This is a genomic window from Burkholderia sp. FW306-1C-G01B, from assembly GCF_058781685.1.
Window position 1 is genome coordinate 1 of record NZ_JBYSWZ010000004.1, and the last position, 57,671, is coordinate 57,671.

Genomic DNA, 57,671 nt, shown 5'->3' on the forward strand with positions numbered 1-57,671 from the left:
CGGGTGCGACGGCGACCGGCGAGAACGCCTCGGCGACGGCTGACAGCGCGACGGCAACGGGTAACAACTCGACCGCCTCGGGCACGAACAGCACGGCCAACGGCGCGAACTCGACCGCGTCGGGCGCGGGTGCGACGGCGACCGGCGAGAACGCCTCGGCGACGGCTGACAGCGCGACGGCAACGGGTAACAACTCGACCGCCTCGGGCACGAACAGCACGGCCAACGGCGCGAACTCGACCGCGTCGGGCGCGGGTGCGACGGCGACCGGCGAGAACGCCTCGGCGACGGCTGACAGCGCGACGGCAACGGGTAACAACTCGACCGCCTCGGGCACGAACAGCACGGCCAACGGCGCGAACTCGACCGCGTCGGGCGCGGGTGCGACGGCGACCGGCGAGAACGCCTCGGCGACGGCTGACAGCGCGACGGCAACGGGTAACAACTCGACCGCCTCGGGCACGAACAGCACGGCCAATGGCGCGAACTCGACCGCGTCGGGCACGAATAGCACCACAACCGGTGCGGGTTCGATTGCGTCGGGTTCGAATAGCTCCGCTTACGGCACGGCCGCCAGCGCGACCGGCGCCAATAGCGTTGCGCTCGGTCAAGGTGCGGTGGCATCGGGCTCGAATTCGGTTGCCTTGGGCACGGGCTCTGTTGCGACCGAGGCGAACACGGTGTCGGTTGGCTCCGCAGGTAACGAGCGCCGGATTACCAACGTTGCGGCCGGCGTGAACGACACGGATGCGGTCAACGTCGGGCAGTTGAACAGCACCGTCTCGGGCATCCAGAACCAGATGTCCGGCATGCAAGGCCAGATCAACTCGGTTGCGCGTGATGCGTACTCAGGCATTGCGGCGGCGAGCGCGCTGTCGATGATTCCGGAGGTCGACGCAGGCAAGACCCTGGCCGTCGGTATCGGTACGGCCAACTACAAGGGTTACCAGGCCTCGGCACTCGGCGTGACCGCACGCGTCACCGAGAACCTCAAGATGCGGGCCGGTGTGAGTTACAGCGGCGGCAACCAAGTGTGGGGGGGCGGCATGTCCTATCAGTGGTAACGAGTGCCTCGCGGCTCTGGAGTCGGGCTATCGACCGTGAGGTCGAGACGCCTGCCTCTCGGGCCCTTCGAGCCATCTCATACAGTGTATGGGATGGCTTTTTTTTGACGGATACCTGATTTTTCGCGATTCGGCTGCGATCGGCCGTCAAATCGCGCGTATGCGTCGATCCACGGCCATGCCGTCGACTCATCTCCGGAGGTGGCGATATCCAACGTGCTGGCTGCAATTCGAATTTATAAGATATGCAGCTGATACGTTTGCGGGAGATAATTAGTATATTAAGTATAATAAAAATTAGGGTGCGTCTCTGGATGTACTCGCCCGCATTGATTTCATTCGTTTCAAGAAGTTACCCGGGTTCGCCATTCCGAATCAGGCCGGATTAGGCGGCACGATCATCGTGAGGCTGCGGATCGTCGCGCAAAAAGGGGAGGGCGCTCCGTGCCGGCCTCTGCCGGCCCTATTGAGTTGGCCAGGTTTGGGACATGTCGTTGCCTGCGGCGTACTTGTTTTTCTAAATATTGTTATATGCGTCAACCAAGGGCGAGACTATCTTGGTGGTGCGATTTTGATGGGTGAATATTCAAATAATGTCAAATCGCCCTTAAATTTTACGAGTAACCGTCGTTCTACATTTTTCCGGATGAAAGCGGGCTAATGGCGTCGCACATTCATGAAGTGAGGTAACCAGGGGTTGATATGATTGAGCGAGCGACATCCATGAGAAGGGGGCATGCTGCGCAAGGGAAAATTGCGGATGTGCGGGACAAGGTTTCGAAGTGGGTTTTCATTCTGGTGCCTGTCGTTTTCGTGATGTCCTGTTTGCTCGTGCTTTCGCTCTGGCACATCAACGTTCTGAACGGATGGCTGGTGATGGCGTTCGTGGTGCTGATCGCGGCGATGCTGCTGAGCATCTGCTTTCTCATGTACGTCATGGCTTGGACGTCGCTTTTTCGCACGAGAAGCCACGACGCGGGCGGCGGCGTGTGCTCCCTTCATCAGTCCGCCGATACGGATACGGCGCCGTCGCCCGTCGGATTCGATGGCGTGCAAGCCATTTACTGCAGGTTCAAGACCGGGCAGACCGGTGTCTTTCGAGTGCGGTGCTACAACACCCGTTGCCCATGCGCCGGGTGCCTCGATTGCCGCGAGCCGTGATCCGCGGTGCCGGGGGGTAGGAGACCAGTAGCGGCAAGCGTAGAATGCAAGCGCGCGCGAATATACACGAGCCGGTTGCCGGGCAGTGTCGCGCGCGCACTCGCGATACGCGACGAATCCGTGGCGCGAAGTCGTGAACCCGAGGGGGCGTGGTAATCCGGCCGATATCGCTTGGCAGCGTGCCTGGTGTGCTGCGGCTCGGTTCAACATTCTCTCGGTGCGGCGTGTCGCGATCGTCCAAGGTCACTCCCCCTCGTTATCCATTGTCTTCTGGAGCCGTCATGTCTAACGTCGAGTCGCTGATACGCGTCGTGGTTGCTGACGATCATCCGATCGTCTTGCGGGCCGTCACGAACTACATCGACTCGCTGCCCGGATTCCGCGTGGCCGCGTCGGTCTCTTCCGGAAGCGCACTGCTCGCGACCCTGAAAGAGCAAAAAGTCGATCTCGTCGTGACGGACTTCGCGATGCAGCAAAGCGATGACGACAAGGATGGATTGCGCTTGATTTCCCATCTGATCCGGACGTGCGAACACACGCCGGTGGTCGTCTTCACGATGCTGACGAATACGGGCTTGATCAATCAGTTGTGCCGCATGGGTGTAGCGGGGCTCGTCGGGAAGGAAGAGGAGATCGGTGAACTCGGCCAGGTCTGCGTCAGAATCATGAATGGTGCCACGCAATCGCTATCTCCCGGCATGGCGCATCGGCTCGCCGTGGCCGGCAGCGTGAAGCCCGGCACAGCCGACTTCCAGGCGCTGACGCCCAAGGAACTCGAGGTCGTGCGCCTGTTTTCGACCGGGGTGGCGTTGACGGAGATTGCGCGAATACTCAATCGCTCGTTGGGAACAGTTTCCACGCAAAAGCGATCGGCGATGCGCAAGCTCCATGTGGAGACCAACGTCGATCTGATCAATTGCGCGCGTGAGCAAGGGCTACTCTGATGCAAAGCGTTCTGCCTGAGGTCGAAGGGTCGCCGTTGAAGAAATTCTATTCGCTCGAATCCAATTTGAAGCGCGAGCGTCGGGTATTCACGGTCGTCATCGCGCTGCTGATCTCCGTCGCCCTTGCAGTTTCGATCATCACCGTCACGGGATTGTTTCAGACGGCATTCAGGCAGGAAGAGCAGGCGGCGCGCATCCACGAGAAAGAAGTCGTCGACACGTTCCTGCAGCGGCGCATGATGCTCACGACGGCGGCCCTGGTGCTGCAATTGCGAATGAACGGTGCGCCGTCGGTGACGAGCGTACCTGCGCCGAACGTCTGCACACCGATGAACAACAACTCCTTCGATGACAAGGCGTTGCTCGAGAGTTGCGATTACACGGTGCAACTGCTGACCAACTCGGGACAATCGCCCAGCATCGAACTGGTTGCCGCGGACGGCTCCGTGGGTTATGGATACCTGTTTCCTGCGGGTGACCTGAGCGCGCTGCGTTCCGGCACGCCCACCGAACTCGTTGCGTCCGTCCTCGAACGGTACAGGAAACGCGGTATCGATCCGCTGGACGCCGCCCGCAAGAAGCTGATCCTCTGGTTCGCGGCCGGCAGCGGCGAGCAAGGCGGCGAGCTTCACATGGTCGGTGCATCGGTTGTGTACAGGGGAGACACGCTCTACGCGATCGTGCTGACGAGCGTGGACCTGCGCAGCCTGCTATCGACGATCGAGCGCGCCGGCCGGGTTCAGCAGCCGATCGTCGTGGATTCGGACGGTATCCCGCTCGTCGATGCCGACTCCGTCGCAAGGGTCCGCCAGGTCGATACGCACCTCGTCGGGAAGCAGGACGGCCTCTATCACTGGGTACCGGGTTTCGGGTGGGCGATTCGCCGCCCGGCGTTGTTCGCCGGGTTCGGGCACATGATGTACCTGCTGCCGCTCGATCTGCAGCTCCGATCCATGCGCTACGAGTTGTGGCTGATAGGCGGTACCACCATCGTCCTGATCGCGCTGCTGTTCATCGCGTTCCGGTATTGGAACTACCGGTTTCTGACGCGCATCTATTTGGAAGCGTCGCGCGCGCTCGAAAGCGAGATGCTCAATCACCTGCTGGTGCATGCGACGCCTGTGGGCTTGTGCATCGTGCGGCGCTCGACGCTCGAGATCGTGGTGGCCAACCCGATTGCGCGCTCGATGCTGGGATTGCGGATTTCCGACAAGCATCTGCCGCGGGAACTGCAAAGCGCGTTCGAATCATCGCTCGCCGGGCAAGACACGGACGCGGACGATTCCCATATTTTCCAGTTTCCGTTCGCGCTTTCGCGTGCCGGGCATTCAGCCGTCTACATCGAGATTACCTACGCGCCCGCGACGCTGAATGCGCAGGAAGTGTTCTTTTGCGCGATTACCGACATGACGTCCCATCATCAGGCGGAGATCCTGCTGCGCGAGGCCAAGTTGACGAGCGATGCCGCTGCCAAGGCCAAGGTGGCATTCTTCGCGTCGATGAGCCACGAGATCCGGACTCCGCTGGCGTCGCTGGTCGGCAACATCGAGCTCGTCGCGCGTGGCGCGCTGGCGCCCGAGCAGCAGGCCCGCGTGAAGGCCATGGAGACGTCGGCGCGCGGGCTGATGCAGATCGTGAACGACGTGCTCGATTTTTCCAAGATCGATGTCGGCGAGCTGAGCCTGATGGAAGAATGGGCGAGCATCGCGGATCTGCTGGACCGCCTCGCGCTCGCGCACGCGCCGCTGGCCACGCAGCAGGGGTTGAAGTTCTACACGGTGTTCGAACGCAATCTTCCGTCGCGGCTCCACTTCGATCCGATCCGGGTTTCGCAAATCGTCAACAACCTCTTGAGCAACGCGCTCAAGTTCACCCCCTCCGGGAAGATCGTGCTGCGCGCGGGCTGGAGCGCCGGTGCGCTCGAAATCAGCGTGACGGATTCCGGAATCGGGATACCCGACGATCTGAAACACCGATTGTTCCAGCCGTTCACGCAGGGTGACAGCAACCGGCTGATGCAGGCGCGCGGGACCGGCCTCGGTTTGTCGATCTGTGCCCGGTTGTGCGAGCTGATGAAGGGACGTCTCGACCTCGAGAGCACGGTCGGCGTGGGGACACGCATCACGGTGATTCTGCCGCTCAAAGCCTCCGAGGGCGATGCGAGCAGCGCCGGCTGGACGCTTCCGTATCAGCGCGTCGCCGTGCTGTGTCGTGCCCAGGAGAACCTCGAGTGGCTGAGTAATCTGTTCGATCCCGACGAGGCCAGGGTGACATCCGTGTCCAACCCGGTCGTCCCGATCGACGAGCATGCGCATGACTTCCTGATCGTGACGGACGAGTTCGCGCCGGCTGACATCCTGGCATGGTGGCCGACACCAGGATCGATCCTGTGGGCGATACAGGCGGGACCGCTGGTTCCCAGGCGGCGCGACGACGGCGGCGTCGAGATCAGCCTGTATAGCCTCGCCGGCCTGAAGTCGGCGGCCCGGATGCTCACGGACGGGCGGCAGGCGCCGACCGCGGTGACCGCGAGCAACGACGAGGCGGCTGCCGTCACGGTATTGATCGCCGAGGACAACCTGCTCAATCGCAGCCTGCTGTTCGATCAGCTGACGACGCTCGGCGCGCGCGTCATCGAGGCGACGAATGGCGAGGAGGCACTGACCCTGCTGTCGAAGGAACCGGTGAACGTCGTGATGACGGACATCGACATGCCGGTGATGGACGGGTTTCAATTGTTAGCCGAAATGAGGGCGCTCGGCCTTGCGATGCCGGTATATGCGGTGAGCGCGAGCACTCGCCCGGAAGACATTGCCGAGGGGCGCGCGCGCGGGTTTACCGACTATCTGGCCAAGCCTGTTCCGCTCGAGACGCTGGAAGCCATCGTCCGGGACGGCAGTGGCAACGGCAGCATGGGCGGCAACACTCGAGGGAACGACGAACCCGACGCGCTACCGGAGTTTCCGGACGTTCCAGCGGCCTATGTGCCGGCATTCCTGGTTCAGGCTGACCGGGAAATCACCGAGTTCGACGAAGTCATGCGCGAGCGAACGCTTGCGCGGCTCAGGCGCTGGCTGCACGGCGTGGCGGGCGGGCTCGCGGTACTGGGCCCATCCGCGTTGCACGAGCAATGCCAGGAACTCCGCGCCTATGTACACGAATCGGCGGAATGGGACCGGGAGATCGAATTGCAGGCAAACAGTATTCGGGACGTCCTGCAAGAAATGGCTGCGTCCCTGAAACGCCGCTGATCCAGGCAGCCCGTGCCCCGAGCGGCACGGGCTGATGGCATCCGCCGTCTTTCCGGATCAGTCGCATTTCCGACGTTCCACGGGCGACGGATTCTAAGTATTGTGATTCACGCGCCCCCGCATTTGATTTAACGTTTCCTGAAGATTGGAGTGGTTTGAGATGAAGGTATCGTGCAGGTCGGCACGAGCCGGCTTCGCGCTCCAACAGGTGGAAGGCTGCCGCGAGGCTGGCCTTTCGGCAATTGCGTCTTAGGGAGAACAATGTGGAAGCGGGCAGCACGTATCATCGGGGAGAATGGAGCGCCCGGGAGCACGAGGACGGCCCCCCGTTTCGCGAGGCCGACCTCGAGCGGGCGATCGAGCACGGTGAGTTCTCGATCGATTACCAGCCCATCGTTTCGGTGCGGTCGGGTGCCGTGGTCGGGGCTGAGGCAGCGGTCAGCTGGCATCACCCGCATTGGCGCGTATTGCGCCAGAGCGAGTTGTACGCCGCCGCTGATCGGCTCGGCGTTTCGGCGCGTGTCGGAGAACATGTCGTGAGCGAGGTGTGCCGGCAGTTGGGACACTGGAACAAACACGGCTGCGGCGCGCCGGCGGTTTCGATGCGCCTGTCGGGCACCCGGTTATGGGCGGAAGGCATGTCCGAACATCTGGCGCGGTCGATCGCGAAGTTCGATGTGCCTGCGACTCAGTTGACGCTCGAGATTCCGGAAATGCCGGCGCCCGAGGAGTCGCTGCCCCTTCTGGATTGCCTGAAACGTTTGCGGCAGAAGGGATTTGGCATCGTGCTGAGCGATTTCGGCGCTCATCATACGGCGATATCGACGTTGATGGTGCTGCCCGTGACCGGCGTGAAGTTCGGTGAATCGTTTGCCGCGCGCCTGGCCCATTCAGCGACGACCGAAGCGATCCTGTCGTCGGTGTCGAGGCTGACGCATGATCTGGGCCTGACCTTGACGGTCGCCGGCGTCGACAACACGAGCCAGCTCGAGTTTCTGAGGCGCTACCGCGATATTGAGTTGCAGGGCGCTGCCCTGTTCAAACCGATGAGCGCGCAAGCGTGGCCCGAGTGCGTGGGCGGGCATGCGACGTCTCAACGCCATCGGTGCGATCCGTCCGCATGCGGACGCAGCAGCATCTGCTTCGGGACGGCGGCGGGCTAGTCGTGGCCAGGTCGCAGGTCACGAGCCGGCCGTTTTCACTACGCAGGTTCAGCGGGAATTTCGTAATACCCGATCGTCGGAATCTTCCAGAGTACGAGCGCGACCAGCGAACGTTTGATCAGTTCATCAGCCATTTTTCGTCATTTCCAGTCCGTTGATTATCGAAAATGCCCGGTTTCCGCGACGACGGGAATCGGAAAAGTTAGATACCCGGGATTCGGCAGGGCTTGCGCCGCATAGAACACGTTGGCGGCGATGGTGGACAGGATGTTGTCGGTGCCGGCACGGCTCGCGTGCCGAATTTCGAAGATCTGTGATTCAACGCCCGAAGGCGCGACTATAAAGTGACAGGTGGATCGATCGGGCGTAGCCAGTGCTTTGCCGGTTCCGATCACGCGTTTTTGTTGCAATGAATTTGCCGCGACGTCAGTTCGAGTGTGGACCGTGGCGGCAACATCATGGTCGGCTCATTAGCGAAAAGGGGGGGGCGGCGGCATGGCAGTGACTGATGATTTTGTCGGCGTCCAAGGCGCCTTGGGCATTCCGTCCATTTCAGCGCTGATGTTGCTGAGCAGCCGCGACTGGACGCTGCATCCGATCGCTTCGATGGCGGGTGCTGGGCGCAGCGGTTTTAGCGCAATCGCGCACCGGGCGCGATTCGTGTTCTGGATGAGCCATTGGCAGCCGCGCTATTTTCCGAAAACGCCACGCTTGTCCGCGCGCGCCTCGCGCGCGGGGTTCGGGCCGGCTGACGCCGCGGTCGCACCCATTGTCGGTCATCCTGTCTCGCGCCGCCGGCCGGGTTCGAAGCACGCGAGTATCGCCATTGCCGTCGGCGTGTTTGCGGCGCTGGCGGGACTGATGTCGCTCCGTCCCGGGGGGCACGCCGGTGCAGACGTGTTCGAAGGCACGGTGACTCGGGCGGCCGTTGCCGAACCGGCTGTCGAACGTCGCAGTGTACCGTCGGCTAGCGCGTCGTCCGCGCAGCGTGCGGCAAGGTCCGATCGCGGTCCGGTGCTCGCCGTTCCGCAGGATTCGGGCCGCGTGTCGCCGTTTGCCGGCGTGCACCGGGCCCAATCGTCCGACCGTGACAATCGGGTACTCGCGAAGAGTCGGCGCAGACAGGTTCAGCCGTCATCCGTTCATCCCCGGTCCGTTCGAGGCGGCAATGCGGATACGGGCGTGGCGCACGCGAATTTGGGCCACGCGCGTAGCCGTAATCGGCCTGCGTCGGTTCCGCTTCAGGGCGATCTCGGCAAGGGGACCGCCTATCGCGTTCGCGTCGACGCGTGGCGACCCGCGCAGCCTGCGCAAGAGGCGACCGTCGGGACGCCGGAGGTCTCAATGGTTCAAACCGTCGCGACCAAACCGCTTCATGGCGTGCCGAGCGACACCGGCTGGATGCAGCACATGACACAACGCAGGCTGACAGACATCCCGCAGGAATTCTTGAGGTGATCGTCGCGAGCCGCAGGTAGTCTTCTGCAAGAAGGAGCTCGGCGACCACACGAGCGGCCTGAAGGGCCGCTTGAGGGTGGGCATGCCGGTGACGGTGGAAGGGCCGTACCGGCTGCTTCACGTTCGCAGATCAACGCACACACCAGATCTGGATCGGCGCAGGAATCGGCATCACACCTTTCATCGCGCGCATGAAGGAGTTGGCACTGCATCCCGAGCGGCGTCATCGCATCGATCTGTTCCATACGACCACCGATTTCTCGCAAGAGGCAATCAATCAGCTCGTCGCTGATGCGGACGCAGCCGAAGTGCGACTGCATCTGCTAGTTGATTCGAAGCATGGCAGGTTGTACGGCGAGCGCATCCGCACGGCGGTTCCCGACTGGGGGGATGCAAGCGTCTGGTTTTGCGGGCCACCTGCATTCGGCGAAGCTGTGCGAAATGATCTCGTCGCAAACGGTCTAGATCGCGCCAACTTTCATCGGGAACTGTTCCAGATGCGCTAGGTCACGTCCGTCAGGACGGCGGCCCAGATCCCTGGTCGTGCACAGTCGAAACATCTGGCTCCATCAAACCTGTCCCAGTTTGGAGCTTGTTGCATGGTCGGACTTTCGCCAGGCGATCGCGATCGCGCCGCGACGCGACGCGACGCGACGCGTAATTTTGCCGCTTCTCGCCGACACGCGAACGTTCGTACAACACGCTTTGCACCGTCTTGATCTCTATCCAACACAACACCCGCCGTGCAGCTTCGTTCAGCGAGCTGGTCACCTATCTCGCGCTGTTCAATTCGAACGCGCCCCGCCAGGCACGCCGAAGCGACGAAATCGATAACGCACGCATGTTTGATGCATGCAATCAAGCTGAGCTTTTACGCGCGGCTGCTCGCGTGACCGGCGCGGGCAGCAAATTGAATGGACTTGCATCCGGACACGTTCGGTCGTCGCCCTGACGATCTGAAGGAGGAGCCGTCGCTTGCGGAATTCGGCCCCCGGCTCGCACCGCTCGAGTCGACGGTCGTAGACCCGCTGCAGGTCATCAAGTGGCCGGAAACAAGAAACGAATTTGTACTGCTGCGGCGACGCAGCGTCGTCGAGCGCGGTTTCGGTTCGGCTAATCGCTTCCGGCGGTTCGCCCACGACTATGAGCGATTGCCTGAGAGACCTTGCCTGGCCGGCCTGCATTTCGTCGTCTTCGCCATGCTCATGCTCGTTCATGCCATGCCTCTTCAAAGTGCATGACGCCTCTAAGAGAGGTTCGCCGCGAAGAGGCGGATTGCCGCTTTGTCAAAAAAATCCGGCTGGCTCATGACAAATATCAAGATATTTTCAGTCGGAAATGACGGAATCAGCTTTGCGCCCGTCGACACATCGAAATCGGGCTGATTCTGATAAAAAAATTTGACGTTTTGCTTTCGGCCATATAATTTTATTGAAAGGAAGTAGAAAGAAAGGCGAGGCCCCTGCGCTGCTTTCACGTCTGACAGATGGGCCGGGCGGGTGAGAACCGAACGTCTGTCATCAAGTTAGTTTTTGCAAAGCGTATACCGATGTTGTTTGGAATCGAGCATGTTTCATGTTCGATTCCTTGGCGTGTCTTGCGAGCAGTTTCGCTCCAACGATTCATTTCGCTTATCTGATCAGATCTTCTCGGGAGTAAACGTGAATAAATTCATTCGTACTACTTGTTATAGGAATGCGGCTGCTTTCATCCTCACCGCGTGCGTGCCATTCGCGCGCGCACAAACGCCGAGTGTGCCCGGTCCGAGCGATGCGTTCGAGGCGGTCGATCAAGTGATCGTCAAGCTCAAGTCGACAGCCTTGCCCGTCACGCGCGGCGGTGGATCGACCATCACATCCGACATGCAGGACGTGATCGACCGCGTGCTCGCCGCACGCAAGCGTCGCGCGTTCGGCGCCTCAGCCGCTTCTGCGGCGGGCAATACAGGCGATCCGGCTGCGGGGGCGCAGGTGAAGCGCGAAATGGCGGGCGGCGCGGCTGTGCTGAAGCTGCGGCGCAGCGTATCGGTCGCAGAAGCTGCGGCGCTCGCGAAGGACTTCGCCGCCGACGGCGCGGTCGAATACGCGGAGCCGGACGCGCGCATGCATGCCTCTCTCGTCCCCAATGACCCCCTCTATTCCGAGCAGTGGGGTTACAGCGAAGCCGGCGGTGGCGCGAACCTGCCGAAGGCGTGGGACATCACGACGGGTTCGGACCGGATCGTCGTCGCGGTCATCGACACCGGCTATCGTCCGCATGCCGACCTCGCCGCGAACATCGTGCCCGGTTACGACTTCATCTCGAATTCCGATACGGCGAACGATGGCGACGGACGTGACAACGACGCATCCGATCCGGGCGACTGGATCACGCAACAGGAAGTCGACGATCCGAACGGCCCGTTCTATCGCTGCCAGGTCGATGATTCCGGCCGTACGTATGCGAGCAACAGTTCGTGGCACGGCACTCACGTCGCGGGTACGATCGGCGCCGTATCGAACAACGGCGACGGGGTCGCGGGCATTTCGTGGAAGGGAAAGATCCTGCCGGTACGCGTGCTCGGCAAATGCGGCGGCGTAACGAGCGATATTGCGGACGCAATGCGTTGGGCCGTCGGCCTACCCGTGCCCGGCATTCCGGATAACCGGAACCCGGCTCGCGTGCTGAACTTGAGTCTCGGCGGCGCTGGCAAATGCGGTCGCACCTACCAGGATGCGATCGACGCAGTCATCGCGAAAGGGGCGACGGTCGTCGTTGCCGCGGGCAACAATTCCAAACTTGCATCGAATCGGCAACCCGCGAGCTGCGATGGCGTGATCACCGTCGCAGCGACCGATGCGAAGGGCAAACGCGCGTACTTCAGCAACTACGGCCCGGAAGTGAAGGTCGCGTCCCCCGGCGTAGGCGTCCTGTCGACGCTCAACAGCGGCACGAAGTCGCCATCCTTCGACACCTATGCGTACTTCAACGGTACGAGCATGGCGACGCCCCACGTCGCCGGCACGGTCGCGCTGATGCTCGCGGCGAACGACTCGCTTATGCCCGAGCAGATTCTGCAGAAATTGCAGGCGGCGGCGCGCCCGTTCCCGAGCGACTCCGGCTGCTCGTCGAGCACTTGCGGCGCGGGCCTGCTTGACGCCGGTGCCGTCGTTCGTTCGGTACGACAGTAACGGCGGAGTTCGTACACATCGTCGCCGAGGAATTCAGATCTCGATGACGGTGACGATATGAAATATGGGGACGAAATCATGGAAGTGATTGAGCGAGTAAATTCGTTAGATGGTGGCTGCAAGTATCTGTTAAGCGCCGGCGGTCGAGAAAAAACCGTCGAAGCGACGTATTTTTACTATGGTGAAAACAGCTTGCCGTATCTTTGTATCTCCAGTCAATTTGGCTGCGCGGTCGGATGTCTTTTTTGTGAGACTGGACGTCAAAAATCATTGGGCAATCTGGATGCAAGTCAAATCGTGCGTCAAGTAGAAATTTGCTCAAGTGAATTAATGCAGGAAGGCTCCCGAAATCTGGATACCATACTGTTCGCCGGCATGGGTGAGCCCATGCTCAATTTGACGCATGTCAGAAAGGCATCCCTTGATTTTAAGGCGAGGGGCATGGCGAACCGGGTTACCCTGACTACCGTAGGGATTCTGTCAAAATTCGACGAACTCTATGACATTCCGTTGGATACGCTATCGATATCACTGCACGCGACGACGGACGAGATAAGAAAAAAACTCATGCCCGGCGTCGCGAGATATCGAATCGAGGATCTCATAGAGCATGCTGCAAGCTACCAGCAAAGAACAGGGGTTCGCGTAATTCTCAATTATATCCTGCTCAAAAACATCAACGATAGAGATCAGGATCTGAAGCGGCTGACCGAGATAATTCCATCCGGAATATTTTCCATAAAACTAAAGCGCCTGAATGATGTCAGTCCTGTAAGCGGGCTGTTTTTGTCCGCATCGGATGAGTTTGGGAAATTCTTCTCTCGTTTGACCGATGCTGGATTCGATTGCATTGCCGACATTGGCAAAGGGACGGATATTCTGGGGGGCTGCGGTCAATTGCGATCCAAATTCAGAAAGCTGAGAACGACGGTTGCTTCAATATCGGTGCGTTCGTCAAGGCAAAAGAATTAAATGAACGACTACGATCGGTGGCGGGTGGACGATCACTCTTGACCACTGATATCGCTCATCGAAAACATTGCATTCGTAATGAGGAAGGTATGTCAATCAATACTTGGTTTAGAGGGGACTATTTTTATAGTCAAGGCGGCGCGAACGAATTGAGTCGGCGAGTCGAGTCGTTTCCCATTCAGCCGAGATTTGGCGTTGAATTGCGTCGATTGAATCTGAAATCGATATCCGTTATGGATATTTTCGAAATTCGAAAGCTGCTTGCCTTGCACGGCCTTCTTGTTTTTCGGGACCAGTCGCTTGGAGACAGCGACCTGCTGCGATTTTCCAAATTAATTGGATCTGGAAAGGTTGAGGCATCTGCCAGAACAATCAGTCACGGGAAAATCGAAAAGAATGTCGCATATCTGACGAATTTGAAAAACCAGGACGGTCTGCCCCTCGGATTCGGTGGTGATGATACAGATTTTTGGCATTCGGATCAGGAGTTTCGGGAAAATCCTGCGTCGGTGAGTATTCTGTCTTGTCTAATCCCAGCAGAGCAAGGGGGCGCGACCAGCTTTGCGACAACCGCGGTTCGCAATCTTGGAATTGATGAAATGGAGCTGGCTCAACTCCGCAAACTTTGGTCTACCAGGCGGCCGGCCACCACTCACGACAACGCACCTCAGGTAACCGTATCCCATCCTGTTATCGTCTCCAATCCATTTACAGGAAGGGAGTACGTCTACGTAAGTGAAAACACATTGAATTTTTCCGGAATGGACGTTGAATCCGGGCTGGCCTTGAGGGCAATTATTCTAAATGAAATACTAATCGAAGAGAACATATACACGCATGAGTGGAAGCCCGGGGATCTGTTGCTCTATGACAACGTGCAGCTTTTGCATCGGCGAGAAGAGTTCCGGGGGATTCGTTTTTTAAAGGCGCTCAAAATACATCCGGATGGATATTGCGTTGCAGCGCCCATCGGACACGTTGTCAGTGGCTGATCCTGTAATTTCAATTTCACATATCTCTTTGGTGCGTACATGAATCAATCATTGACGAATCCGAAGGCCGGAACGTTTGAGATTTCCCGCCTTGAGTCAAGAACGGCCGCCGATCTGAGCGACCTGGTGCACAGAAGCAATCGTGAATATATCGGCTCGTCGCCACTTGAAAAACCTGAATCGGTTGACGTTCGGGCAGGGCTGGCCGGAGGCTTGCCATTCGATACGCTGACGACGGATCTTGTTTCCGGTTGCCTGCCGATTCGACAAGCGTGCTATGGCATGTGTTTTGCGGCAAGAGCATCACTGGGACGGGGGATAGATTTCGGGGCGCGCGTGTCGAATCGGCTGAAAGAAGAAATCTTGATGGCTGATCTTGAAAGGTTGCCGATTACCCAGGGATATCTACGTAACGGGTGGAATAGCGATCCATCATGGTCGTGGAGAACGGCTCTTGAATTGGCGAGAATCGTCCAAGCCACCAATAGACTGACGATTTTCATTACGAAAGGATTCTTGAAGATTGATCGGACGGTTTTGGGCGGACTGGTGGGCAGTGGTGCGGAGATCAGGGTTTCATTGAGCGCAATTGACAATGATGCGCAGCTTTCCAATCGAATGGAACTCATTTTGAATTATCGGAGAGCCGGTGGCGTGGCGGTTCCGATCCTCATGTCCGCGCCGTTTAGAGAAGCGCATCTGGCGGGTCGCCAGGAGGAGATTGTGTGCTGGTTAAGAGCAAACGATCTGCCTGCGGCGGAAAACAGTTTGCGCTTTCCGTCGAACTCTCAAATTACAAAATTGATCGACCTGGACATGACTCGGCCGATCGCCGGAACTTCGGATCTCTGGAGCGGACGTCTCTTTTCCGATCGCCTCGTCATTCCAACGACAACGACTGTTCCCGATTCGTATCGTGGGCTTGGTTCTGGATTTTTGTCCCGTATCGATTTGGATTTTGTAAAGACTTTATATCACGATCCCGTAAATACGCATGAAGAAGTGATGGCGTCTGGCGAAAGCCTTCGGCACCCGAGGCAGTGTGGTGTTCCTAATGTCGGGAGGTCTTGACGACCCAAAAGCGCGATGGGAATTCGCCTGCGACGGCGGCCGCCGAAATATGGCGCGCCTCGTTTGCCGCGGTGCGGCCGGGAACATCCCGATGCATCAGGACGCCGACGCGGCAGCGCCGTGGCGGCCTTTCGATCCGGCCAGCCACGGCGGTCGGTAGCGAAGGGGGGATATGTTCCGAGCCCGCCGGTTCCGCAAACACATCTCCTTCGGGCAAGTACAGCCCGAAGGAAGAATCGGCGTGCCGGAGCGAATTCGCCGCGGCGGACGCTTCCGCCACGGCGAGTCGGGTCTTCAGCCGCTCACGACACAGCGTGGGCTGTCGCGAATCCGCGCGCGGCGCCGGTCGCCGCGATGCGCGCGGACGCTACATGTAGCTGATCGTGTAGGTGGCGGTCGCGTTGGCCGGCCCCGGGGTGATGGAGGTAGCAGTCTGGTAGTAGCGGGCCGAGAACGGGAGCTCGATGAGTCCGTCCGATTGCCATCGCGACGTGACGTCCCATTTCGAGCCGAACTGCACGGCGGTTTGCGAACCGGCATCGCCTTTCAGGACCTGAACGCCGACCCCGGTCGCCGTGCCCGTCTGCGCCGACAACGCGAGCACACCGGCACTTTCATATCCGGATACGGTCGTGCCGTCCAGCGTCAGCGCGACGGAGAACGCGCCGGTACTGCCCTGCTTGCAGTCGAGTGTCAGCGAGAAATCCCGCGACGGTGAGGTCGAACCGATGCCCGATCCCAGACCCGACTGGCCATTGGCCGAAAACGTGCCGAGATTGACCACCGGATTGGCGTCTCCGACGACCGAACACGTGCTCTTGGTAAACACCACGTAATCCTGCAGGCCCCGGATGAAATACATCGCGTTGCCATTCTGAACCAGCAAGTTCTGGCTCGGGTCGGCCACGCTGAGCACGTGCACATAGTTGGACGGCAGCTTGGTGGTGGAACTCGAGGGCGTGTCCCCGACCTTGACCAGTTCGACGTCCACTGTAAATGGCACGGAAACGCTCTTGATCGCCGAGTCGACCGACACGTCGGTTTTCCAGTTGGCCGCGGAGTTGCCACGATCGCCGTTGTAAGTCACGTAGATGGCGAGGCCGCTGCCGATCCGGTTGCTGGTGGTCAGGTCGGGGCGGCGCAGATAGGCATACTGGCTCGCCAGCGGATAAGTGACGTTCAGCACGCACGTGGCGGTGCGGCTGATGCCGTAGGCGCCCGCCAGCACCGTGCCGATCGGCGCATCCTCCGGTATCAGGATTTTCTGGGTCAAGTCGAGCAGCACGACGCTTTCGCCGCTCCCCACCGAACAGTTCAGCGTCGCATGCGCCGTTCCGGTGCCGAGCAGGCTCAGCGCGACCCAGGGCAGAAGGCGCCGGATCGACGAGCGCCCGAGTTTCAGGATGGTTTCCTTGATCACAATCGTCCTTTCATCATCATGAGAAATCGCCACGCAGGTGGCGGCGGTGGTCGTGGGAACGCATGTTCAACCCGATGTCTGCACCGGCGCGCGCACCCGCATCGACGCGGCCTGGTTCGTCTCCGGCGCGAGCGGCTGGCACACCGCGTCGAAACGCTGCAGGTGCTTGAGCGGGCCCGGCTTGCCGTCGGCCGTGGCCGGCGCCTGCTCGGGCAACATGAGCAGGCAGGTATTGCGCTCTTGCGGGCCCCACTTGACGAGCAGCTTCTCGAGCCCCTCGGCGAGGCGCGCGTACAGTTGCCCGTTCTGACCGACGGTGCCGACCGCGTTGCCCGCCTCATCGACCACGGAGGCGCCGAACGGCAGCACGTTGCCGCCGGGCAGCGTGCCCCGCACCAGGACCGGCCGGCCGATCACGGTGCCGTAGCGGACCTTGACGATTGCGCCGTTACGGGGCGCAACCTGTTGCCGCGTCGTGAGAAGCTCGACGTCGTCGGGCAGCCCGTTGGGATCGATCGACACTTCGTTGAGCCGATACGGATTCAGGTACGGCACCACCGCGCGGCCATTGCCGTCGAGCACGACGGCCGAATACCCGAGCACGCGCGCACCGGCGGCGGCCGGTGCTTCCACGATCGCGATCGACTGCGCGTTGTACGGCGAAGCCGTGACGCCACCGGAATCGGCGACCAGCATCCCGTTGGCGCCGGCGGACATCGCGCGATAGTGGTCGCCCACGTCGAAGCTGCCCTGCAGCGCGCTGTAATGCGAGCGATACAAGACCGACCCGTTGGCGCCGATGTCGCGGTTCGAATCGCGCGTCACGCCGATGCTGTAGTCGAGCGAGTTGTCCTTCAGCGCCGTGCCGTTGACGGTGGAGCGCACGCTGGTGCCGTCCGAGCCGTTGGTCACGGCCAGGTTGAGCGTCGGCGCGCGCGCCTTACTGCCGAGCGGCACGGACAGCGACAGCATGACGACGTTTTCCATCCGCCCGAGCGAAGTACGGCTGCGGCTCGCCGAGAGCGTATAGCCCAACGAACGGTAGCTGTTGCTGTAGCCGACCTGGAACTGGGTGTCGGTGCCCGCACGGTCCCAGAAGTTCTGGCTGTAGCCGCTGACATAGATATTGCCGCCGCGCTGGCCGAGGCCCTGGCTCGCCGTCACCGAGAGCCGGTTACGCGGCCGGCTCGCCGTCCACGAGGAATCGCTCAGCGTGCCGCGCCGCGCCAGGTCGCTGTACTGCAGCGCATTCTGCAGGTCCATGTAGCCCGACGACGAGAAGCGGTATGCCGCCACCGACACGTTGCTGTCGGTGGCCGATATCAGCTTGCTGTACGTCGCGCGCACGCTGGTGCCGTTGCGCTTGAAGCCCGCGGACGACACCCATGACTTGGTGACGTCGAGCGCGAATGCGCCCACGGGAGTGCTGAGCGCGCCGCCCGCGAGTACCGCGCCGTAGTCGTTGGTGAACTGGGCCCCGGCATACGCGGTGAAGTTGTTGGTCAGGCCGCGTTGCACGGTCGCCTGAAACACCTTCGGCGTGTAGCTCAACCCGCTGAGCCGGACCATGCCGGCGACCACGCTGTAGCGCGTTCTGCCGGGACGCAACAGTTGCGCGACCGACGCGTAGGGCACCTTGAATTCCTGCACACGGCCGTCGGCCTCCGTCACCGTGACCGTGAGGTCGCCGCCGTACCCGGTCGGGTACAGATCGTCGATCACGAATGCGCCCGGCGCAACCGAGGTCTCGTACAACACGGCGTCGCCCTGGCGAACGGTCACGCGTGCGTTGGTTTGCGCGATGCCGCGGACCACCGGCGCGTACCCGCGCATCGACTCCGGCCACATCTGGTCATCGGTCGCCAGCTGTGCGCCGCGAAATGCGAAGGTGTCGAAGATCTCGCCGCTGGTATTGGATTCGCCCAGCGTCACGCGCGCCTTCATCGGCGTGATGTCGCGTTGCACGTAGGTCCGGATCGAGCTGTAGCGCGAAGGATCGCGTTCGCGCCACTGGTACGAGCCGCTGTGGCGGAACATCCAGCCGCCGACGTTGAAGCCGGCGTTGATGCCGACGTAGGCCGACTGCTGGGTCAGGTTGCCGGACTCGCTGCGATAGTAGGTGGCGTTGTAGCCCAGCATGCCCGCCGTGACGCCCGAATCCCACAGCGCCGGGTCGACGTAGCCGCGGGCGCGGCGGCGCATCATGGCCTGCGGCAGGCTGACGTCGAGCCGAAGGTCCGCGGTATCGAGGCTGGCGCGTGCGTCGTTGGTCAGCTCCTCGATGGTGACGCAGCCGGCCGGGTCGGCCAGCCGCGCGAGCGCGTCCGACGGAACCTGCGACGCATCGATGCCCAGGCGATCAAACAGCGTGCGCGACACGCAAATACGCGCGGCGCCGTCGGGGCCGTCGCCGGGCTTGACGGTAACGGTTTCACGGGCGACGAAGCGGTCCGCCACGTAGACATCCACACGGTAATCGCCGGGCAGCAGCGGGTTACCGTTGGCGAATCGGGACAAATCGACGGTCTCGCCGGAACCGGAGCGCAGGAAATCCTGGTCGAAGCTCGCGCTGGCGAACTGGATCGTGTCGCGGCGCTGTGTGTGGGCGGATGCGCTGCCTTCCGCGGCCGAAACATACGGCGCCATGCTCATGCTGGCCAGCAAGACGGCCGCGGGGAGTGGTTTGAGGGCCGGCGGGCGCGCGCGCGCGCGCACCGCCCACGGACGGGTCGTGCGATTGATTTCCATGGTGCTTGAAGGTGATGTGCGCCGTACCTTGCGCCAGCTGTGGGGGCGGGGCGGGATGCGCGGAGCGGAAAGGACCCGGGGCGTCAGGGCGCGCCGAGCGTGCTTTCTCCGTGGGCGATGCCACCGTAGTCGGTGATATAGCCGAACGACACGCGCGCTTTCTCGAGCTGTGCCGGAAGCGGCGCAGCAAAGCTGAACAGGTGGGTCGCGCCCGGTGCGATCATCCCCCCCTCGCGAGCGGACACGGTTTTGCCTTCGGGACCGACATCGACCGTCGCGAGATTGACGTAGTAAGCGCTGGGGTTGCTCGCCTCGACGCCCTGGACGCGGCCATTGCCGTCGCGCTTCACCTGCCATTGCACTTGTTGCGGGGCGGCCAGCGCGCCCTCGTCGGTCAGCGCTGCAGGGCGCAGGAATATCTTGACGCGCGAGCGGATCGCGAGCTGCATCAGGTTTTCGCCGTCGGTCGCGCGCGGCCTGGGCGGAATGTCGAGCACGTTCAGCCAGTACAGCGACTCCTTGTCCTCGGGCACATCGTCACCGAGAAAGGAGAGTCTCAACGTCTGCCCCTTGCCCGGCTCGATGCGGGAAATCGGCGGGGTGATGACGAAGGGGGCGTCGGCCTTGTCGGGCGTCGCCGTCGTGTCGCCGCGATCGACCCATGCCTGCACCAGTGCAGGCTGTTCGCCGCGGTTATTCATGCGCACGGACACTTCGCGCTGCCCCTCGGGATAGATCACGCGCGTCCCGAACAGGACGATATTGGCCGCGGCTTGAGTGCTGACGACCAGCGTCAGGGCGAGGGCGAGGAGATGCAGCCGCGAGCGACCGCGCATCGGCGTTCTGAATGAGAGCATAGTGGAATCCAGCCTACGGAGGAGGGCTGGAATCGCCCTCCTTGTCGCAAAAGGGCTCCGTGCCAACCACGGAGCCTTGCAGACGGTGCTTACAGGTAGTCGATCGAGTAGGTCACCGAAGTTTGAACGTCACCCGCGGTGGACGCGCCGGTTGCGTAGTACTGGGCGCCATAGATCATCGTTGCTGCGCCGCTCGTCAGCGCCGTGGCGGCGTAGCTGCGCTGCGACTCGTCGCCGGCCTTCAGCGCGACGCCATCGGCGTTCAGGAGCTGAACCTGCACGTTCGTTGCGGCGCCGTTGGCGTTGTTCAGGTTGCCGCTCGTGCCGTCGACGTTCGGACCCGCTTCGAAGAACGCGCGGACTTGCGTGGCGTCACCCGAGCACTCGCTCAGCGCGATCGTGAAGTTGGTGGCGCCGGCGGTTTGGCCCTTCGAGGCCAGCGTGCTTGCCGACACCGTCGGCAGCTGGACGGTGGCGTCCTTGTCGCCGCCGTTCACGCTGATCGTGCAGGTCTGTGCTTCGATCGCACCGTTGAAGGTGATGGTGCCGTCGGACGCGTGAGCAGCCATGGGCAGAGCGAAAGCAGCGGAGAGAACGCCGAAGGCGATTTTATGTTTCATTTGAATTACCTTTCTAGATAAAAAGCGGGTATTGATTGTTGTCTCGCCATGCATGGCAATGCGGACAACGATGCATTCTCGCCTTCCATTTGGATTCCTTACATCACATAACATCCAAATGTGAGGTCAAGAATCCCGCCATGGCGGTGATGCCATGCCCCTCGCGCTCGCATGCCGCGGCGCGAGGGGGAACCGGTCAATACAGACCGGTCAGGCTGATCAGCGACGTGCCAGCGACAGCAGGCCCGCGCCGAAGCCGGTGAAGAGCAACGCGCCACCGATCAGCAGCGACGCGGCAACCTTGCCGAAGGTGTCACCCATGCCGACCGAATTGCCGGTCAGTTCCGGCGCTTCCCGGACGGTGAGATCGGTGGTGGACGATGACGGTTTGAACATCGCCATGATCGAGCTCGTCGTGATATCCGACCAGCTCCAGGCGCCAGCGACGACCGCAGTTTCCATGTGGTTGAGATTGCGCATTTGCGGTTCCTTCATGAGCGTCGGATCGTTTGGACTCCGACGTGGTGAAAAAAGCCGCGCCGTCCCGGGCGCTTGGCGTGCAGCCGTCGCGCCGTGCGGGAGGGGGCGGCCACCTGAATTACGTCAGTGCCGGATAGGTCGGGTCGAGGAGGGCGTTCATGTTCTCGTTGAACCACGAGGCCGTCGTGTCCCAGTCGTTCATCACGCCATAAATCAGGCCGCCCACGAGGCCGACGACCGCGCCGGCAATGGCACCGACGCCAGCCGAAATGATGCTGGCGCCGACGATGCCGCCGGTGCTGCCGCCGGTCACGCCACCCTTGAAGAACCCGGTGCCGAAGCCCGTGAGCGCACCGAGGACGCCCGCACCCAGGCTCGACCAGAAGCCGGCGCCGGCGACGTGTTCCATTTCCATCATGGTCAATTCACGCATTGAAATACTCCGTAGTAATGGTTGATTGGCGAACAATGAAAGGCCGGTTCGCCGACGGCCTGATTCGTTATCGGGCCCGTCTCCGTGCGCCGACGTGCGACGCGCGCGTCATGGCGTGGCGACCGCCGGCAGCGGGACGAACGTGGCGCGCCCCTGTTCCAGCAGCAAGGCCCGCTGCGCGCTACGGATGGTTTCGGGGCGATGGGCGATCAGAATGCGGGTGACCGGCATCGCACCGACAACCTCGTTGATCGCCTGTTCGCGCGCGACGTCGAGATGGCTCGTGGCTTCGTCCAGCACCAGCACGTCCGGCCGCCGATACAGCGCACGCGCCAGCAGCACGCGCTGACACTGGCCGCCCGACAGCGACGAACCCATGTCGCCCACCAGGCTCTGGTAGCCCATGGGCATCGCGGTGATGTCGTCGTGGATCTGCGCGAGCCGTGCCGCCTCCTCGATCCGCGCCTGGTCCGGTTCGAGATCGAAGAATGCGATGTTGTCCGCGATCGAGCCCGCGAACAGGATGTCGTCCTGCATCACGCAGCCGATACGGTCGCGGTAGTGCTGCAGGCCGACCTGGCGAATATCGACGCCGTCGATCGCAATCGTGCCTTCCTGCGGTTCCAGCAGTCCCAGCAGCAGTTTGGCGAGCGTGGTCTTGCCCTGCCCGGAGGGGCCGATGATGGCGACCGACTCCCCTGCGGCGATATCGAACGAGCAGCCGTCGAGCACCCATGGCTCGCCTTCGGCATAGCGATAGCGCAAGTTGCGCACGGAGAGGGTGGGGGGGGCTTCCTGTTGCCCGCGCGGCAACGGCGCCACCGTCCCTTCCATATCGGTCTCGACGTTCGTCAGCACGATATCGGCCAGCCGTTCGCCGTGCAGCCGCAGCATGCGGAACTCGATCAGTGCGTCGATCAGGCCGGAGCCGCGCCCGATGAACTGGTCCGCGAAGGTGATGTAGGCCACCAGCATGCCGGCGGAGAAATGACCGTCGAGGACTTGCTGCGCGGCGAGCCAGACGAGCGCCACCCGGCCTACGCCGGAAACCAGCCCATGGACGGCGGAGAAGCCGATGGACAGGCGTTGGATCGCGATGCCCTTGTTCGTGGTCTCGACCATGGTGTTGGTGTAGATCGCCACGCGCTCGTCCTGCTTGTTGGCGAGCTTGATCGCCTGGACGCCGCGAATCGACTCCAGCAGTTGGGACTGGGTTCGCGCCGCATAGACGATCTGGTCCTCGTTCGCGCGCCGGAACGGGCGGTAGGCGATCGCGCGCAGTAGCGCGTACACGACGAACAGTGCCAGCACGAGCCAGGTCAGCGTGCTGTTGTAGAAGAAGAGCATGCCCAACGTGACCACGGCCATCACGCCATCGAGCACGGTGCCGATGAAACGGGAGGTCAGCGTGTTCTGAATCGTGCTGACCGAGCCGAAGCGCGACACCACGTCGCCGATATGGCGCTGTTCGAAATAGGCCATCGGAAGCCGCAGCAGATGCGCGCAGACGTTGGCGCTCCATTGCACGCTCAGCAGGCTGGAGAACCATGTGACCACCCACGAGCGCAGCGCAGTGATCGCGACCTGGAACAGCGCCACCATCGCGAAGCCGATGCCGAGCAGCGTCAGCAGGTCCTGGTCGGACGAGACCAGCACGTGGTCCATCACCCATTGCATGTAGAACGGCGTCACGATGCCGAACAGTTCCAGCGCCACCGACAGGGTCAGTACCTGGACGAAGGCCGAGCGGATGCCGAGCACGCTGCCGATCAGCCGCAGCATCGAAATCGATTCGCGCTCCCGCTTGCGCTCGAACGCGGCGGTCGGGAGCAGTTCCAGCGCGACGCCGGTGAAGCAGCGCGAGACTTCGTCCATCGGCACGTGGCGCACGCCGCGCGCGGGATCGTGGATGACAATGTGGTCGCGCTCGACGCGCTTGAGCACCACGAAGTGGCTCATCTCCCAGTGCAGGATGCAGGGGCGGCGCAGTTGGCCGAGTTCGTCCAGCTCGAGCCGCAGTGCACGCGAGGCCAGCCCCAGACGCTGGGCGATGCGCATCACGTCGCCCAGCGTGGTGCCCTTGAGCGAGGTCGTGAAGCGCTGGCGCAGATGCATCATGTCGATGTCGTGGCCGAAGAACCCGGCCACCATGCCTACGCAGGCAAGACCACATTCGGCCGCTTGCGTTTGCAGGATCACCGGAAGTCGGCGTCCCCAGCCAAAGCGCAGGGCATTCAGAATACTCATCGTTCAGATCTCGGTGCCGGCATGCACGCGTCGGGCGGCAAGCCGGTGGTTCATGACAGTTCGGTTTCAGTTGCTGGCGCGGCGGCCGAGCGCGTAGATCGGTTCCAGCACCCACTCGATCAACGTGCGCCGGTCGAGCAGCAGATCGGCATCCAGCGCCATGCCGGGGCGCAAGCGCTCCGTGCGGTCGTAGACGGCGATGTCCTGGCGCGCCAGCGCGACGGTCAGCCGGTAGTGCTGCTCCTGCACGTTCGGATCGCCGGTCAACGCCGCGACTTCCTGTGGCGACAGCGCGCTGCGCGAAATTCCTGTCACCTGGCCGTATTGCTGCCCGAACTTCTGGTAGGGATACGCCTGGTAGCGCAGCACCACGGTCTGCCCCGGATGAATGAACCCGATGGCGCGGCTCGGCACCATCAACTGCGCTTCCAGTTTTCCGTCGGCGGGTAGCACTGACACGGCGGTTTGCCCGGCGTTGATGACCTGCCCCACCTTGAACAGCAGCGCGCCCACCACGCCGTCGGCCGGCGCACGCAGCACGACGGAACGGCGAGCTTCGTTCTCGACGATCGCCTGTTCGGTCTCCGCCAGCTTGCGTCCCATCTCGTTGCGCTGCTGCCGTGCGCTCAGCGGCTGCTCACGCAGTTGCTGGCGCACCTGGAGCAACTGGCCCTGCACGTCGAGCCGGGCGCGCACGGACTCCTGCAGACGAGCCTCCGCGTCGAGTACGCTGGCTTCCTGCTGATCGACCTGCGAGTTCGACACATAGCCCTGGGTCCGCATCATCGACAGCTTATCGAGCTGGCTCCGGGCGAGTTCCACCTGGCGCACGCGGTGCGTGTGCTGCAGTTCGAGCTCGCTCAACTGGCTCTCGAAGGTCGCCGCCCGCTCGCGCAGGCCGCGCGTCGCTTCATCGGCCAGCACCGTTTGGCCGCTCAGGTCGCTCTTGAGCTGCGAGCGCTGTGTTTCGAGTTGCGCACGCACCATCTCGCGGACGCCGCCCGACGAGATCGCGACTTCGGCGGACACCGTCATCAGCGGATCGCCCGCGCGCACGCGCTGGCCTTCGCGGACGTCGATCGACTCCACCGTGCCGGACACCGGCGGCGTCACGTTGAGCACGCCGGCGGCGGGCACCAGCTGCCCCATCACGCGCTCGCGCTTGGTATAGGAGCCGAACACCAGGAACGCCGCGATCGAAAGCGTGATCACGGCCACGATGGTGACGAGCAACCAGCGGTAGGGCGGCGAGTACAGCGCAACCGCGCCGATCAATTTGCCCTTTCCGGCTTCCAGCGCCTCGGGGCGAAACAACGACTCATCAGACATGAAAATCCATCAACGAAACCCTAGGCGACCTACGCCTAGTCGGCAGTCAAACATCCAAAAGCGCCCAGGTCGTCCTGAGCGATCGTGCCCAGCACGGCCGACAACTGCAGCCGTGCGGTGATAGAGCGGAAGCGCGCATCGGCAAGATCCCGCACCGCCTCGAAATACTTCTGCTGCGCCGTCAGCTCGTCGACGCTGGTGCGCAGCCCGACCTCGCGGCCGTAGTGCGTGGACTCGACGCGGCTGTGCGCGGATTCCACCGCACGCTGTTGCGCCTTGAGCTTGGCCACGCCGTTGACGATGCCGAGGAACGCGGACCGCGCATCCTGGCGCGCGCGCCGGCGCGCGTCCTCCAGCAGGTCGCTGCGCTGCGCGCGGCGGCTGTATGCCTCGCGCGACATCGATATCCCCGCGCCGCCGGAGAACAGCGGGATCGTCACCGTGATGCCGATCATCGACGACCGCGTCTTCGACGTCGTGCCGAACAGGTCGTCGAGGACGTTGCTGTTCTGCGCGCGGCTCCAGTTGCTGCCGTAGCTGCCTTGCAGGTTCACCACCGGCAAATGGGACGCGCTCGCCGCCTTGATGTCGGCCTGCGACTCGTCCAGCTGGAACACGGCCGCGCGGACTTCGAGGTTGTCCGTTTCCGCGCGCGCGAGTGTGTCCTCCATCTCGGTCATCGGCGGCGCCGGCCGGCAAACGCCGCTCAGCGGATCGATATCGGCCGCCGACAATCCGGTCAGGCGCGTGTAAGTGCCGCCCGCGACTTCGAGGTCGTTGGTCGCGCCGATCTCGCGCGCCTGCGCGTCGTCGTAATTGGCCTGCGCCTCGTCGACCTCGGTCCGGGTGCCTTCGCCGATGCCCAGCGCGAGACGCGCCTGCTCGAGTTGCTTCCCGAACGCCTGCTTGGCGGCGCGCGCGGCCTGCAGAACTTCGCGCTGGTACAGGACCTCGAAGAACGCATCGGCAACGTTGATCACGAGCTGCTGCTGCGCACTGGCGAGTTCCACCTCGGCTCCGCCAGCCTGCGCTACGCCGCGCTGGTAGTCGGCGTAGCGGCTGAGGTCGAACAGCGGCTGCGTCACGGTGACCGCGTAGTAGTGACGTCGCACGCCGGCCGCGTACGACGCGCTCGGCTGATCCTGGCGCGTGTACGAGCCTTCGAGCTGCACCTTCGGCAGGAGTCCGGCCAGTCCTTGCCAGCGCTTCTGCGCGCCGGCGCGCTCGGAGTGACGCGCCGCGGAGATCGCAGTGTCGAACACGCGTGCCGTCTCGACTGCCTGCGGCAGTGTCGTTCCGTGCGCCGCCGGCACCGATGCGGCGCATGCGAACGACAGTAATGCCCACGCGACCGGGCGCCGCAGGCGCGCAACGCCGGCGCCGCATGCGCCCGCCCTGTTGGCAGTCGAGACAGCAAGTTTGAATGCCGCCGTCCGCCGTGAAAATCTCAATCCGTCCATTTTTTGGGTGCTGATGTCCTGTGTTGCGCGATCGAAGTATTGAGGATTGCTTTCATACCAGCCCACTGTCGATCGCATAGCGAATCAGTTCCGCGGTGGAATCGACGCCGAGCTTGCGCATCGCGGTGTATTTCTGCGACGAGACGGTGCTCACCGAACGCCGGTATTGCGACGCGATTTCCGACAGCGAGAGTCCGATTACCGTCAGGCGCACGACGTCGAGTTCCTTGTGAGTCAGGCCACGGCCCAGCGTGTGCGACGATCGGTTGTCTTCCAGGTTCTTGCGCATCACCGGCGACAGATAGCAAGTCGCTTCCGTGTGGACGTGCATGCAGGCCCTGACGACCTCCTGAGGCGGATCGGACTTGCCGACCAGCGCGCGCACGCCGAGCTGCATCGCTTTTGTCAAAATCGCGGCATTGCTCTGCGCGGTCAGGACGATCACCTTGCTGCGCGGTGCCGATCTGCGCACGGCGCGCAACAACGCCAGGCCGTCGTACGAACCGCCTGGCGCGGGCATCGTGAGATCGGTCAACACCAGTTCGGTCGGCTCACGCATCAACGCGGAAACGAGGTCGCGTCCGTTTCTGCACACATGCCGCAGTTGCAACACAGGCTCGCGTTCGACGAGCAGCCTGAGTGAAAGCAGGACGACCGGATGATCGTCGGCGATCGACAACGTGATGCTTGCCATGTGAGATCCTGAAGAATGAACACGAGAGTCGCGCCGCCGATACGAGCCGGGCACGACATGAGCGACTGTCTCGCGTGATCCGGTAACACCGGGCGTAGAGGCCGGTGCGCATGGGCGTTATTCTTCCTCGTGTGACCCGTCGCGTTCGATAGGCAGCGTCGGAAGACGCGCTGGCATTTTTCCGAGAACGGCATCGGAAATTTCCCAGGCGGGTTGATAACCGACCACGCCGGGCAGGTGAGCCGGCGTGGTGACGGCGAGCATGTTGGCTAAGATCCGGCGGATGCATTTCCGCGATGGCGTCCCACGTCAGGACATTTTTCGACGGACAAGGCGGTTCGGCGGTGCGCCGCGCTGCGGCATGACGACAACACGAAAACGGTGGTCGACAAGGTTGGCCGCGGCAACGAGCGAGCTATCGACGCCCGCTTCCATGCAATGTGCATTCGCTATCTGTTCGAACCGGAATGCCGCAATCGGGCCGCTGGCCGGGAGACGGGCGTCGTCCGGGAGATGTTCACGATCGGCATCGCCGGATCTGGCGTGACGCGATCCACATGCGCTGCGGCAAGACGAGGAAGCGCGCTCGATGCAAAATCCCAAAGTGGGGCGCGCTATCGGGTCGATATCGACACCCTGGCGATCGCCGTCGGATCGATAGGCCGATCGTGCCGCTGTCGGTCAGGCCGGGGGGATTTCGCTCACTCGATCGCATCCCGTTGCAGCGCGCTCAGACGCGCGTGCATGGCGGTGCACCGTGCGATGACGCATTCGGCCTGGATTCTGGCGCCCGCCATGTCGCGTTCCCGCAGAAGCTGCTCCAGCCGGACGCAGGCGTGCTCGAGTTCTGCCTCGCCCATGATCTGGGAACCGCCCTTGATGCGGTGCGCGATCCCGACCGCGGTGTCGGCGTCTCCGGCATTCATGGCCTGGTGCAAGGCCTGCATATCGGCCTCGTTGCTTTCCACGAGGGCTGCGATCAGTGCGTCGCGGGCGTCCAGATCGTCGCTGGCGATCGCGCAAAGGTTGCGGCTTGTGGCGATTGCCATCGCACCCTGTTCCGAGGCGTCGGCCCGGTCCGGGGCGCGGCGGTCGACGGATGTCGCGTCGCGCAGATGTGCATTGAACGTATGCATCAGATCCGCCAGTGCGACCGGCTTGGTCATGAAGGCGGTCATGCCCGCGGACAGTGCGAGCTTGCGCGCTTCGGCCCGCGCGTCGGCACTGCACCCGAAGATCGGCAGATCGCGCCATCGCTCGTCCGCTCGCACCGCGGCGGCGAACGCATAGCCGTTCATGCGCGACATCGAACAGTCGGTCAGGATCACGTCCACCGTTTCGTGTTCCAGCAGGGCAAGCGCCTGGTCCCCGTCGCTGGCTTCGATGGTTGACTCGAAGCCGAGCGCGCGTAGCTGGCGAACCAGCAGCATGCGGTTCGGCGCATGATCGTCGACCACGAGCACGCGCCGCCATTGCGCCCAGTCTTGGGGTATCGGCAGCGTCGCCGGTGTTGGCCGGGTTGGTGTCGCCTGCATGAGCGGAACCGAGACACGCACCTCCGTACCTTCGCCAAGCCGGCTCTCCAGCACGATCCGGCCGCCCATTCGGGCGACCAGCGTGCGGCAGATCCACAGCCCGAGACCCGTGCCGCCGAAGTCGACGCCGGTACCGGCGGCCTGCCCGAACGGCCGGAAGAGACGGGTCTGGTCCTCCGCGCGGATGCCGACTCCGGTGTCACGCACCACGATCTCGAGTGTGCCGTGGGAATCGCCGTCCGGTTGCCATCGCAGGCTCAGGTTGATGCCGCCGCTGTCGGTGAACTTCAGTGCATTGCCCAGCAGGTTACCGATGATCTGGCGCATCCGCAGGCCATCCATCAGCAGTGTCGTCGGCATGCCGGGATCGATATCCGTCTTCAGCGTCAGGCCTTTTTCCGCGCAGAGCGTCCGAAATATCAATAACGGCTGTTCGAGGCCGGTCGCAACGTCGGTAGGGCAGGGCTCGAGTTGAAGCTCTCCCGCCTCGGCCTTGGACGTGTCGAGCAGGTCGTTGATCAGGTGCAACAGCGATTGTGCAGTTTTGCGCACCGTCCGGATGGCGTCCCGGCCCGGCGAGCCGGGACCGTTGAGTTCCAGTTCGAGCAAGCCGAGAATGGCATGCATCGGCGTGCGGATCTCGTGGCTGATGGTCGCGAGAAGCGTACTCTTGGCCTGGTTCGCGGTCTTCGCGTCGAGCATCGCGTGCTTCAGAGACCGTTCGGTCTGCTTACGAAGTGTGATGTCGATCCAGCCGCCCAATACGGCATCCTCGCCCGAGCCCGGACAGCCAAACGGAATCGCCCAGATGAACAGATCCGATTCGCATCCGTTACCCGGCAAGGTTTTGTCGGCGAATTGGGCGCGGCGCTTCGTCAGCGCGGCCCGGTACAGCTTCTCGAGTATCGCGTTCAACACATGTTGCCTGCGGGTGGGCGTGGGGAGCACGTCAGCGCCGACGAGCGCGTCCCGTGGCAGGCCGTAGGCGTCGGCGAAGGAGGCGTTGCAACTGACGACGCGTCCGTCTGCCTGGCGCAGATAAACCGAAAAGGGCAGCGCATTGATCAGGGCATCCTGCAACGCGATGCGCTCGCGCATGTCGCGCGCGTGGCGCCGCTCACGGGAGCGGATCACACCGAGCGCGCCCGCGCCCAAGCTCAGCAGGACGGACAGCGCCGTGAGCGCGTTGACGATCCGCCTGCGCTGCATCGTGGACCAGCCGGCAATCACGTTGGTCGGGCGGTAGCGCATCCGGTCGTGCCGCAACGCGTCGAGATCCTCGGGGGGCGTCGACTCGAGGACCTTGTTGATGATGCCCAGCAGCAGTTCGTTGTCGGGCCGTACCGCCATCGCAATGCGGGTGACCGACTCGTCAACCGGCGTCACGACCTCGACCGACCGAGCGAGGTCGGACTGCGCGATGAAGTAGTTGGCAGTGGCGCCCGGCAGGGAAATCGCATCGACGCTGCCGTCGAGCAGCATGCGAAACAGCGTCGGGACGTCGCGCCCCTCGATCAGCATCGGCTCGCCCGTGATCGGTTCCGGATCGAAGCGCTGGAACCCGCGCGTCTCGGGCATGATGCCGATGCGCTTGCCACCCAGGTGCGTGGTGCGGGCAATAGCGCCGTTGCCGGCCCGGACCACCAGGACCCACAGTGTCTGTGCATACGACGCGGCCGGCGTCATCCCGTTCGGATGCGCGCGGCCGAGCGGAATGTCCGGCAGCAAGTCGACCCGACCGTCAGTCAGTGCCTCGAAGGATTCGCGCCGGGTGCCGAATGACACCGGCTGGAAGGTCAGGCCGGTGCGCTCGCCGATCAGCTCCATGACGTCGACGGCGAGGCCCGTGATCGCTCCGCGGCTGCCTTCCGCGAACAGATAGGGCGGCAAGTCGATCGTGGCGGCATAGCGAACGGCGGGATGCGTGCTGATGTACGCGCGCTCTTCCGAGGTCAGCACGAGCTCCCGACCGAGCTTGAAATGATTCGCCGAGCCGAACCAGCGTCGCTCGATTTCCACGACCGTGCGGATCGGAATCGCTTGCAGCGCCGCGTTGATGCGATTGATCAGGCCCGTGTCGGTGGCGCGGGCGAGGAACACGAACGGCGATGCGTCGACATCGGCGAAACGCGTGATCGACAGGGGCAACTGCAATTGGTCGATCAGGTAGTTCGCTTCGGTGGCCAGGCCGATAAATACGTCGGCCGAGCCATAGGCCACTGCTTGCAGCGCGCTCAGCGCCGCCGGATAGACGGTGGTTCCTTCATGCTGGTAGCGTGCGCGGAAGTCCGCATTGCCGAGTTCATTGGTCGCCACCGCGGGGCGTTCCGGTGGTGCCGGCGTGGCGTCCACGTGGCGTCTTGCTCCGAGTGGGCGCACTTCGACTTCCCGGTCAGTGAAATACGGCAGCGATCGGAGCCAATGCCGGTCGCCTTCCGGCTGGATGCCGCCGATCAGGTCGACCTTTCCGCTTGCCAGAGCAGCGTAGGCCTGCGCACGCGTCTCGAACATCCGGATCTCGAAGCGAAGCGCGCCGGACTGCTGGATGGTATGGAGATAATCCGCGGTAATACCTTCGTACAGGCCGCTATCGCGGTACAGGTTGAGTGGGACACAGCCGTCGCGCACGACCGCGACCCGCACCGTTTCGGGTGAATGTGATGGGCTCAGACGCCGGGCCTCCGCCTGGTGGCCTTGACTATTACTGCGCAGTTGCAGCGTGCGCGGCGGGTTTTCCGGGGCCGACGCACTCGCGTCGGCGCCCACCGATACGAAGCACAGCGCGACCAACCACTTGGCGGCTGTGCGGCGCGCGGCCGCGCCCGCCTTCGACCCAAGGCAGGATTGCTTCGTCATCGTGTCGACGGTGCGAACCCCGTTGCTATTGATTGGCGGTGTGGCTTGCAGCACGTCATGTTCAGATCAGACCGTTCTTTTTTGCGTAGTCGGCCAGACCCACGACCGACGACACCCCAAGCTTCGCGAATATGTTGGATTTGTACGTGCTGACCGTCTTGTTGCTGATGCACAGATCCTCGCCGATCTGCCTGTTCGACGAGCCGCGCGCGAGTCCGCGCAGCACCGTCAGCTCGCGATCCGTCAGTCCTCCCATGTTGCTTGTGGCGCTACTCGTGTGGTTTCCGTAAAGGGCCGACATGGCTTCCGCCGGGAAGAACAAGTAGCCGGACAGGATGACCTTCACCGCGTTGTGGATCTCGGCCATGCCGCTGCGTTTGCTGACGAAGCCATTGGCTCCGGCCCGGCAGGTCCGAATCGAATAGATCTTTTCGTCCAGCGCGGACAAGGCCAGAATCCTGGTTTTCAGTCCTTCCTCGCGGACCCGCTTCAGCAAACGCAGACCGTCGCCGCCCGGAATCTCGATATCGAGAATGACCAAGTCGATCGGGTGCGCGCGCAGGAGCGTCATGGCATCGATCGCGTTGTCCGCTTCGTAAAACTGATCGAATTCCCGGTCTCTGGACAGCACGGTACGGATTGCAAACTCAATGGCGGGGTGGTCATCGACGATCAGAACGGCGGACATGGTTGACTCTCAGGGTAGCCTGATGACATGCCCCACCTTCGGCGGGCACCGTCGCCGATGACGGCAGCGCCCGCGTAGGCAGCCGCGACTGACGACATGGGTGCTCGCTTTGCGTGAAGCGTCACCGCGATGAACATTCCAAATCGAAGATTCTTGCGGGATCTTCCTGCGTGTTCCCGTCGAATCCCGCAACCAGCCGTGCCGGCGCTCCGTGAACCGAGCACAATTCTGCAAATGACTCGGAATCTGTCGTTTATGCGCATAGTATTGCTATTGCTTGAGTTATTTTCATCTCGGACGCTTTCCCCATCAAACCGTATTGCCACGATTTGAAAACAAGCGATGTCCGCCCCGACGCAGGACGCGGCTATCGCACTGTTCGTACGGTCCGTTACTGACGGTAGCCAATCATAAGCTGCCGGTCCGGCGCGACAAATCAGAAAAGTTCGAAAGAGCGTTGCTCGGTCTGCGGCGACTGGCCGCTCGAACTGGCTGTTCGCCGGCTCACTGCGCGCGGGGCAACGTGCAGCCTCGATCATGAGCCTGATCCGGTCGGCGCAGCTTAACGGTCATGATCCGTACGCCTACCTGAAAGACGTGCTTACCCGACTGCCCACGCATCTTGCCGACGACATCGCGGCGCTGCTTCCGCATCGCTGGACGCTTGCCGCGGCTCGATCAGCGGCACTCACGAGCCTCGGTGCCTTTACCGGGTGCTTACGGTCTATCGTGGCATTCGCGTACTTGGCTTGCTGCTTGGGCGTAGGCCCATGCCACTGCGTCGGCATGGCGGCAAGGTCGCCGTCGCGAAAAGCAATCAGCACTGGTGTTCAGACGGCTTCGAGTTTCGTTGCGACAACGGTGAGCCGCTGCGCGTGAGCGCGAGCCAACGGGGCAGCAAGCCGCCGGCGACGATCCGCACGCTCGACAGTAATGGCCCCCTCGCTATGCGCGTGGCGTCGGTCCACAGCTTTGAACCAACTCCCGATATTCCTGATCGGGTGGCCAGGCTGAGCCGCTTGAGCTCCTATCGGTTTTAAGGTTTCTTCTATAGACCGACCCGACGTAATAATCCAAGCTATTAATCTCTGTAGAGGGCATTCTGAACTTTATATTATGCGCTCCTGATAATTTAAATTTGTAAAAGAAGCGAGTAAGGAAGCACATGACTCAAGGTGTTGCGTCATCCCGATTGTTTCGGAGGAAGAGTATCGCGGCAGCCGTTCTGTTGCTCGTATCGTCGGTGGTTCGCGCTCAGGCCGTTTCCGTTACCGGCGACTCGACTGTCAAAGTCGACGGCGTCATCTCGACGACCAGCAACTTCGTGAGTGGATATGGCCTTTTCGTAACTAAAGGTGGCACCGCAACCGGTTCGGCCGCCATTAGGACGGCGGGTAGTAATGCGCAAGCCGTCTATGTTTCAGATGGCGCCAACGTCAAGCTCAGTGACAGTTCGGTGGCGACCACCGGGTCGCAGTCGCCAGCCATCCATGCACTCTTCGGCAATGCGACGGCGGCACTCGACAGTACTGCGGTAACGACCATTGGAAATTGGTCGCACGGCATAGAGGCGAGCGACAACAGCACGATCACGCTGCAAGGTGGTTCAGTCGCTACCTCCGGACAAAATGCGTACGGCTTGTATACGATCGGTACGGGTTCGAACCTGAACGCAACCGGCACCATCGTTTCTACCTCGGGCAACAACGGCATCGGAGCATACAATCAGGGAGGCGGGCTGACCACGCTCGACGATGTGTCGATCGTCACCGCGGGCAGCAACGCAACGGGAGTCCAGATTGGTGCGCAAGGTGCGATCGGCAACGGCACGACCGAGAATGTCGTCCAGGTTTCGGACAGCACGATCACCACGACAGGCCACCATTCGGCAGGCCTACTCGCTTCGGACAACGCCACGCTGAACGTAGCGAATGCTGAGGTGCTGACGTCGGGCGCCAGCAGTTTCGGCGCCGCCGCCCTGTTCGGCGCGCAGATGCGGCTCGAGGGCGGCTCCGTCTCGACGACCGGGGACGATGCATGGGGGCTCGTGGTCGCGGGCATGCCGGCGACGGCCGGTGACCCCGGCACGACCGCGCCGTCCATCAGCGCGTCGGGTCTGACGGTCAGCACGTCGGGGCAGAACGCGCCGGCTGCCTATGTCGCAGGCGGCACCAACCTGTCGGTGGCGGACAGCACGCTGGCAGCAACTGGCGCCGGTTCTGACGTCCTCTACAGCGCGTCGTACGACACGACGAGCGCCGCCTCAGCCAGCTTTGCCGACAGCACACTGGAATCGGCTCAGGCCAATGGCCTTCATGCGAGCGGGGCGGCGCTGTCCGTGCACCTGGACAACTCGACGGTCACGGCGGGAACCCATGCGATGATCGCCGACAGCGGCGCTACGCTGAACATCGTCGCTGACGGCTCGACCCTGAGCGGTTCCGCCGACGTGGATGCCACGTCGACCCTGGATGTGAGACTGCGAAACAGCTCGATATGGAATGTGACGGGGGCGTCGAACATCAGTTCGTTGACGCTCGACAACGGCACCGTGCGCTATCTCGGGCCGGCTCAGCTCAATGCAGGCGGCGTGACGCTGGGCGCCAACGGTGGCGTCGTTGATACCGGCGAATTCGATACGGCGCTGAACGCCACGATCGCCGGCACCGGCTCACTCCAAAAAACGGGCACCGGCACCTTGACGCTTTCGGGCGAGAATGCCTATTCCGGCAACACCACGGTCAGCGCCGGCATCTTGCAAGCCGGTTCGGCCGGCGCGTTCAGCGCCACGTCGAGCTTCACTGTCGCCGGCGGCGCGATGCTGGATCTGCACGGGTTCAGCCAAACCGTTGCGGGCGCGCACAATAGCGGTACCATCCACTTCGGCACGATGGCGGGAACCGCGCTCAACGTGACCGGGGACTACGCAGGCAATGATGGCCTGCTGGTAATGAATACGGTGCTCGGCGACTCTTCATCGGTCACCGATCTGCTGCATGTGCAGGGCTCCACCTCGGGCAATACCGGCGTGCAGATCATCAACGCGCAAGGGCTCGGAGCGCTGACCACAGGCGACGGCATCAAGGTAATTCAGGTCGATGGCACGTCCGGCGGCACGTTCACGCAGTCCGTGCCGATCGAGGCCGGCGCCTACGTTTATACGCTGTACAAGGGCGGGACGGGTAGCGACGCGGCCAATGGAAACTGGTATCTGCGCTCGACGCTGGAAAGCCAGTCTTCGTCATCCGATCAGTCCACGGCCGACGATTCGTCCTCGAGCGACCATTCCGCGCCAGTGCCGGCCAGCGATATCATCACCAGTCAGGATGCGCCGACCATCCCGTCAGCCCCGATCGCCTATCGTCCCGGCGCGGTCGGCTACGTAATGACGCCGCAGCTGAATGCCAATGTGGGCTTTTCCGTCCTGGGCACGCTTCATCGACGAGTAGGCGACGTTCCGGGCGCGGCTGCGCCGCTGAATACGGGTAACCACGGCGTTTGGGGCCGTATCGAGGGACAGATGTTGCAGGCAGACGCGATTTCGCGCTTTTCGGCAGACAGCCGAAGCATGGTCGTCCAAGTCGGCAAGGACTGGACGCTCGCGCGCGATATGGCAGGGGGCAGCACTCATGCAGGCGTCACGCTGAACTTCGGTTCCGCATCGGCGGACTTCTCCGATCGAATGCGCAGCATCGCGGGACTCGGCACGGCAACTGGCACGGTCGAAACGCAAACACAAGGTTTCGGTGGCTACTGGACGCGGTATTTCTCGGATGGCGCTTATGCTGACAGCGTCATTCAGTTCAATCACTACCACAATCGGTATGGCGATGTCACCGGTAATACGGCGAGCCAGAACGGGTTCGGCGTAGCGGTATCCGAAGAGCTGGGCAAAGCCTTTCACGTTCCGCGGTTGCCGCTCGCGGTCGAACCGCAGATTCAACTTGCTTATCAATACCTCAACCTGAAAGGCTTCAATGACAACGTGTCCGCCATTTCGGGCACCACGACCCACGCGCTGCGCGGACGCATCGGTTTCCGTTTGCTGCGCTCCGACATGGAGAACGCGACGAAATCCAGCGCCCTGACTCCGTATTTCACGGCCAACTTGCTGCGCGATTTCTTCTCGCCAGGCCAAACCGTCGTAGGTGGGACGCCGATCGATACGACGCTGTCGCGAACTTGGCTCGACGTTGGGCTTGGCTTCACCGCCAGCTACGGAAAGCAAGGGGTATTATATGCTTCCGCTCGCTACGTCCATAACCTCGGAGGCGAACGCCGCCGAGGCGTAAGCGGGAATATCGGGGTGCGCTATATGTGGTGATGCGGCACGACGAACGTTCGTGAAATCTTGGACCGAGCGGATACGACAGGCGGGTATTGTCGACTTGCGTAGGGGGCAACATTGGGCGTGAAGAAAATGTGCCGGCGACCGATGAGTCGATTTTCTTCAAGGGTAACCGGTTTCCGCCCGGTGTAATCAACCATGTCGTCTGGTTGTACGACCGGTTGCCGTTCAACCTGCGCATGGTCAAGGGAATGCTGGCCGCGCGCGGCATTGAGATCACATACGAAACAGTCCGCAAGTGGTCGATGCGCTTTGGTTCGGAAATCGCGAAGCGGGGCCGCTGGCCGTTGCCGGAGCGAGGCCACAAGCGGTATCTCGATGAAATGGTTGTGACTACCGGTGCCGCGAAGCACCGTGACCAGCAAACTTTGATGTTCACCAATACGTTATCCGCTGACAGTCCAGTCGGCCGGGATCGAAAGAACACCGTTCCACGGTAGCAAAGTCCGCGCCTTTCGACGCGCCCGACATTGCCGGACCCATGATTTTAATTAATTTCGGCTATCGGGACGATTTCCACAATATGCCGTCGATCTTCCCGCGCCACGCGCCGGTACCTCGGCGGGCAGCGTGGACGACCGCTGTCGTGACGTCCCTCCATGTGCCGTCGCCCGCTGCCGTGACCCGGTCCGGGCGCTTGTCGCCCGATGATCCGTCGCGCGGCACGCACGCCGATCGCAGGTCGGCCAGATAGCCCCGATCCGTCCGGATCCGCCCGCTGCGCCGACGCACGACTCCGGTCCCGCGCAAACCCGGCTTGCGCCCGCCGGGCGCGGCCGGCGGGCCGCGCACCCGTCGCCGTACGGAGCGTGACGCCTCCGCTCGCCGGGGCCCCCCTACGCAAAAGTAGGGGGGTGCCCCATGCCGGGCCGACGCGTGCATCTGCAGAATCCAGATACGGGTCAGTGCGATGACGTCCCCGGCCCGCGTCCGCAGCAGAGCATGACGTCCAGCGCGTATCGCTGGTTGACCCCTAGGATGGAGGTCATATGTTCAGTACCCGCGCGTATTGCAGCAGTGTGGCGGCACTGTTGCTCCTCTTGTGCGCCGCTCCTTCGTTTGCCCAGTCGTTTCGTGTTCAATGCCCGTTCACCACGCCGTCCCATCCGACCGCGCTGCCGCTCGGTGCGGCGGAACCGGCCTATACCCGGCCGTCGTTCACCGGGCAAAACTCCGCGCCGACGGGCGTCGTCAACGGCGCCATCAAGTGCCAGCAGATCTCGGGCGGAGACGGGTATGCGACGATGGCCGACGGTACGCAGACGTATCTGTTTTCCTTCGGTCCGTTGTCCGGCATTGCCGACATCCAGGCGGGCCGCCCCGGTACGGAGTTCGCGGCAGTGTTCAACACGGTCGGCGATCCGAGAACGGACCCGACCTTCAATGGCGCGGTCGGGCTCGTGCCCGATCCGGAATCCTCGCCGCCGGGCCAGTTGACCGGCCACGTGGATCCGCGTCCGATCATGGATATCGGCGTGATGAACGGCAACATGCCGGCGCCCGCTATGGCGATCGACGAGGACGACGAGTTCTTCCTGACGCTCACGAACGTCGGCATGATCATGCGCCCCGACCTGTTCGAGCAGCATACGGTGCACTTCCACGGCTATCCGAATGCATCGGCGTTTTATGACGGCGTGCCGGATGCGTCGGTGGCGATCAACATCGGCGGCAGCTTTACCTACTACTATCTCGCGCCCGATGCCGGCACCTACTTCTGGCACTGTCACATCACGCCGCCCGAGCACCTGCAGATGGGCATGGTCGGCCAGATCTTCGTGCGGCCGCGCCAGAACCGGGTACCGGCCGGCAGGTCGCTGTACAACGCGCTGGTGACGCAGCAAGGCGATCTTCGTACCCGGTGCGGCAACGACATTCTGTGCTCGACCCCGCTGCCGCCTTCGAACACCGCGCTGCATGCCAACGACAAGAGCGGCAAGCCGACGCTGTACGCGTACAACGACGGCGACGGTTCGACCGCGTATGACGTCGAGTATCCGGTGCAGATACACGGCTTCGATCCGAACTTCCATTTCGTCGGGATGACGTTCAATCCGGAACCGTTCACCGACATGAAGGACAAGTACTTCATGCTGAACGGGCGCAGCTATCCGGACACCGTGACCAGCGGCGCGATGCAGACTCCGGTGGCCGACGGCACGCCGCATTATTCCCAGCCGCTGCCGACCATCATCAATATTCCGGCCGGCGGCCGCGCGCTGCTCAGGATTTCCGACCTCGACGTCACCGAATTCCAGACGCTCGCGTCGCTCGGCGTTCCGATGCACGTGATCGGCGTCAACGCCCGGTTGCTGCGCGACATGGCCGGCAACGACCTGACTTACTACGCGAACTCGATCACGCTCGGCGGTGGCGAATCCATTGACGTGATTCTCGATGCGAGCGACACGACGAAGTACGCGCCAGGTTCCGTCTATTACCTCTACACGCCGAACCTCGATCACCTGTCGAACGACGCCGAGAACTTCGGGGGCTTGATGACGGAAGTCCGCATCTGCTCGGGCGCGTTGGACCCGGCCACGAAGTCTTGCATCTAGGAGAAATATCGTGGGTCATTTCACTCATCACATCTGGATTGCAACGCGTACCGGCGTCGGACGGCTTGTGCGGCTAGCCGTGGCGATGCTTGCCGCGTTGCTCTGCCTGCCGGTGCAGGCCGCGGCGCCGGGCATCACCGGTACGCACTTCGAACTGAGCGCGGAGGTGGGGCGCATCAGCCAGCCGGACGGCACGAGCGTCTATTCATGGGGCTATGGCTGCCGCACGGCGCCGGCAGGATTCTCGCCGGCGGGAATCACGGGCGCGAACTGCCCGAGCATGCAGATTCCCGGGCCGACACTGATCGTGAAGCAGGGCGACGTGATTACGGTGACGCTCACGAACAATCTGCCAGCAGCGGCGGGCAACACGTCGATCCTCTTTCAGGGATTCCAGGTGTGCGCGGCGGTGCTTGACCAGAATGGCGCGTGTCCCGCCGCACTCACCGGCGTGCCCGGGCTGCTCACGCGCGAAGCGACTCACGGCAACACGGTTACCTACAGCTTCGTCGCGGCGACGCCCGGCACGCACACCTACTACAGCGGCACACGGGGCGACCTGCAGATCGAAATGGGCCTCTACGGCGCGATCATCGTCTTGCCGACGTCGGCGCCGGGCGTGCTTGCCGTGCCGCAGGGGTGCCGCACTGTCGCGGCGACGCTGCCCGACGGCCAGCCGGACTACCGCAACGCGGCAGCGGCGTACAACCACGGGTCGGCGTGCTACGACCGCGAGTATCTGTTTCAGTTCTCCGAAATGGATCCGCGCATCCATACGCAGGCCGAGCAGGAGGCCGCCAAGACGTGCGCGCAGCCGACGGGCTGCATGACCGTCGCGACCGAGCCCTATCACCCCGCGTATTTCATGATCAACGGCCGCTCGATGCCGGACGACATGGATCCCAACTATTCGTTCCAGTATCCGCATCAGCCCTACAACGGCAATCCGCACATGCACCCCGGCGAATTGGTGCTGTTGCGAATCGTCGGTACGGGCCGCTGGCAGCATCCGTTCCACGAACACGGCAATCACGTCCGCGTGCTTGCGCGCGACGGGAACCTGATTCTCTCCAAGTCGGACGCGACCAAGGTCGCGGGTCCGCTGCTGTTCACCACGACCACGACGCCGGGCGAAACCATGGACGGCATCTTCTACTGGACCGGCAAGGGCCTGAACTGGGATATCTACGGACACAAGCCGGGCGACGGCAGCGTGTGCATTCCCGATGCGAACGGCTACTACACGGCAGACCCGACGGCACCGAATTACTACGAATGGTGCGCGGACCACAACAAGGCGCTCGAAGCACATCCGTTCGGCAACGTCGGCAGCGGCGGACCGGTCACGCTGCCCGACTCGCACATCCTGACGAACGGCGCGTGGTATGGCGGCAGCCCCTATCTCGGACCGGATGCGACGATTCGCGCGACGTCGCCGACAGGTACGACGCCACCGAGCGGCACGATCGCGAATCCACCGGGAAGCGAAGCAGGCTTTGCATTCATGTGGCATTCGCACAATGAACGCGAGATCACCACGAACAACATCTTCCCTGGCGGAATGATGATGATGATGCTCGTTGATCCACAAGCCTTCGTGATCAACGAAGGCAACTAGAGGCGGGGAGAACGGCCATGAGATTCAACCAGTTCAAGGCGGTGCTCCTCCACCTGGTCAAGGTGGGTCTCGCTGCGTCCATGCTTCTGGCAGCGAACGAGGCATCGCTCGCCCAGAGCGTAAGCCTGACGGCGAAGGCCACGACGGCCATGATGCCCGACGGCCAGATCGTGCCGATGTGGGGCTATACGTGCTCGGCCGCCGCCGTGGCGCCGGCCACCTGCGCGGCGGCCAATCCCGGCGCCGGGGCGAACTGGTCGCCGGTGGTCGTCACCGTGCCGTCCGGCGCGTCGCTGACGATCAACCTCACGAACAGTCTGCCGGCCTCCGTGCCGACATCGCTCGTGATCGTCGGCCAGCTCGGTGGCGGTCTCGGCAAGACGGCGACGTCGACTCCCAGCCCGGTGCATCCGACGCAGACCGCGACGACCTGGCCGATCGCCGGCACCGGCAGCGGCGCAACCTTCACGCCGCCCGCGCAAGGCCCCCGGGTCCAGTCGTTCTCGACGGAGGTGGCTCACGGCGCGACAACGGCGCTGACGTGGAACAATCTGCGGCCCGGCACCTATCTGATCGAGTCGGGCTCCCATCCATCGATCCAGGGGCCGATGGGCCTCTATGGCGTACTCGTGGTGCGGACACCGGCCTCCGCGACGTCGCGGGCGCTTGCCTATCCGGGCGTCGGCTACGATGCCGACGTCCCGCTCGTGCTGAGCGAAATCGATGCGGTGCAGAACGCCGCGGTCGCTGCAGCCGTGGCGACTGCCGGCTTCAGTGAAACCAAGGTGTGGTCGGGTCTGTCGGGAGGCTGCGGGGACTCGCATTCCGCATCGTTCGGCACCTGCTATCCGCCGGCGGTGAACTACGATCCGCGTTATTACCTGATCAACGGCGTCGCCTTCGATAGCACGCATCCGAACCTGTCGTCGTTCCCCGCGAGTGCGCCCGCGTCGACCGGCCAGGTGCTCCTGCGCTTCGTGAACGCGGGCCTGCGGATGCACGTGCCGTCGGTGGTCGGTGCGCAGACCGGCAATCCAGCGGTTTCCGGGTTCGCGCTCGTCGCGGAAGACGGCAATCTGCTGCCCGGCAACCCGCGCGTGCAGTCCACCGTGTTCCTGGCGGCCGGCAAGACCTACGACGTGTTGATGAACGCGCCGGGGCTGAACGCAGCCGCGCTGCCGGTGTTCGACCGGCAATTGAGCCTGTCCACCAACAACCAGCGCGACGGCGGCATGCAGGCGTATCTCAGCGTCAATAACGGCGCGCTTCCGTCGGCGGGCGGCGGCCAGAATGCCGTCGCCAATCCCGACAAGTACTTCCTCGTGGCGGGCAACACGCTGACCGTGGCGGACCCCGGGAAAGGGGTGATCGCCAACGACGTCGGCGTATATGGCGTGCAGATCGTGACCAAGCCGGCAAACGGCACGGTGACGCTGAACCCGGACGGCACATTCAGCTACGTGCCGAATGCCGGCACGACTTCGGACAGCTTCGTGTATCAGGCGAACGGCAATCCGTCGATCACCGCGACGGTGACGCTGGCCGCCTGCACGCAAGCTGCCGCCTGCCTGTCCGGCCCGCCGGTCGCCCACGACGACAGCTACACGAGCAATATCGCGTCGCGGCTGCAGATCGGCGCGCCGGGCGTGCTCGGCAACGACACGGACCCCAGTGGTCTGCCGCTCACCGCGGCAGTGGTGCCGGGCAGCGTCAGCGGCGGCACCGTTACGCTGAATGCGGACGGTTCGTTCGCCGTGACGCCGAACGCGCCGCCCGTCGGCGCCGCGACCGCAGGTGTAACCTTCAAGTATACGGCGGTCAACTCGCAGAACACGCCGAGCGCCGCCGCGAACGTTGCCGTCACGTTCAAGGGCGGCAGCGGGCTCGCAGTAAAGGTGCTGGACGGGCCGAGCACGGCGCCCGGCAAGACGCCCGTGCAACTCACCGACTATCGGTGGATCATCGAGGAAGACCGCACGTTCCAGATCGATCCGGCCTGCCAGGTGAACACGACGCCGCGCCCAGCGAACTGTCCGCCGCTGCCGGTGCCGAGTCTCGGCACGAGCTTCCATTCGAGCTATATGCCGGTGGTCGCGGCGGGTTGCGTCGGTACGGTGGCTTGCGAGTCGGGGCAGACGGTGTTCGATCCTGCAACCAACACGCACGTGCCCACGGTATGCGACATCGGCGATGGTGCGTGCCGTACGAATGCAACGCAACAGGTGGCGGTCAACCCGAGCCAGGTGTCGCTCGATCCGACCAAGCACTACTACATCTCGATCCTGCCGGGCGACGCGGGCAACAGTTTCTCGAACGGCGCAGGCGCCCCGCAGCCCGTCGACCCGAACAACCCCACCGGGCCGAAGCGGCAGTTTGACATCTCGAAGGATTGCCCGTCCGGTCCGGGCGGGGCGGATTTCGCGCCGGGCACGGGCGCTTGCGGCCACACGATGGGCGGCGCGCCGATCGCACCGGCCCAGAAGAGCGTCAACGTGCTCGTGCAGGAGACGCCGTTGCAGACCGCGAAGATCTCGGTATTCGTGTTCGAGGACGATGCGCCCGTCAACGGGGAAGTGGACGTGACCGGTGGCAACGATAATTTCGGCAGTGCGCATGAGCCGGGTCTCGGCGGATTCGAGATCAAGCTGTTCGACGACGCGGGCGGCACCGGCGACGCCACCGGGCAGATGACCTACGACATGTTCAACATGCCGCTGTCGAACTCGCTGCAGGGCACCATCGATCCTGCCACGGGCCTGAACGCATGCCCGATTTCGACGACGTCGAGCGACGGCCTCGTCGGCATGATTCCGACCTGCCCGAAATACGAGTCCGACGGCAAGACGCTGTCGCCCCTCGTCGGCCAGGCGGTCATCGCGAACATGATGCCGGGCCGCTATGGCGTCGTCGCGACGGCGGGCGCCGACCGGATCGGCCGTGGCGAGGAATGGCTGCAGACCAATACGCTTGATGGGCAGAAGGCCCACGACGCGTTCATCAAGGTCGGCGGTCCGTCGTACTTCCAGGAGTTCGGGCCCGCGGGCTTCCACGTGTCGATCGGCTTCGTGAATCCGAAGATCATCAACGCACGGCTGCCGCTGGTGTGCGCCGGTGCGACGTGCAACAACTCGGTCGCCGGCCGGATCACGAACCTGCACTACAGCCGCCCGCCGAACGAGAACCTGTACAGCTCGGGCTCGCGCGACTCGCTTGGCTTCACGCAGTGCTACGTGAGCATCGGCGACACCGACGGGGAGGACATCGCCTTTACCAAGTGCAATGCCGACGGCACGTTCAAGGTCAGCGGCCTGCCCGACGGCACGTTCCGCATCACGGTCTTCGACCAATGGAACGACCAGATCGTCGACGGACTGGCGACGGCGACGCAGTTGAAGGGCGGACAGTCCAAGGACCTCGGCGACATTCCCGTGCTCCAGTGGCATACGAACCTGTATACGCGGACCTTCTTCGACCGGAACAGCGACGGCGTCTCGCAGGATAGCGAGCCGGGGCTCACGCTCGTGCCGACCAACATCCGTTTCCGTGACGGGAGCTATTCGAATTTCAACAACACGGACCTGAACGGATTCGCCGGGTTCAACGAAGTGTTCCCGCTGTTCAACTGGTATGTGGTCGAAGCCGACACGACGCGCTTTAAACAGACGGGCGTGCACGTGGTCTATGACGCGGGCGGCCCGGTCGACGGCACGACCGGTGGAGGCAACTCGAACATTGCGGCGAACTTCGCCAACACGATCGAATCGTCGACCGCGCATCTGCCGGCGAACCTGCGCGTGCCGGGCGCCAGGTATTGCAACGACGCGGACTGCAACGACCAGTCCGGCACGACCCCGTCGACCGCGCGGATCGATCCGCCATGGGTGACGACCGAAGGCTGGCAGGGCTTCTCGGGCCAGAATTCGTTCATCGAGTTCGGCAAGGCGCCGTACCTCCCGACCGAGAACGGCGGGATCAAGGGCGAGGTGATCTACGCTTCGACGAGGCCGTTCGACGACCCCGCGCTGCTCATTCACACGAGCTGGACGCCGAACATCCCGAATGTGACGGTCAATCTGTACCAGGAGGGCACGGCCGCGGACGGCACGACGACGCTCGCGCTGGTCGATACGACGAAGACGAGCAGCTGGGACGACTGGGCGCAGGGCTTCCGCTCCGACGGCATTCCGAACATGAACTGCCCGGGGCAGGAGACGAGCGACCCGTTCTTCTACACGTTGAAGGACAGCACCCAGTGGCTCGACCCGACGCATCGCGCGTTGCCTGCGAATTCGCAGTTCAAGTGCTATGACGGCATGCACGCGTTCAACCAGGTGCAGCCGGCGCCATACGACGGCATGTACCAGTTCCCGAGCGTGACGGCGCGCAGCCCGTCGACGGGCAAGCCGACGGCCACGAATTGCACGATCTGCACGCCGAACCCGTCGGGCGACGGCACGCAGATGCTGCCGACCGGGAAATATGTGGTCGAAGTGGTGGTGCCGCCGGGCTACGAGCTCGTGAAGGAGGAAGACAAGAACATCCTGATCGGCGATAACTACATTGCCCCGGTGACGCAACAGTTCGGAGGCCTCGGCAATATCTTCATCCTGCCCGATCAGGCGGCGATGAATTCGACCTTCAACCCGAACAATGCGCAGAACCCGACGTCGGACCTCGGCTCGCTGCCGCGGCACGAAGGCGACACGGGCAGTGTCGAGACGTTCTGGCCGTGCGTCGGCGCGCTGCGTATCGTGCCGGACTACATCAGCCTGTTTCCGGGCTCGAAGGAGGTCGCGCCGTTCGCGGGCGCCTCGCGGCACCTGTGCGACCGCAAGGAGGTCACGCTCACGAACGAGATGTCGGCGCTCGCGAAGTTCTGGCTGTTCAGCTCGACGCATGTCGCCGCGCACTACACCGGCTTCATGCTCGACGACTTCTCCTCAGAGTTCGATCCGTACTCGCCGCAGTTCGGCGAGAAGTTCGCGGTGCCGAACGTGCCTGTCTCGTTGAAGGACTTCGCCGGCAATGAAGTGGCGCGCACGTATTCGGATTCGTGGGGCATCTTCAACGGGCTGAACTATTCGACGTGGCAGGTCAACCCGCCGAATCCGACCGGCTACGCGCCGACGATGATGGTCGCCTGCATGAACGATCCGGACATGCCCGACCCGGCGCATCCGGGCCAGACGATCCGCGATCCGTTGTACAACCCGGCATACAGCCAGTTCTGCTACGAGATTCCGTTCATGCCCGGCCAGACCCAGTACATGGACACGCCGGTGGTGCCGGTCCAGGCGTTTGCTTCCGGCTATAACCCGCCTGACTGTGCGTACCCGGACGGCACGCCCGCGATTGCCAGCGTGACCGGCGATTCGAGCGGCGGAGGGGCGGGCCCGTGGGTCAGCGCGGTCGGTCACCAACTGACGATCAAGGCGCTCGGCGATCAGGTCGTGCCGAACCATGCGTACGACGGACCAGCCGCGACCGCGGCGCCGTTCAACCAGAAATTCGTCAAGCGCCACTACGGCTTCGGCGCGACGCAAGGCAAGGTCACGATCGGCGGCCAGGTGGCGTCGGTGCAGTCGTGGACCGACTCGGAGATCCATGTCGTCGTGACGCCGCTGATCGGCTCGAGCTGCACGGTTCAGCAACGCGGCGTGTTGACGCCGACGTCCTGCGGCGAACTTGTGGTCACGACCGCAAACGGCAAGAACACGATCGACACGGTTACCGTGACGGTGGGCGGCAAGGCGCCGACGTTCGTGAACGGCGAGAACGCGACGAACAACGCGCTGCAGACCGCGATCGACAAGGCGACCCCGGGCGACCTGATCATCGTGGGGCCAGGCACCTACAACGAAATGGTCGTGATGTGGAAGCCGGTGCGGCTGCAGGGCGTCGGCGCCCCGTCGGTGGTGATCAACGCGAACACGCATCCGTCGGGCAAGATGGACGCGTGGCGCAGGGAGGTCGACTGCCTGTTCGGCGTCGCGATGAACGGCGCAATGATCTCGGCATCGAACCCGTTCGATCCGACCGGCACGTACACCTGTCCGACGGCGATGCAGCGCAAGGTCGATCCGATCCCGTTCGAGCCGACCGTGGGGTGGGACGCGAACCTGAACGGCAACCTCGGCGAAATGCTGCTCGAGCCGACGCTGATGGGCGCCTACGAAGGCGCAGGCATCACGGTGCTCGGCAAGGGCGTGAGGGACGTGCTGGTGGGCGGCGTGCCGCAGCCCGACCCGAACTGCACCGCGAACGGGATTTGCGTGCCGCTCACGGGCCCGACCCTGTTCCAGCCGAACCCGCCGGATTGCAGGAATAACCCGAGCAACTTCCTGTGCAATCCGTCGCGCATCGACGGCATCACGGTCACGAACAGCTCGCAAGGTGGCGGCGGGATCTTCCTGCACGGCTGGAACCATCTGATGGAGGTGTCGAACAACCGTGTGTTCGCGAACGCCGGCACGCTCACGGGCGGCATCTCGGTCGGCCAGGTCGAGGTGCCGGACGGCACGATCGCGGCCGATGGCGTGACCGAGCTTCCGTTCGGCTTCAATAAAGCCGTGAACGTGCACCACAACGCGGTGACGTCGAACGCGTCGTACGGCGACGAAATCAATTCGAGCACGCCGTCGTCGGCAGGAGGCGTCGTGTTCTGCACGGGCGCCGACAACTATCACTTCAACTACAACTGGGTGTGCGGCAACCTGAGCAGCGGCGATGGCGGAGGCGTCGCGCACTTCGGGTTCAGCTACGCCGGCGATATCTCGCACAACTGGGTGCTGTTCAACCAGAGCAACAACCCGACACTGCCCACCTACGGCGGCGGCATCATCGCACAGGGCGTGCCGCCGGATGGCACCTTCTGCGAAAACGCGACGGTCGACGTGGACTGCGCACCGCAACTGTCCGACGGTATCGGGCCGCGGCTCGTGATCGACGGCAACCTGATCATGGGCAACACGGCGGAGAGCGGCAAGGGCGGCGGGTTGCGGCTGCAGCAGGTGAACGGCACGGACGTGCAGCGCAGCCCCAACAACAGGGCGAATTGGTACACGGTTCGCGTCATCAACAACATCATTGCGAACAATGTCGCGGGCTGGGGCGGCGGCGGCGTGTCGTTGCAGGACGCGGTGGGCGTGAGTTTCGTCAACAACACCGTGATCTCGAACGACGCGACGGCGTCCGCCGGCGTGCTGTTCAACACGGATGCGGCCAGCCAGGCGAACGTCGGGCCGCCGAACTGCACCACGGTCGGCGCGCAAACGACGTGCAACCCGATCACGACGTCGACGTACCAGCCGGCCGGACTCGAGACCGCGCGGCATACGGCGAACTTCATCGCCGCGTTCACCGCACCCGGCGTCGCGTGTCCGGCGGGCCAGCCGAACTGCACGACGTTCTCGAACCCGATACTGACCAACAACGTGTTCTGGCAGAACCGCACGTTCTTCATCACGGTGTCCGGATCGAATCCGAATATCCCCGGACTGCAGAACACGGTTGCGCTGAACCCGACGTTGAACCAGGCCGGGCATGCGACGGGCTATTGCGATCCGAACGCGGTCTATTGGGACATCGGCGCGTATGGCGACACGGGCCCGGGCAACCATCAGTCGGGTCTCACGCTGCACCCGCAGTACTCGATCCTGACCGATGCGGGCGACTACCCGGGCGCGAACAACAGCGGGACCAATCCGTCGGTCGTGAGCCAGTACTGCAATGGGGCGCGCGTGCCGCCGGAAGGAGGCGGAAACGGGTTCGCGGTGCCGCCCGGCATCTCGGACACGGTCCTGCCGAACCCGCTGTTCAGCCTGCTGCCGTCGGCGGTGCCAGACGAGGGCAATCAGTGGATCAACATGTCGTACGGCCCGTTGTCGCTGTTCAACATGTCGATCACGTCAGGCAGCGCCGGTTACGGGGTGCTGCTCGGCAACTACTCGCCGCGCGCGGGTTCACCCGCGATCAATAACGGGACGCAAGCGGGCGCGCCGAATCACGATTTCTTCGGGACGACACGTCCGCAACAGGGGAGGTACGACATCGGTGCGGTCGAATTCTTGCCGTCCGGGCTCGTGGCTGGTCTGCCGATCGATCCGCTGGCGCTCGGCACGTTGCTGAACGTGCCGACCGGCGGCGTGGGCGGCCTGCCGATCAATCCGCTAGGGCTCCTCGGCACGGTGCCGAACCTGCCGACCGGCGTCGTGGGCGGCCCGCCGATCAATCCGCCAGGGCGCGGCACGGTGCCGAACCTGCGGAACGTGCCAACCGGCGTCGTGGGCGGCCTGCAGATCAATCCGCCGCGGCTCGGCACGGTGCTGAATCAACCTTGAAGGGGGGAGGGCCATGAACCGTTCACGTTTGCTGCGCAGGCGAGCGGCGCTTTGCGCCGTCGCCGCCTGCCTTGCCGCCGCGGCCCTCGTAGAGCCGGCCGCGGCGCAGCAGGGCGCGCCGGCGGCGCCCGGCGCCGGTGCGAAGCATTCGCCGTACCGGCCGGACCTCCCGCGGCGCGCGAGAACCTACTACATGATGACGAAGGGGATCGACAACCTGAAGGTGCACCGCATCGCATCGGACAACCTGATCCGCTTCAGCTACCGCGTGACCGATCCCGTCGCCGCGAAGCGGCTCGCCGACAAGAGCGCGACGCCCTATCTGTACGGACAGACGAGTCACGCGCTGCTGGAGGTGCCGGTGATGGACAAGGTCGGCCAGCTGCGGCAAAGCGGCGGCATCGAGGCCGGCCGGGAATACTGGATGGTGTTCTCGAACAAGGGCAACGTCGTCAAGGCCGGCGAGCGCGTGAATGTGATCATAGGATCGTTGCATATCGACGGGCTGGTGGTCGAATGACAATACGGCCGCGATTCGCGGCGCTGGGAGAGGAGAAGACTCATGACCCGGTTTCTTTCGATAGTGATTGGGGCGGCCTCGCTGGCCGGTTTGCTCGCGTCGGCCCCCGACGCGATCGCGGCCTCGGCGGCGGGGACCGCCCAGGCCAGGGCCGCATCGGCGGGGCGCATGAGCGCTGCGCAGATCGTCGAGCGCAACGTGGCGGCGCGCGGCGGGCTGCAAGCCTGGCGCACGGTCAATACGTTGACGATGTCGGGGCTGATGGAGGCGGGCGGCACGAAGAACACCGCGCTGCCGTTCGTGATGACGATGAAGCGCCCGCACAAGAGTCGCTTCGAAGTCCGCTTCAACGCGCAGACGGCGTTCCAGGTCTATGACGGCACGCAAGGCTGGAAAGTCCGGCCGTTTCTCGGCCGTAACGAAGTCGAGCCCTATACGCCAGCCGAGGCGAAATCGGCGGCGCAGTCCGCGGAACTGGACGGGCCGCTCGTCGATTACGCGAGCAAGGGCAGCACGGTCCAGCTGCTTGGCTCGGAAACGGTGGAGGGGCATCGCGCGTACGTGCTGAAGGTGACGACGAAAGAGCGGGCGGAGCGTCGCGTGTGGATCGATGCGGCCACGTTTCTCGAACTGAAGATCGACGGCGAGCCGCGCGTGCTCGACGGCAGGACGCACAGCGTCGCCATCTTCTATCGCGATTACAGGAAGGAGAACGGCGTCGTCGTGCCGCATACGCTCGAGACCGTCGTGAGCGGCGCCAAGCAGACGCGCAAGATCACGATCACGCATGTCGCGCTGAACGAGCCGGCCGACGATGCGATGTTCGGCAAGCCGCCGCTCACCATCGCGAAGGCTGCGAGCCATTAGCCGCCAGCCACTGGTCAGGCATCCGAACGGAGGGGGGAGGAGGCCATGAGACGAATCGAATCGTGGGTGTTCGCCGGCTGCGTGACGGCGGCCTTGTGTGCGTGCGAGCAAATGCCGGGGCATGGTTTGACGGCGGAGCAGATCGTCGAGAAGAACGTTGCGGCGCGAGGCGGAATCGATGCATGGCGCAAGATCCGGACGATGGTCTGGTCCGGCCATGTGGACAGCGTGAACGCGCCTGTGCGGGACATGCCGTTCATCCTCGCGATGAAACGGCCGAACAAGACGCGCTTCGAGATCACCGTGTTCGGGCAGAAGGGCGTGCGTGCATTCGATGGCCATGAAGGCTGGAAGCTCGGCGCGAACGCAGGCGGCAGCGCGAGCGTGCGGCCTTACACGATGGACGAGCTGGTGTCCGCGCGCGACGAGCAGGTGATCGACGGGCCGCTGATCGACCATGACGCGAAGGGTGTCGGCGTGGCGCTCGACGGCGTCGACCGGATCGACGGGCGTAATGCGTATCGCCTGGCGGTGAAGCTGTCATCCGGCGCGCTACGCCATGTGTGGATCGACGCGGAGACGTTCCTGGACGCGAAGGTCGACCGCGAGGTGCGCGGGCCGCGCGGCGCGGTGACCGTCGACGTGAGCTACAGCGACTACCGGACCATCGACGGCTTGCGGATCCCGCTCAGGATCGTCACCGGAACCGCGTCGTCGCCGAACAAGGACACGCTGGTCATCGACAAGGTGTCGCTGAACCCGCCGCTCGACGATGCGATCTTCGCCAGGCCGGCCTCGACGGACCGGCGCCGTCCGGTTTCGATCGATGCCGATGTGACGCCGCCGCAGTCGCGCACCAGCCAGCTGACGACACGGCCATGAGCGGCATCCGGGGGCGACTGCGCGCCCTCGCGGCGGCGCGCCAGCCGGCCTTGCGCCGGCGGCTGACGCGGTGGGTGGTGCTGGCGGTGTTGTGCGCAAGCGCGGGCCACGCGATCGGCGACGAGGCCGCGGTGCCCGTCGTGCCGGCGGACGCGGGAGAAGCGATCTTCCAGCGCGGCATCCTCGGTTCGGGCGCACCGCTCGAAGCGGTGCATCAGGACGGCGTGCGCCTGCAAGGCGCGGCCGCCGCCTGCATCAATTGCCACCGGCGCAGCGGGCTGGGCTCGAAGGAGGGCAACGACACGATCCCGCCGATCACGTGGCGCTACCTGGTGCATCCGCGCGCGCAGACCGCCGAGGATCTCGACATCCCGTACGTTCCCGGCATGCGCACCGACCGCGAGCCGTACACGGAAGAACGGCTCGCGCGCGCCGTGCGCGACGGGATCGACCCGGAAGGCAGGCAGTTCGGCAGGCTGATGCCGCAATACGCGCTCGGCGACGCCGACATGGCCGCGCTGACCGGCTATCTGAAGCGTCTCGATCGCCGCAAGCCGTCGGGCGTGACGGACACGGTGCTGCATTTCGCGACGATCGTCACGCCGGACGCGGACCCGGTGAAGCGGGCGGGCATGCTCGACGTCCTGCAGCACTACTTCGCCGACAAGAACGCGTTTCCATTCGGCACGACGCCGCCGCTGCGTTCCACGCGAAAAATGATGTTCATGGTCAATCGCCGCTGGGAACTGCATGTGTGGGAACTGAAGGGGCCGCCGGACACGTGGCGGGCGCAATTGACGCAGTTTCTTGCCCGGCAGCCGGTGCTGGCCGTGGTGTCGGGGCTCGGCGGCAGGAACTGGGCGCCTGTCCACGACTTCTGCGAGGCGGAGGCCGTGCCTTGCCTCTTTCCGAACGTCGAGGTGCCGGTCGAAACCGACCGCGATTTCTACTCCGTGTACTTCTCGCGCGGCGTGCTGCTCGAGTCGGACCTGATCGCGAAGCGCATCCTGGACGAAGCCGGTGCGCGGCCGGCGCCGCAAGCGGTGAAGACGGTCTGGCAGGTCTATCGCGCCGGCGACAACGGCGAGCGCGGCGCACGCGCGCTGGCTGCCGCGCTGAAGGCGCACGGCATCGCCGTGTCGAATCGCGCGCTCGCGTCCGGCGACAGCGTCGCGCGCGCATTGCGCCGGCTGCCGCGCGACGACGTACTCGTGCTGTGGCTGCGGCCGCCGGACCTCGCATCGCTCGCTCACGTGCCGCCCGCGTCGGACACGGTATTCATGTCGGGGCTGCTCGGCGGGCTCGACAATACGCCGCTGCCGACGAGCTGGCGCGGCGTGACGCGCATCGCCTATCCGTTCGACCTGCCCGAAGGGCGGCGCGTGCGCGTCGACTATGCGTTCGGCTGGTTCTCGATCCGGCAGATTCCGATGGTCGCGCCGCAGGTGCAGGCGGACACGTATCTCGCATGCGGCCTGCTCGCCGAGACGCTCAGCCATATGGTCGATGCGTTCGTGCGCGAGTATCTCGTCGAGCGCATCCAGGACATGCTCGAGCGCCGCATCCTGACCGGCTACTACCCGCGCCTGACGCTCGCGCCCGGACAGCGCTTCGCGTCGAAGGGCGGTTATATCGTCCGCTTCGCCGGGCCGGATCGCCTGAAGCTCTCCGCCGACGGGAGCTGGATCGTCCCGTGAGCGGCCGCGCGCGCCGAGATGGAGTAGGGATCAGACCGCGTAAAGAGGGAGTCGCCCCATGTCGATTTTCATCGGTGCTTCGCACAATGAAGACATCGTCCGACGTGCGCATATCGCGTCGGAATGGGGCGACACACGGCATGGGGGGGAAACAGCCATGACAACGTTCCTAGTCGGCCAGCGCGCGCGTCCTCGCTGGAGACATTGCGGCTGGATGGCCGTGCTCGCGACGCTCGCGTTGCTGCAGGTGTCGGCCGCGCGGGCGCTGCCGATCTTCGCGCGCCAGACCGGGCAGAGCTGCGTCGCGTGTCATGCCGGCGGGCAGTTTCCTGAACTCACGCCGTACGGGCGCATGTTCAAGCTGAACGGCTATACGTTGGGCGAGCGCACGATTCCGCTCGCGGCGATGGCCGTCGGCGACCTGAGCAAGACGAGAGCCAACAGCGACGCCAGCGGCAATCCGGTCACGCCGAAGAACGGCCTGCCGATCTTCGACTTCGCGAGCGTGTTCCTCGCCGGGAAGATCACCGACCATCTCGGCGGGTTCGCGCAATTCACCTATGCGAACTACGATCATCAGGATGCCGATGGAAAATGGAAGAGCTGGTGGGCATCGGACAACACCGACTTCCGCTTCGTCGACCGGATCATCTCTCCCGCCAACGATCTGATCCTCGGCCTGACGCTGCACAACAACCCGACCGTGCAGGATGTCTTCAATACCGCGCCGGCCTGGAGCTATCCGTACATCGGCTCGGCGATCAGCCCGGTTGCCGGCGTACCGGTCACGCCGATGATCGAGGGCGGTCTCGCGATGCAGGTCGTCGGCATGGGCGGGTACCTGTACTGGAACAAGATGGTCTATGCGGAACTGACCGCCTACAGCACGGCCGACGGCATCTGGTCGTTCCTGAGCAAGGGCAACCACGCGGGCAACCCGGACCACCCGCAGGTCTATCTGCGCGGCTACAACCCGTATGCGCGCATCGCGCTGACGCGCGAATGGGGCCCGCATAACATCATGGTCGGCGCGTTCGGGATGAGCGTGGACATCTATCCCAACGACCCGAACAGCTTTCCGATCTTCGGCACGGGCGTGACGCGCTTTCGCGACTACGGTTTCGACACGCAGTATCAGTACCTGCTGGAGCCGCACACGATCACCGCACAGGCGCGCTACGTGCGCGAAAACATTCACGATCCGAACAACTTCGTCTTGAGCGACAACACGGCGGCGAACCTGAATTCGTTGCGGCTCAAGGCATCGTATATCTACCAGGCCAAGTATGGCGTCAGCCTGTCGTTCTTCAACACGACGGGCACCGCGGACAGCGCCGCCTATGCGGCAAGCGCGAACTTCCATCCGAATACGCAGGGTTGGACGCCGGAAATATTCTGGATACCCGATCAGCACATTCGCATCGGCCTGCAGTACACGCACTTCACCAAGTTCCTCGGCGCGAAGACCAACTACGACGGCATGGGGCGCAACGCGAGGGACAACGATACGTTGTTTCTCTATCTATGGCTCGCATCGTTCTGACATCCCGTCCGGCGTTTCCCGCACACCGGACCGACCGAAGCACGCGCGGCGAGCGGGTGTTGCGCATCTCGCATCGCGTGGCGATGCGGGCACGTATCGTCGTCGAACGGAATCGATTCGGCAGGCGAAGGAAGTTGCGGCAAGGAGGTGGCTGACATGAACAAGGTGGCCCATATCGTCTCGCTCGCGATGATGCTGGCCGGGGCGGGTTGCCACGACCTGGAGCGGTCGCGCCAGGTCGACAACCCGGCCGTGGCGGGCAAGACCATCGCGTTGCAGGTGTGCTCGAACTGCCATGGCGCGACCGGCGTATCGGTGTCGCCGCAGTTTCCGAAGCTCGCCGGGCAGCGCAAGGAATACCTCGTCGATCAGTTGACCGACTTCAAAAGCCACGCGCGTGCCGATCCGAACGCGAAGCGGTACATGTGGGGCTTCACGCATCTGACCGACAAGCAGATCGACGAGCTCGCCGCCTATTTTTCAGGCCAGGCGGCGGTGCCGGGCGAAGCCGGCGATCGCGCGCTGCTCGACGCGGGCAAGGCGATTTTCGTGGCGGGCCTGCCGGACAAGGGCGTTGCGGCCTGTATCGGGTGCCACGGCCAGCATGGCGAGGGCATGGACCGGTTTCCTCGTCTCGCCGGTCAGCATGCGGACTACGTGGTGAAGCAGCTCAGGATTTTCCGCGAAACCGATACTCGGCCACGCGGCGCGGTCATGAAGTCGGTGTGCGCGAACATGACGGAGCAGGACATGCGCGCCGTCGCGGCCTATGTCGAGGCTTTTCCCGCGGAAGCCGGCGTATCGGTGAAGCCGCCGGAAGCCGGTGCATCGGCGAACCCGCCGGAAGCCGACGTATCGGTGGGCCCGCCGGAAGCCGGTGCATCGGCGAGCCCGGCGGAAACCGGCATATCGACGAACCCGCCGGAGGCCGGTGCACCGACGAACTCGCCGGAAACCGGTACATCGACGAGCCCGCCGTCCGACCACTGAGCATGCGTCGCCGAATCGGAGTCGCATGCGGCACGTGCCGCGCGGCGGGCAGGCGACCGGTGCCGGCAGTGATCATTTAGGTGTCTCGTCTTCCCCGGGACGGGGCGCCTCTTTTTCCAACCCTGCTCGGTTCCAATCCGGTGAATGTCATGAAAGCGATGCAATCCTCTCGCGGCGGTGCGGCGTCGGTCGCCAGGCTGCCGGATCGGCGACAACGCGCGTCCGCTGCGGTGCGTGCGTGCGAGCCGGTCGACGACCGTCCGTTCCTCGCGCGCCTGTCGCTGATCGACTGGCTGTTCGCACTGGCGCTCGTGGTGGGCGCGGGCTATGCGCTCGTGCACTACAACGCGCACATGGATTACTACGACAAGGCGGTGATGATCGGCACCGTGCCGGCGCTCGTCGCGCTCGGCTGGCGCTGGAAGCCCGCGCGGCTGATGATGGCGTCGATCGCCGTGCTGTCGCTGCTGTCGATCCAGGTCTACCAGGGCGATCTCGCGCGCGCCGATGCGGCGTTCTTCCTCAAGTACTTCCTGTCGAGCCAGACGGCGATCCTGTGGATGAGCGCGCTGTTCGTGCTCGCGACGGTCTTCTACTGGATCGGCTTGCTCGCGCGCTCGGAAACGGGCGCCGCGATCGGCCAGAAGCTCACGTGGGCCGCCGTGCTGATGGGCTTCACGGGGCTGATGGTGCGCTGGTACGAGTCCTACCTGATTGGCGCCGACGTCGGGCATATCCCCGTGTCGAACCTCTACGAGGTGTTCGTCCTGTTCAGCCTGATCACCGCGCTGCTCTATCTGTACTACGAAGGCCACTACGGCACGCGCTCGCTCGGCGCGTTCGTGCTGCTGGTCATCAGCGCGGCGGTCGGCTTCCTGATGTGGTACTCGGTCGCGCGCGATGCGCAGCAGATCCAGCCGCTGGTGCCTGCGCTGCAGAGCTGGTGGATGAAGATCCACGTGCCGGCGAACTTCATCGGCTACGGCAGCTTCGCGTTGTCGGCGATGGTGTCGGTCGCGTACCTGATGAAGGAGCGCGGCGTGCTCGCCGATCGCCTGCCGACGCTCGAGGTGCTCGACGACGTGATGTACAAGTCGATCGCGGTCGGTTTCGCGTTCTTCACGATCGCGACGATCCTCGGCGCGATGTGGGCGGCCGAGGCATGGGGCGGCTACTGGAGCTGGGACCCGAAGGAAACCTGGGCGCTGATCGTGTGGCTGAACTACGCGGCGTGGCTGCACATGCGGCTGATGAAGGGCCTGCGCGGCGCGGTTGCCGCCTGGTGGGCACTCACGGGCCTGCTCGTGACGACGTTCGCGTTCCTCGGCGTCAACATGTTCCTGTCCGGGCTGCATAGCTACGGAAGACTTTGACGCGCACGCATGATGTCCTACCGTTTTCTACCCATGTGTTTCGGTGGGCATCCCCCCTTCAAGCAGGTTGCGCGCCGGACAAGAATGTCGTCAGAGGGGCCGCTGCATGCCTGACGTGAGGTGGGGGAGTCGCCATGAGACGCATCTATTTTCTGTTGCCGACGCCGCAATGCGCGCAGTCGATCGTCACCGAACTGCTGTTGCTGCATGTCGAGTGGCGGCATATTCATTTCATCGCGAATCACAGCGTCGTGCACGATGGTTTGCAGGAGGCCACGCTGACGCAACGCAGCGACTTGCTGCCGTCGCTTGCACGCGGCACG

38 protein-coding genes and 3 pseudogenes (1 of these 41 running past the window's edge) are annotated in these 57,671 nt (G+C 63.6%); 27 read left to right on the forward strand and 14 right to left on the reverse strand.

What is annotated here, in order from left to right:
• The 5 genes from AC3WLY_RS09585 to AC3WLY_RS09605 form a co-directional block, all read left to right on the forward strand.
• On the forward strand, positions 1–1,064 hold a 1,064-nt coding region (locus AC3WLY_RS09585), incomplete at its 5' end, for a YadA family autotransporter adhesin (protein WP_492332663.1).
• A 723-nt stretch (positions 1,065–1,787) separates the two neighbouring features.
• Positions 1,788–2,225: a hypothetical protein gene (locus AC3WLY_RS09590; RefSeq protein WP_492308625.1), complete on the forward strand. Its 438-nt coding sequence runs from the start codon at positions 1,788–1,790 to the stop codon at positions 2,223–2,225.
• Between the two features lie 281 nt (positions 2,226–2,506).
• Positions 2,507–3,169, forward strand: a complete 663-nt coding sequence (locus AC3WLY_RS09595; protein WP_492308624.1) for a response regulator — start codon at positions 2,507–2,509, stop codon at positions 3,167–3,169.
• Positions 3,169–6,420: an ATP-binding protein gene (locus tag AC3WLY_RS09600; RefSeq protein ID WP_492308623.1), complete on the forward strand. Its 3,252-nt coding sequence runs from the start codon at positions 3,169–3,171 to the stop codon at positions 6,418–6,420. Before AC3WLY_RS09595 ends, AC3WLY_RS09600 begins: the two co-directional genes overlap by 1 nt.
• A gap of 263 nt (positions 6,421–6,683) precedes the next feature.
• Positions 6,684–7,583 (forward strand): EAL domain-containing protein, encoded by a 900-nt coding sequence (locus AC3WLY_RS09605; RefSeq protein WP_492308622.1) that lies wholly within the window; start codon positions 6,684–6,686, stop codon positions 7,581–7,583.
• Between the two features lie 158 nt (positions 7,584–7,741).
• On the opposite strand, the gene AC3WLY_RS09610 is transcribed toward AC3WLY_RS09605, so the two are convergent.
• Complete coding sequence (locus AC3WLY_RS09610; RefSeq protein WP_492308621.1) at positions 7,742–7,993, reverse strand: hypothetical protein; 252 nt, start codon at positions 7,991–7,993, stop codon at positions 7,742–7,744.
• Between the two features lie 85 nt (positions 7,994–8,078).
• Here AC3WLY_RS09610 and AC3WLY_RS09615 point away from each other — a divergent pair, with 85 nt between their 5' ends.
• The 7 genes and pseudogenes from AC3WLY_RS09615 (at position 8,079) to AC3WLY_RS09645 (ending at position 15,246) form a co-directional block, all read left to right on the forward strand.
• Entirely contained in the window at positions 8,079–9,041 is a 963-nt protein-coding gene (locus AC3WLY_RS09615) for a hypothetical protein (protein WP_492308620.1), read from the forward strand.
• Positions 9,042–9,232: 191 nt separating this feature from the next.
• Positions 9,233–9,547, forward strand: coding sequence for a hypothetical protein (locus AC3WLY_RS09620; RefSeq protein ID WP_492308619.1), 315 nt, complete (start codon positions 9,233–9,235; stop codon positions 9,545–9,547).
• A gap of 522 nt (positions 9,548–10,069) precedes the next feature.
• Positions 10,070–10,282, forward strand: a pseudogene (locus AC3WLY_RS09625) (IS5/IS1182 family transposase); the annotation flags it as partial.
• A gap of 420 nt (positions 10,283–10,702) precedes the next feature.
• A complete protein-coding gene (locus AC3WLY_RS09630; RefSeq protein WP_492308638.1) occupies positions 10,703–12,211 on the forward strand; it encodes a S8 family peptidase in 1,509 nt (502 codons plus the stop codon).
• A 78-nt stretch (positions 12,212–12,289) separates the two neighbouring features.
• Positions 12,290–13,183, forward strand: coding sequence for a radical SAM protein (locus AC3WLY_RS09635; RefSeq protein WP_492308618.1), 894 nt, complete (start codon positions 12,290–12,292; stop codon positions 13,181–13,183).
• Between the two features lie 89 nt (positions 13,184–13,272).
• Positions 13,273–14,175, forward strand: a complete 903-nt coding sequence (locus AC3WLY_RS09640) for a TauD/TfdA dioxygenase family protein (protein WP_492332664.1) — start codon at positions 13,273–13,275, stop codon at positions 14,173–14,175.
• A gap of 39 nt (positions 14,176–14,214) precedes the next feature.
• Entirely contained in the window at positions 14,215–15,246 is a 1,032-nt protein-coding gene (locus AC3WLY_RS09645) for a hypothetical protein (protein WP_492308616.1), read from the forward strand.
• A 367-nt stretch (positions 15,247–15,613) separates the two neighbouring features.
• Here AC3WLY_RS09645 and AC3WLY_RS09650 read toward each other — a convergent pair whose 3' ends face one another.
• From AC3WLY_RS09650 to AC3WLY_RS09710, 13 genes are all read right to left on the reverse strand, one after another.
• Positions 15,614–16,666: a fimbrial protein gene (locus tag AC3WLY_RS09650; protein ID WP_492332665.1), complete on the reverse strand. Its 1,053-nt coding sequence runs from the start codon at positions 16,664–16,666 to the stop codon at positions 15,614–15,616.
• Positions 16,667–16,732: 66 nt separating this feature from the next.
• Positions 16,733–19,312, reverse strand: a complete 2,580-nt coding sequence (locus tag AC3WLY_RS09655) for a fimbria/pilus outer membrane usher protein (protein ID WP_492308614.1) — start codon at positions 19,310–19,312, stop codon at positions 16,733–16,735.
• A 185-nt stretch (positions 19,313–19,497) separates the two neighbouring features.
• Complete coding sequence (locus AC3WLY_RS09660) at positions 19,498–20,271, reverse strand: fimbrial biogenesis chaperone (RefSeq protein ID WP_492308613.1); 774 nt, start codon at positions 20,269–20,271, stop codon at positions 19,498–19,500.
• A gap of 89 nt (positions 20,272–20,360) precedes the next feature.
• A complete protein-coding gene (locus tag AC3WLY_RS09665) occupies positions 20,361–20,891 on the reverse strand; it encodes a fimbrial protein (protein WP_492308612.1) in 531 nt (176 codons plus the stop codon).
• A 219-nt stretch (positions 20,892–21,110) separates the two neighbouring features.
• A complete protein-coding gene (locus AC3WLY_RS09670) occupies positions 21,111–21,386 on the reverse strand; it encodes a hypothetical protein (protein ID WP_492308611.1) in 276 nt (91 codons plus the stop codon).
• Between the two features lie 103 nt (positions 21,387–21,489).
• Positions 21,490–21,804, reverse strand: coding sequence for a hypothetical protein (locus AC3WLY_RS09675; RefSeq protein ID WP_492308610.1), 315 nt, complete (start codon positions 21,802–21,804; stop codon positions 21,490–21,492).
• Positions 21,805–21,912: 108 nt separating this feature from the next.
• The gene (locus AC3WLY_RS09680; RefSeq protein ID WP_492308609.1) at positions 21,913–24,051 is read right to left on the reverse strand and encodes a peptidase domain-containing ABC transporter; all 2,139 of its coding nucleotides are present in this window, start codon (positions 24,049–24,051) and stop codon (positions 21,913–21,915) included.
• Positions 24,052–24,117: 66 nt separating this feature from the next.
• Positions 24,118–25,380 (reverse strand): HlyD family secretion protein, encoded by a 1,263-nt coding sequence (locus AC3WLY_RS09685; RefSeq protein ID WP_492308608.1) that lies wholly within the window; start codon positions 25,378–25,380, stop codon positions 24,118–24,120.
• Positions 25,381–25,415: 35 nt separating this feature from the next.
• Positions 25,416–26,693 (reverse strand): TolC family outer membrane protein, encoded by a 1,278-nt coding sequence (locus AC3WLY_RS09690; protein ID WP_492332666.1) that lies wholly within the window; start codon positions 26,691–26,693, stop codon positions 25,416–25,418.
• A 199-nt stretch (positions 26,694–26,892) separates the two neighbouring features.
• A complete protein-coding gene (locus AC3WLY_RS09695; protein ID WP_492308605.1) occupies positions 26,893–27,534 on the reverse strand; it encodes a response regulator in 642 nt (213 codons plus the stop codon).
• A gap of 117 nt (positions 27,535–27,651) precedes the next feature.
• Positions 27,652–27,798: a hypothetical protein gene (locus AC3WLY_RS09700; RefSeq protein ID WP_492308604.1), complete on the reverse strand. Its 147-nt coding sequence runs from the start codon at positions 27,796–27,798 to the stop codon at positions 27,652–27,654.
• 437 nt (positions 27,799–28,235) lie between these two features.
• Positions 28,236–31,925, reverse strand: coding sequence for an ATP-binding protein (locus tag AC3WLY_RS09705; RefSeq protein ID WP_492332667.1), 3,690 nt, complete (start codon positions 31,923–31,925; stop codon positions 28,236–28,238).
• Positions 31,926–31,986: 61 nt separating this feature from the next.
• Positions 31,987–32,613 (reverse strand): response regulator, encoded by a 627-nt coding sequence (locus AC3WLY_RS09710; protein WP_492308602.1) that lies wholly within the window; start codon positions 32,611–32,613, stop codon positions 31,987–31,989.
• A 462-nt stretch (positions 32,614–33,075) separates the two neighbouring features.
• Between AC3WLY_RS09710 and AC3WLY_RS09715 the strand changes: the two are divergent.
• From AC3WLY_RS09715 to AC3WLY_RS09785, 15 genes and pseudogenes are all read left to right on the forward strand, one after another.
• Positions 33,076–33,273: pseudogene (locus tag AC3WLY_RS09715) on the forward strand (transposase domain-containing protein); the annotation flags it as partial.
• Positions 33,274–33,335: 62 nt separating this feature from the next.
• Positions 33,336–33,494: pseudogene (locus tag AC3WLY_RS09720) on the forward strand (IS3 family transposase); the annotation flags it as partial.
• A 284-nt stretch (positions 33,495–33,778) separates the two neighbouring features.
• Positions 33,779–36,937, forward strand: a complete 3,159-nt coding sequence (locus AC3WLY_RS09725) for an autotransporter family protein (RefSeq protein ID WP_492308601.1) — start codon at positions 33,779–33,781, stop codon at positions 36,935–36,937.
• Positions 36,938–37,035: 98 nt separating this feature from the next.
• Entirely contained in the window at positions 37,036–37,401 is a 366-nt protein-coding gene (locus tag AC3WLY_RS09730) for a hypothetical protein (protein ID WP_492308600.1), read from the forward strand.
• A gap of 549 nt (positions 37,402–37,950) precedes the next feature.
• Positions 37,951–39,519 (forward strand): multicopper oxidase domain-containing protein, encoded by a 1,569-nt coding sequence (locus AC3WLY_RS09735; RefSeq protein WP_175962350.1) that lies wholly within the window; start codon positions 37,951–37,953, stop codon positions 39,517–39,519.
• An 85-nt stretch (positions 39,520–39,604) separates the two neighbouring features.
• Positions 39,605–41,137: a multicopper oxidase family protein gene (locus tag AC3WLY_RS09740; RefSeq protein WP_175962450.1), complete on the forward strand. Its 1,533-nt coding sequence runs from the start codon at positions 39,605–39,607 to the stop codon at positions 41,135–41,137.
• A gap of 17 nt (positions 41,138–41,154) precedes the next feature.
• Positions 41,155–49,476: a cadherin-like domain-containing protein gene (locus tag AC3WLY_RS09745; RefSeq protein WP_492308599.1), complete on the forward strand. Its 8,322-nt coding sequence runs from the start codon at positions 41,155–41,157 to the stop codon at positions 49,474–49,476.
• 13 nt (positions 49,477–49,489) lie between these two features.
• Positions 49,490–49,996 (forward strand): hypothetical protein, encoded by a 507-nt coding sequence (locus tag AC3WLY_RS09750; RefSeq protein WP_492308598.1) that lies wholly within the window; start codon positions 49,490–49,492, stop codon positions 49,994–49,996.
• A gap of 42 nt (positions 49,997–50,038) precedes the next feature.
• On the forward strand, positions 50,039–50,863 hold the full coding sequence (locus AC3WLY_RS09755) for a LolA-like protein (RefSeq protein WP_175962352.1): 825 nt from the start codon (positions 50,039–50,041) through the stop codon (positions 50,861–50,863).
• A 45-nt stretch (positions 50,864–50,908) separates the two neighbouring features.
• Positions 50,909–51,745, forward strand: a complete 837-nt coding sequence (locus AC3WLY_RS09760) for a LolA-like protein (protein WP_175962353.1) — start codon at positions 50,909–50,911, stop codon at positions 51,743–51,745.
• The gene (locus AC3WLY_RS09765; RefSeq protein WP_492308597.1) at positions 51,742–53,442 is read left to right on the forward strand and encodes a c-type cytochrome; all 1,701 of its coding nucleotides are present in this window, start codon (positions 51,742–51,744) and stop codon (positions 53,440–53,442) included. The genes AC3WLY_RS09760 and AC3WLY_RS09765 overlap by 4 nt, the downstream gene beginning before the upstream one ends.
• Before the next feature lie 157 nt (positions 53,443–53,599).
• Complete coding sequence (locus AC3WLY_RS09770; RefSeq protein ID WP_425130328.1) at positions 53,600–54,985, forward strand: cytochrome C; 1,386 nt, start codon at positions 53,600–53,602, stop codon at positions 54,983–54,985.
• Positions 54,986–55,141: 156 nt separating this feature from the next.
• The gene (locus AC3WLY_RS09775; RefSeq protein ID WP_175962356.1) at positions 55,142–55,975 is read left to right on the forward strand and encodes a c-type cytochrome; all 834 of its coding nucleotides are present in this window, start codon (positions 55,142–55,144) and stop codon (positions 55,973–55,975) included.
• Positions 55,976–56,124: 149 nt separating this feature from the next.
• Positions 56,125–57,348, forward strand: a complete 1,224-nt coding sequence (gene ccsB, locus AC3WLY_RS09780) for a c-type cytochrome biogenesis protein CcsB (protein WP_492308596.1) — start codon at positions 56,125–56,127, stop codon at positions 57,346–57,348.
• Between the two features lie 134 nt (positions 57,349–57,482).
• A protein-coding gene (locus AC3WLY_RS09785) for a DUF1269 domain-containing protein (RefSeq protein ID WP_175962358.1) crosses the window boundary here: on the forward strand, positions 57,483–57,671 show its start. Its footprint extends 321 nt past the window's final position; only the first 189 of its 510 coding nucleotides appear in the window; it begins with the start codon at positions 57,483–57,485; its stop codon lies off the right edge, out of view.

What these genes read in the sequence shown, in the direction of transcription:
- AC3WLY_RS09590 (WP_492308625.1), top strand. Translation starts at nt 1,788, where the DNA reads ATGAGAAGGGGGCATGCTGCGCAAGGGAAAATTGCGGATGTGCGGGAC.
- AC3WLY_RS09595 (WP_492308624.1), top strand. Translation starts at nt 2,507, where the DNA reads ATGTCTAACGTCGAGTCGCTGATACGCGTCGTGGTTGCTGACGATCAT.
- AC3WLY_RS09600 (WP_492308623.1), top strand. Translation starts at nt 3,169, where the DNA reads ATGCAAAGCGTTCTGCCTGAGGTCGAAGGGTCGCCGTTGAAGAAATTC.
- AC3WLY_RS09615 (WP_492308620.1), top strand. Translation starts at nt 8,079, where the DNA reads ATGGCAGTGACTGATGATTTTGTCGGCGTCCAAGGCGCCTTGGGCATT.
- AC3WLY_RS09620 (WP_492308619.1), top strand. Translation starts at nt 9,233, where the DNA reads ATGAAGGAGTTGGCACTGCATCCCGAGCGGCGTCATCGCATCGATCTG.
- AC3WLY_RS09635 (WP_492308618.1), top strand. Translation starts at nt 12,290, where the DNA reads ATGGAAGTGATTGAGCGAGTAAATTCGTTAGATGGTGGCTGCAAGTAT.
- AC3WLY_RS09640 (WP_492332664.1), top strand. Translation starts at nt 13,273, where the DNA reads ATGTCAATCAATACTTGGTTTAGAGGGGACTATTTTTATAGTCAAGGC.
- AC3WLY_RS09645 (WP_492308616.1), top strand. Translation starts at nt 14,215, where the DNA reads ATGAATCAATCATTGACGAATCCGAAGGCCGGAACGTTTGAGATTTCC.
- AC3WLY_RS09655 (WP_492308614.1), bottom strand. Translation starts at nt 19,312, where the DNA reads ATGGCGCCGTATGTTTCGGCCGCGGAAGGCAGCGCATCCGCCCACACA.
- AC3WLY_RS09660 (WP_492308613.1), bottom strand. Translation starts at nt 20,271, where the DNA reads ATGCTCTCATTCAGAACGCCGATGCGCGGTCGCTCGCGGCTGCATCTC.
- AC3WLY_RS09665 (WP_492308612.1), bottom strand. Translation starts at nt 20,891, where the DNA reads ATGAAACATAAAATCGCCTTCGGCGTTCTCTCCGCTGCTTTCGCTCTG.
- AC3WLY_RS09670 (WP_492308611.1), bottom strand. Translation starts at nt 21,386, where the DNA reads ATGAAGGAACCGCAAATGCGCAATCTCAACCACATGGAAACTGCGGTC.
- AC3WLY_RS09675 (WP_492308610.1), bottom strand. Translation starts at nt 21,804, where the DNA reads ATGCGTGAATTGACCATGATGGAAATGGAACACGTCGCCGGCGCCGGC.
- AC3WLY_RS09680 (WP_492308609.1), bottom strand. Translation starts at nt 24,051, where the DNA reads ATGAGTATTCTGAATGCCCTGCGCTTTGGCTGGGGACGCCGACTTCCG.
- AC3WLY_RS09685 (WP_492308608.1), bottom strand. Translation starts at nt 25,380, where the DNA reads ATGTCTGATGAGTCGTTGTTTCGCCCCGAGGCGCTGGAAGCCGGAAAG.
- AC3WLY_RS09695 (WP_492308605.1), bottom strand. Translation starts at nt 27,534, where the DNA reads ATGGCAAGCATCACGTTGTCGATCGCCGACGATCATCCGGTCGTCCTG.
- AC3WLY_RS09700 (WP_492308604.1), bottom strand. Translation starts at nt 27,798, where the DNA reads ATGCTCGCCGTCACCACGCCGGCTCACCTGCCCGGCGTGGTCGGTTAT.
- AC3WLY_RS09705 (WP_492332667.1), bottom strand. Translation starts at nt 31,925, where the DNA reads ATGACGAAGCAATCCTGCCTTGGGTCGAAGGCGGGCGCGGCCGCGCGC.
- AC3WLY_RS09710 (WP_492308602.1), bottom strand. Translation starts at nt 32,613, where the DNA reads ATGTCCGCCGTTCTGATCGTCGATGACCACCCCGCCATTGAGTTTGCA.
- AC3WLY_RS09725 (WP_492308601.1), top strand. Translation starts at nt 33,779, where the DNA reads ATGACTCAAGGTGTTGCGTCATCCCGATTGTTTCGGAGGAAGAGTATC.
- AC3WLY_RS09735 (WP_175962350.1), top strand. Translation starts at nt 37,951, where the DNA reads ATGTTCAGTACCCGCGCGTATTGCAGCAGTGTGGCGGCACTGTTGCTC.
- AC3WLY_RS09740 (WP_175962450.1), top strand. Translation starts at nt 39,605, where the DNA reads ATGCTTGCCGCGTTGCTCTGCCTGCCGGTGCAGGCCGCGGCGCCGGGC.
- AC3WLY_RS09745 (WP_492308599.1), top strand. Translation starts at nt 41,155, where the DNA reads ATGAGATTCAACCAGTTCAAGGCGGTGCTCCTCCACCTGGTCAAGGTG.
- AC3WLY_RS09750 (WP_492308598.1), top strand. Translation starts at nt 49,490, where the DNA reads ATGAACCGTTCACGTTTGCTGCGCAGGCGAGCGGCGCTTTGCGCCGTC.
- AC3WLY_RS09755 (WP_175962352.1), top strand. Translation starts at nt 50,039, where the DNA reads ATGACCCGGTTTCTTTCGATAGTGATTGGGGCGGCCTCGCTGGCCGGT.
- AC3WLY_RS09760 (WP_175962353.1), top strand. Translation starts at nt 50,909, where the DNA reads ATGAGACGAATCGAATCGTGGGTGTTCGCCGGCTGCGTGACGGCGGCC.
- AC3WLY_RS09765 (WP_492308597.1), top strand. Translation starts at nt 51,742, where the DNA reads ATGAGCGGCATCCGGGGGCGACTGCGCGCCCTCGCGGCGGCGCGCCAG.
- AC3WLY_RS09770 (WP_425130328.1), top strand. Translation starts at nt 53,600, where the DNA reads ATGACAACGTTCCTAGTCGGCCAGCGCGCGCGTCCTCGCTGGAGACAT.
- AC3WLY_RS09775 (WP_175962356.1), top strand. Translation starts at nt 55,142, where the DNA reads ATGAACAAGGTGGCCCATATCGTCTCGCTCGCGATGATGCTGGCCGGG.
- ccsB (WP_492308596.1), top strand. Translation starts at nt 56,125, where the DNA reads ATGAAAGCGATGCAATCCTCTCGCGGCGGTGCGGCGTCGGTCGCCAGG.